This window comes from Microvirga yunnanensis (assembly GCF_025460875.1).
In genome coordinates this window covers 62,850-119,580 of the sequence record NZ_JAMXFI010000005.1, presented here as the reverse complement: position 1 = coordinate 119,580, position 56,731 = coordinate 62,850, and the positions used below count along the sequence as shown (strand labels likewise).

The 56,731-nt window shown below is 66.7% G+C and carries 52 protein-coding genes and 1 tRNA gene (1 of these 53 running past the window's edge); 20 read left to right on the top strand and 33 right to left on the bottom strand.

Annotation, left to right across the window (positions count from 1 at the left end):
* The 11 genes from serS to NF876_RS04295 all read right to left on the bottom strand — a co-directional run.
* Positions 1-1,110, bottom strand: the 5' portion of a protein-coding gene (gene serS / locus NF876_RS04345; protein WP_262267617.1) for a serine--tRNA ligase. The gene continues 252 nt to the left of window position 1, outside the view; the window shows 1,110 of its 1,362 coding nt (coding positions 1-1,110); the start codon lies at positions 1,108-1,110; its stop codon lies off the left edge, out of view.
* A 105-nt stretch (positions 1,111-1,215) separates the two neighbouring features.
* Positions 1,216-2,019, bottom strand: a complete 804-nt coding sequence (gene tatC, locus NF876_RS04340) for a twin-arginine translocase subunit TatC (protein ID WP_262267616.1) — start codon at positions 2,017-2,019, stop codon at positions 1,216-1,218.
* Positions 2,016-2,648 (bottom strand): Sec-independent protein translocase protein TatB, encoded by a 633-nt coding sequence (gene tatB / locus NF876_RS04335; protein WP_262267615.1) that lies wholly within the window; start codon positions 2,646-2,648, stop codon positions 2,016-2,018. Before tatB ends, tatC begins: the two co-directional genes overlap by 4 nt.
* A gap of 73 nt (positions 2,649-2,721) precedes the next feature.
* Positions 2,722-2,964, bottom strand: coding sequence for a twin-arginine translocase TatA/TatE family subunit (locus NF876_RS04330; RefSeq protein ID WP_262267614.1), 243 nt, complete (start codon positions 2,962-2,964; stop codon positions 2,722-2,724).
* Between the two features lie 57 nt (positions 2,965-3,021).
* On the bottom strand, positions 3,022-4,146 hold the full coding sequence (locus tag NF876_RS04325; protein WP_262267613.1) for an ABC transporter ATP-binding protein: 1,125 nt from the start codon (positions 4,144-4,146) through the stop codon (positions 3,022-3,024).
* Positions 4,143-4,862: an SMC-Scp complex subunit ScpB gene (scpB, locus tag NF876_RS04320; protein WP_262267612.1), complete on the bottom strand. Its 720-nt coding sequence runs from the start codon at positions 4,860-4,862 to the stop codon at positions 4,143-4,145. The genes NF876_RS04325 and scpB overlap by 4 nt, the downstream gene beginning before the upstream one ends.
* Before the next feature lies 1 nt (position 4,863).
* Complete coding sequence (locus NF876_RS04315) at positions 4,864-5,664, bottom strand: segregation and condensation protein A (RefSeq protein WP_262267611.1); 801 nt, start codon at positions 5,662-5,664, stop codon at positions 4,864-4,866.
* A gap of 40 nt (positions 5,665-5,704) precedes the next feature.
* Positions 5,705-6,724, bottom strand: a complete 1,020-nt coding sequence (gene nagZ / locus NF876_RS04310) for a beta-N-acetylhexosaminidase (RefSeq protein WP_262267610.1) — start codon at positions 6,722-6,724, stop codon at positions 5,705-5,707.
* A 58-nt stretch (positions 6,725-6,782) separates the two neighbouring features.
* Complete coding sequence (locus NF876_RS04305) at positions 6,783-8,198, bottom strand: SPOR domain-containing protein (RefSeq protein ID WP_262267609.1); 1,416 nt, start codon at positions 8,196-8,198, stop codon at positions 6,783-6,785.
* Positions 8,199-8,305: 107 nt separating this feature from the next.
* Positions 8,306-10,066 carry an arginine--tRNA ligase gene (gene argS, locus NF876_RS04300; RefSeq protein WP_262267608.1) on the bottom strand — a complete coding sequence of 587 codons (1,761 nt, stop codon included), beginning with the start codon at positions 10,064-10,066 and terminating at the stop codon, positions 8,306-8,308.
* A 264-nt stretch (positions 10,067-10,330) separates the two neighbouring features.
* Positions 10,331-11,545 carry a deoxyguanosinetriphosphate triphosphohydrolase gene (locus NF876_RS04295; protein WP_262267607.1) on the bottom strand — a complete coding sequence of 405 codons (1,215 nt, stop codon included), beginning with the start codon at positions 11,543-11,545 and terminating at the stop codon, positions 10,331-10,333.
* 88 nt (positions 11,546-11,633) lie between these two features.
* Between NF876_RS04295 and erpA the strand changes: the two genes are divergently transcribed.
* Positions 11,634-11,960, top strand: coding sequence for an iron-sulfur cluster insertion protein ErpA (gene erpA / locus NF876_RS04290; protein WP_262267606.1), 327 nt, complete (start codon positions 11,634-11,636; stop codon positions 11,958-11,960).
* 80 nt (positions 11,961-12,040) lie between these two features.
* Positions 12,041-13,900: an aq_1923 C-terminal domain gene (locus tag NF876_RS04285; RefSeq protein WP_262267605.1), complete on the top strand. Its 1,860-nt coding sequence runs from the start codon at positions 12,041-12,043 to the stop codon at positions 13,898-13,900.
* A gap of 413 nt (positions 13,901-14,313) precedes the next feature.
* Here the strand turns inward: NF876_RS04285 and NF876_RS04280 are convergent, their stop codons facing one another.
* Positions 14,314-16,617: an NADP-dependent malic enzyme gene (locus tag NF876_RS04280; RefSeq protein WP_262267604.1), complete on the bottom strand. Its 2,304-nt coding sequence runs from the start codon at positions 16,615-16,617 to the stop codon at positions 14,314-14,316.
* Positions 16,618-16,716: 99 nt separating this feature from the next.
* Here NF876_RS04280 and NF876_RS04275 point away from each other — a divergent pair, with 99 nt between their 5' ends.
* Complete coding sequence (locus NF876_RS04275; protein WP_262267603.1) at positions 16,717-17,337, top strand: CatB-related O-acetyltransferase; 621 nt, start codon at positions 16,717-16,719, stop codon at positions 17,335-17,337.
* Between the two features lie 242 nt (positions 17,338-17,579).
* On the opposite strand, the gene NF876_RS04270 is transcribed toward NF876_RS04275, so the two are convergent.
* Together NF876_RS04270 and aspS are read right to left on the bottom strand one after the other, a co-directional pair.
* Positions 17,580-18,434: a glycosyltransferase family 2 protein gene (locus NF876_RS04270; protein ID WP_262267602.1), complete on the bottom strand. Its 855-nt coding sequence runs from the start codon at positions 18,432-18,434 to the stop codon at positions 17,580-17,582.
* The gene (aspS, locus tag NF876_RS04265; RefSeq protein ID WP_262267657.1) at positions 18,431-20,239 is read right to left on the bottom strand and encodes an aspartate--tRNA ligase; all 1,809 of its coding nucleotides are present in this window, start codon (positions 20,237-20,239) and stop codon (positions 18,431-18,433) included. Before aspS ends, NF876_RS04270 begins: the two co-directional genes overlap by 4 nt.
* Positions 20,240-21,082: 843 nt before the next feature.
* Here aspS and NF876_RS04260 point away from each other — a divergent pair.
* The 6 genes from NF876_RS04260 (at position 21,083) to NF876_RS04235 (ending at position 27,434) form a co-directional block, all read left to right on the top strand.
* Complete coding sequence (locus tag NF876_RS04260; RefSeq protein ID WP_262267601.1) at positions 21,083-21,226, top strand: hypothetical protein; 144 nt, start codon at positions 21,083-21,085, stop codon at positions 21,224-21,226.
* Between the two features lie 254 nt (positions 21,227-21,480).
* Positions 21,481-21,861 carry a hypothetical protein gene (locus NF876_RS04255; protein WP_262267600.1) on the top strand — a complete coding sequence of 127 codons (381 nt, stop codon included), beginning with the start codon at positions 21,481-21,483 and terminating at the stop codon, positions 21,859-21,861.
* Positions 21,862-21,983: 122 nt separating this feature from the next.
* Positions 21,984-23,177 (top strand): HlyD family secretion protein, encoded by a 1,194-nt coding sequence (locus tag NF876_RS04250; protein WP_262267599.1) that lies wholly within the window; start codon positions 21,984-21,986, stop codon positions 23,175-23,177.
* A complete protein-coding gene (locus NF876_RS04245) occupies positions 23,174-25,351 on the top strand; it encodes a peptidase domain-containing ABC transporter (protein WP_262267598.1) in 2,178 nt (725 codons plus the stop codon). Before NF876_RS04250 ends, NF876_RS04245 begins: the two co-directional genes overlap by 4 nt.
* A 158-nt stretch (positions 25,352-25,509) precedes the next feature.
* Positions 25,510-26,679 (top strand): ribonuclease D, encoded by a 1,170-nt coding sequence (gene rnd, locus NF876_RS04240; RefSeq protein ID WP_262267597.1) that lies wholly within the window; start codon positions 25,510-25,512, stop codon positions 26,677-26,679.
* A 65-nt stretch (positions 26,680-26,744) separates the two neighbouring features.
* Complete coding sequence (locus NF876_RS04235) at positions 26,745-27,434, top strand: hypothetical protein (protein ID WP_262267596.1); 690 nt, start codon at positions 26,745-26,747, stop codon at positions 27,432-27,434.
* 148 nt (positions 27,435-27,582) lie between these two features.
* Here the strand turns inward: NF876_RS04235 and NF876_RS04230 are convergent, their stop codons facing one another.
* The 7 genes from NF876_RS04230 to NF876_RS04200 form a co-directional block, all read right to left on the bottom strand.
* The gene (locus tag NF876_RS04230) at positions 27,583-28,125 is read right to left on the bottom strand and encodes an NUDIX domain-containing protein (protein WP_262267595.1); all 543 of its coding nucleotides are present in this window, start codon (positions 28,123-28,125) and stop codon (positions 27,583-27,585) included.
* A gap of 75 nt (positions 28,126-28,200) precedes the next feature.
* Positions 28,201-28,824: a 2OG-Fe(II) oxygenase gene (locus NF876_RS04225; RefSeq protein ID WP_173948213.1), complete on the bottom strand. Its 624-nt coding sequence runs from the start codon at positions 28,822-28,824 to the stop codon at positions 28,201-28,203.
* 114 nt (positions 28,825-28,938) lie between these two features.
* Positions 28,939-30,459, bottom strand: coding sequence for an exopolyphosphatase (gene ppx / locus NF876_RS04220; protein WP_262267594.1), 1,521 nt, complete (start codon positions 30,457-30,459; stop codon positions 28,939-28,941).
* A 1-nt stretch (position 30,460) separates the two neighbouring features.
* Positions 30,461-32,629, bottom strand: coding sequence for an RNA degradosome polyphosphate kinase (locus NF876_RS04215; protein ID WP_262267656.1), 2,169 nt, complete (start codon positions 32,627-32,629; stop codon positions 30,461-30,463).
* A 146-nt stretch (positions 32,630-32,775) separates the two neighbouring features.
* A complete protein-coding gene (locus NF876_RS04210) occupies positions 32,776-33,468 on the bottom strand; it encodes a P-loop NTPase family protein (protein ID WP_262267593.1) in 693 nt (230 codons plus the stop codon).
* On the bottom strand, positions 33,461-34,576 hold the full coding sequence (locus NF876_RS04205; RefSeq protein WP_262267592.1) for an AI-2E family transporter: 1,116 nt from the start codon (positions 34,574-34,576) through the stop codon (positions 33,461-33,463). Before NF876_RS04205 ends, NF876_RS04210 begins: the two co-directional genes overlap by 8 nt.
* 29 nt (positions 34,577-34,605) lie before the next feature.
* Positions 34,606-35,136: a CDP-alcohol phosphatidyltransferase family protein gene (locus NF876_RS04200; RefSeq protein WP_262267655.1), complete on the bottom strand. Its 531-nt coding sequence runs from the start codon at positions 35,134-35,136 to the stop codon at positions 34,606-34,608.
* A 351-nt stretch (positions 35,137-35,487) separates the two neighbouring features.
* Here NF876_RS04200 and NF876_RS04195 point away from each other — a divergent pair, with 351 nt between their 5' ends.
* Positions 35,488-36,060, top strand: coding sequence for a L,D-transpeptidase (locus NF876_RS04195; protein WP_262267591.1), 573 nt, complete (start codon positions 35,488-35,490; stop codon positions 36,058-36,060).
* A gap of 58 nt (positions 36,061-36,118) precedes the next feature.
* Here the strand turns inward: NF876_RS04195 and NF876_RS04190 are convergent.
* Positions 36,119-36,203 (bottom strand) — tRNA-Leu (locus tag NF876_RS04190).
* Positions 36,204-36,314: 111 nt separating this feature from the next.
* On the opposite strand from NF876_RS04190, the gene NF876_RS04185 reads away from it, so the two are divergent.
* Both NF876_RS04185 and NF876_RS04180 read left to right on the top strand, forming a co-directional pair.
* Entirely contained in the window at positions 36,315-36,539 is a 225-nt protein-coding gene (locus NF876_RS04185; RefSeq protein WP_262267590.1) for a hypothetical protein, read from the top strand.
* A gap of 438 nt (positions 36,540-36,977) precedes the next feature.
* On the top strand, positions 36,978-37,415 hold the full coding sequence (locus tag NF876_RS04180; protein ID WP_262267589.1) for a hypothetical protein: 438 nt from the start codon (positions 36,978-36,980) through the stop codon (positions 37,413-37,415).
* Positions 37,416-37,437: 22 nt separating this feature from the next.
* Here the strand turns inward: NF876_RS04180 and NF876_RS04175 are convergent, their stop codons facing one another.
* Positions 37,438-37,980, bottom strand: coding sequence for a DNA-3-methyladenine glycosylase (locus tag NF876_RS04175; protein WP_262267654.1), 543 nt, complete (start codon positions 37,978-37,980; stop codon positions 37,438-37,440).
* Between the two features lie 40 nt (positions 37,981-38,020).
* A complete protein-coding gene (locus NF876_RS04170; RefSeq protein WP_262267588.1) occupies positions 38,021-38,881 on the bottom strand; it encodes an EcsC family protein in 861 nt (286 codons plus the stop codon).
* Between the two features lie 88 nt (positions 38,882-38,969).
* Here NF876_RS04170 and NF876_RS04165 point away from each other — a divergent pair, with 88 nt between their 5' ends.
* Positions 38,970-39,719, top strand: coding sequence for an extensin-like domain-containing protein (locus NF876_RS04165; protein WP_262267587.1), 750 nt, complete (start codon positions 38,970-38,972; stop codon positions 39,717-39,719).
* A 132-nt stretch (positions 39,720-39,851) separates the two neighbouring features.
* The gene (locus NF876_RS04160; protein WP_262267586.1) at positions 39,852-40,520 is read left to right on the top strand and encodes a DsbA family oxidoreductase; all 669 of its coding nucleotides are present in this window, start codon (positions 39,852-39,854) and stop codon (positions 40,518-40,520) included.
* Between the two features lie 91 nt (positions 40,521-40,611).
* On the opposite strand, the gene NF876_RS04155 is transcribed toward NF876_RS04160, so the two are convergent.
* Both NF876_RS04155 and NF876_RS04150 read right to left on the bottom strand, forming a co-directional pair.
* Positions 40,612-41,592, bottom strand: coding sequence for an aldo/keto reductase (locus NF876_RS04155; RefSeq protein ID WP_262267585.1), 981 nt, complete (start codon positions 41,590-41,592; stop codon positions 40,612-40,614).
* A gap of 531 nt (positions 41,593-42,123) precedes the next feature.
* Positions 42,124-43,830, bottom strand: a complete 1,707-nt coding sequence (locus NF876_RS04150; protein WP_262267584.1) for an IlvD/Edd family dehydratase — start codon at positions 43,828-43,830, stop codon at positions 42,124-42,126.
* A 90-nt stretch (positions 43,831-43,920) separates the two neighbouring features.
* Between NF876_RS04150 and NF876_RS04145 the strand changes: the two genes are divergently transcribed.
* Positions 43,921-44,574, top strand: a complete 654-nt coding sequence (locus NF876_RS04145; protein WP_262267583.1) for a GntR family transcriptional regulator — start codon at positions 43,921-43,923, stop codon at positions 44,572-44,574.
* 41 nt (positions 44,575-44,615) lie between these two features.
* Here the strand turns inward: NF876_RS04145 and NF876_RS04140 are convergent, their stop codons facing one another.
* A complete protein-coding gene (locus tag NF876_RS04140; protein WP_262267582.1) occupies positions 44,616-44,765 on the bottom strand; it encodes a hypothetical protein in 150 nt (49 codons plus the stop codon).
* A 57-nt stretch (positions 44,766-44,822) separates the two neighbouring features.
* On the opposite strand from NF876_RS04140, the gene NF876_RS04135 reads away from it, so the two are divergent.
* The 3 genes from NF876_RS04135 (at position 44,823) to NF876_RS04125 (ending at position 49,020) form a co-directional block, all read left to right on the top strand.
* The gene (locus NF876_RS04135; protein ID WP_262267581.1) at positions 44,823-45,581 is read left to right on the top strand and encodes an aldolase/citrate lyase family protein; all 759 of its coding nucleotides are present in this window, start codon (positions 44,823-44,825) and stop codon (positions 45,579-45,581) included.
* 324 nt (positions 45,582-45,905) lie between these two features.
* Entirely contained in the window at positions 45,906-46,601 is a 696-nt protein-coding gene (locus tag NF876_RS04130) for a gamma-glutamylcyclotransferase (RefSeq protein WP_262267580.1), read from the top strand.
* Between the two features lie 1,324 nt (positions 46,602-47,925).
* Positions 47,926-49,020 (top strand): replication protein RepA, encoded by a 1,095-nt coding sequence (locus NF876_RS04125; RefSeq protein ID WP_262267579.1) that lies wholly within the window; start codon positions 47,926-47,928, stop codon positions 49,018-49,020.
* 234 nt (positions 49,021-49,254) lie between these two features.
* Here NF876_RS04125 and NF876_RS04120 read toward each other — a convergent pair whose 3' ends face one another.
* On the bottom strand, positions 49,255-50,235 hold the full coding sequence (locus NF876_RS04120; RefSeq protein ID WP_262267578.1) for an aldo/keto reductase: 981 nt from the start codon (positions 50,233-50,235) through the stop codon (positions 49,255-49,257).
* Between the two features lie 368 nt (positions 50,236-50,603).
* Between NF876_RS04120 and NF876_RS04115 the strand changes: the two genes are divergently transcribed.
* Positions 50,604-51,020, top strand: coding sequence for a (R)-mandelonitrile lyase (locus NF876_RS04115; RefSeq protein ID WP_262267577.1), 417 nt, complete (start codon positions 50,604-50,606; stop codon positions 51,018-51,020).
* A gap of 96 nt (positions 51,021-51,116) precedes the next feature.
* On the opposite strand, the gene NF876_RS04110 is transcribed toward NF876_RS04115, so the two are convergent.
* From NF876_RS04110 to NF876_RS04090, 5 genes are all read right to left on the bottom strand, one after another.
* Entirely contained in the window at positions 51,117-51,884 is a 768-nt protein-coding gene (locus NF876_RS04110; RefSeq protein ID WP_262267576.1) for an SDR family NAD(P)-dependent oxidoreductase, read from the bottom strand.
* Positions 51,885-52,053: 169 nt separating this feature from the next.
* Complete coding sequence (locus tag NF876_RS04105; protein WP_262267575.1) at positions 52,054-53,298, bottom strand: flavin monoamine oxidase family protein; 1,245 nt, start codon at positions 53,296-53,298, stop codon at positions 52,054-52,056.
* A 320-nt stretch (positions 53,299-53,618) separates the two neighbouring features.
* Positions 53,619-54,053: a potassium channel family protein gene (locus tag NF876_RS04100; protein WP_262267574.1), complete on the bottom strand. Its 435-nt coding sequence runs from the start codon at positions 54,051-54,053 to the stop codon at positions 53,619-53,621.
* A 7-nt stretch (positions 54,054-54,060) separates the two neighbouring features.
* Positions 54,061-55,188 (bottom strand): calcium/proton exchanger, encoded by a 1,128-nt coding sequence (gene cax / locus NF876_RS04095; protein WP_262267573.1) that lies wholly within the window; start codon positions 55,186-55,188, stop codon positions 54,061-54,063.
* Positions 55,189-55,227: 39 nt separating this feature from the next.
* Positions 55,228-55,518: a hypothetical protein gene (locus NF876_RS04090; protein WP_262267572.1), complete on the bottom strand. Its 291-nt coding sequence runs from the start codon at positions 55,516-55,518 to the stop codon at positions 55,228-55,230.
* Positions 55,519-55,922: 404 nt separating this feature from the next.
* On the opposite strand from NF876_RS04090, the gene NF876_RS04085 reads away from it, so the two are divergent.
* The gene (locus NF876_RS04085; protein ID WP_262267571.1) at positions 55,923-56,348 is read left to right on the top strand and encodes a hypothetical protein; all 426 of its coding nucleotides are present in this window, start codon (positions 55,923-55,925) and stop codon (positions 56,346-56,348) included.
* The last annotated feature ends 383 nt before the right edge of the window (positions 56,349-56,731 follow it).

Below are 56,731 nucleotides of genomic sequence, written 5' to 3'. Positions count from 1 at the left end.
CTGCCCCGGCAGCCACACCTCGATGTCGTAGGTCTTGGTCGAGGAGAAGCCCATGTCGCCGGTGCACAGCGTCATGGTGCGGAACGGGAGCTCCAGCTTCTTCAGCACGTTCTCGGCGCTCGTGAGCATGCGCTCGTGCTCGTCGGCGGACGTCTCCGGGGTGGTGATCGAGACGAGCTCGCACTTCACGAACTGGTGCTGGCGGATCATGCCGCGGGTGTCACGCCCGGCGGAGCCGGCCTCGGCGCGGAAGCTCGGCGTCAGCGCCGTGAAGCGCAGCGGAAGCTGCTCTTCCGAAAGGATCTGCTCCCTGACGAGATTGGTGAGCGTGACCTCGGCGGTCGGGATCATGCCATAGCGCGTGTCCTTGATCATCCGGCCGATGGCCTCCGGCGGCCGACCCTCGAGCGCCGCCTGCACGACCTGTTCCAACGTGTTGCCGGGAAAGGCCCAGAACTGGTCGTCCTCGAATTTCGGCAGCTGCGCCGTGCCGAACATCGCGTCGTCGCGAACCAGCAGCGGCGGATTGACTTCCGTGTAGCCATGCTCGGTCGTGTGCAGGTCGATCATGAACTGTCCGAGCGCCCGCTCGAGCCGGGCCAGCGCGCCCTTCAGCACCACGAAGCGCGAGCCGGAGAGCTTCGCGGCCGTCTCGAAATCCATCAGGCCGAGGGCCTCGCCGAGCTCGAAGTGCTGCTTGGCGCTGTTGAGCGTCGGCGGCGTGCCGAAGCGGTGGCGCTCCACGTTGCCGTGCTCGTCGGCTCCGACCGGGACATCCTCTTTGGGAATGTTGGGGATCGCCGCCAGGGCCTCGAACAGGGCCTTTTCGGCGGCGCGCTCCGCCTCCTCCAGATCCGGCGTGGTTTCCTTGATCCTGGCGACCTCGGCCATCAGCTCCTGGGCCCGCGCCTCGTCCTTTTTCGCCTTGGCCTGGCCGATTTCCTTGGACAGGGCATTGCGGCGCTCGGTAGCGGCCTGGAGGGCGGAAACGGCGCTCTTGCGCCGGTCGTCGAGGGCGATCAGCTGCGCGGACTGGGGCTCCATGCCCCGGTTCCGGAGGCCCTGGTCGAAAGCCGCGGGGTTCTCGCGGATGGAACGGATGTCGTGCATGGGATCAGGACCTGCTTCGTCAGGCAGTCCCGCCCGTCAGAACAAGACCGCCCCTTCAACTCTTGCCGAGGATGGCGGCCGGTGCGAGGGACCTCGTCGAGGCCCCTACTCCTCTGCCGCGCGCGCGGCCTCGGCTTCCGCACGCTTCTTCTCGACCATGGTGACGGAGAAGATGGATGCCTCGTAAAGAAGCAAGGTGGGGACCGCAAGGGCGAACTGGCTGATCACGTCCGGCGGCGTGAGAACCGCCGCGATCACGAACACGATGACCACGGCATAGCGGCGCTTATCCTTGAGGAATTGCGAATCGATGATCCCGGCCCGGGCCAGAAGGGTCAGGACCACCGGAAGCTGGAAGCAGATGCCGAACGCGAAGATGAGCGTCATGATCAGCGACAGGTACTCGCTGACCTTGGGCAGGAACTCGATGCTGGGACTGGTATCCGTGGCCAGCTGCTGCATCCCCACGGAGAAGCGCATGAGGAGCGGCATGGCGATGAAATAGACGCAGGCCGCCCCGATGACGAAGAGGACCGGGGTCGCGATCAGATACGGCACGAAGGCCCGGCGCTCGTTCTTGTAGAGGCCTGGCGCCACGAACTTGTAGACCTGGATGGCGATGATCGGAAAAGCCAGGAAACCGGCGCCGAAGGCCGCGACCTGGATCTGCGTGAACAGATATTCGAGCCCGTGGGTATAGACGAGATGCGCCCTCTCGGGCGAGCCGACCGCCAGGACGTAGGGCCAGACCAGCGCGTTGTAGATGTACTTGGCGGCGGCAAAGCAGACGAAGAACATCGCGACGAACGCGACAAGCGCCTTGATCAGGCGCGAGCGCAACTCGGTCAGATGCTCGATCAGAGGCGCGCGCGATGCCTCGACCTCATCCTCTTCAACGGCGGTGGTCATCCGGCTTTTGCGTCCGCTTTTCGGGGCTGTTCTGAAAGTTGTTCGGCGAGGGCCGCCTGCTGGGCCTCGTACTCCGCCTCGCGGCGCAGGGACTCGGCGATCTCGGCGGCAGGATCGACCGTCGGGGGCGTCGGCAGGTCGACGAGCGGATCCGCAGGACGCGAATCCTCGGGATCCGGCGCCCGACCCTCCACGACGGCCTGGACCGTTGCGTCGGAAGCCGCCGGAGCAGGCGGTGGCACGTCGGCCACCAGCACCGGCTGTTCGGGGGACACCGGCTGATCGGACGGCACGGGCGCGGCATCCGGCCCTGTCGCCGGCTCGGGGGCCTTCTCAGGCGCCTCGATCGACGTCTTCAGCTCGTCCCGGATCGTCTGGATCGGGTTGAAGTTCGTGCTGCCGATGGAAGTGACGGACTCGTTCACGCCCTGGAGCTGCTTCTTGACCTCGTCGAGCTCGGCCTCGCGCATGGCCTCGTTGAACTGGCCCTGGAACTCCGCCGCCATGCGGCGAAGCTTTCCGGTCACCTGCCCGACGGTCCTCAGGGCCTTGGGCAGATCCTTCGGGCCGATCACGATCAGCGCAACGGCGCCGATCACCATGATCTCACCCCAGCTCATGTCCAACATGACGTGGCCTCGAACCTGCCCTTTACGTACTCACGCGTACTGACACGCCGCGAATGGCGGCGGCGCACGAAGCTTAGCCGACCTTGTGGTCCGTCGTCGCGGCGCTCGTGGGAGCGCCGGCCTGATGGTCGATGGTCCGGACGGGCTCCGACGGCTGCACCGGCTTTGCCGGGGTATCGTCCTCGGACATGCCCTTCTTGAAGGCTTTGATGCCCTTCGCGACGTCTCCCATCATGTCGGAGATCTTCCCGCGTCCGAACAGCAGGACGACGATCAGACCCACGACGATCCAGTGCCAAATACTCGTGCCACCCATGGCAATTCCTCCTGCGCCCGAAAAGGCGCGGTCTTTCAATATGAACTCGTCGCCAACCTATGCGTCGGAGGCGGCGAAAACAAGGACATCCTTCGTATCGATCTCGATGCCCACATCCTGTCCCTCCGTCGCACCGGCGGGATCGTGAATGCGCGCCTGGAGCGGACGATCGAGCCCCGGCACGTCAATGTGCAGGAGATCGACTTCGCCGAGGAAGCGACGGGACACCACACGTCCCGGGAGGCAGAAGCCCGCCGGCTTGAGCCTCACCCCCTGGGGCCGCACGCAGACGATCGCGGGACCGTCCGCCAGATGCGGCGCCGGAAAGAGCCCGACGGGAGACGAAACCCGGCCGTTCCGCACCACACCCTCGAGTTCGTTGAAATCGCAGAAGAAGCGGGCCGCGAACAGATTGGCCGGACGCCGATAGATCTCCTCGGCGTCGCCTTGCTGAATGATCGTGCCGGCCCGCATGAGGACGATCCGGTCGGCGATCCGCATCGCCTCCTCCGGATCGTGCGTCACGACGATGGTCGTCGCCCCGGTTTCCCTCAGGATCGCGACGGTCTCGTCCCGGATGGCATCCCGCATGCGCCGGTCGAGATTCGAGAACGGCTCATCCATGAGCAGGACGCCGGGCCGCGGGGCGATCGAGCGCGCCAGCGCCACCCGCTGCTGCTCGCCGCCGGACAGGGTATGGGGGTACTCCCCGGCATAATGCTCGAGTCCGACGCGCGACAGGGCACGCCGGGCGGCGATCCCGGCCTCGGCGGCCGAGAGGTCCTTGAGACCGAACATGATGTTCTGCAGGATCGTCATGTGCGGGAACAGGGCGTAATCCTGGAACATCAGCCCGATGCCCCTTCGCTCCGGCTCCACGAAAGCCCGCGGGCCGGTGACCTCGAGCCCGTCCATGAGCACGCGGCCGGAGGTCGGCGCCTCGACCCCCGCGGCGATCCGCAGCAGGGTAGTCTTCCCGCAGCCGGAATGACCCAGCAGGCAGATGATCTCCCCCGGCTCGATGGTGAGCGAGACCCCGTCGAGGGCGCGCTGCGTATCGTAGGCCTGGACGATGGTCTCGAAGGTAAGCTGGGCCGGGATCGACGCACCCGCCGTGCCCCGCTGCCCCCATCGGGGCAGGCGGAATCGGTCGCGGGCCGACGCAGCGGGCCTTTCGGTCATTCCTGATCCGCCTCGGTCTGGTGCATGTCCAGGGGTTGGAGGGGATCGTCCTCGAGCGGATCCTCGTCCTCGCGCAGGGCCTCCGCGTCGGAAGGCGTCGGCACCGAGAGGTCGGAGGGAACGCGTCCTTCGATGAAGCCCGCACCCTTGAGCTCCTCGAGACCCGGCAGATCCTCGATGGCGTCGAGCCCGAAATGCTCCAGGAAGCCGGGCGTCGTGCCATAGGTCACGGGGCGGCCGGGCGCCTTCCTGCGCCCCCTCAGCCGGATCCAACCCGTCTCCAACAAGGTATCGACCGTCCCTTTGGACGTGGCGACGCCGCGGATCTCCTCGATCTCCGCGCGGGTCACCGGCTGGTGATAGGCGATGATCGCGAGGGTTTCCATGGCGGCGCGCGAGAGCCGGCGCTGATCGACCACGTCGCGGGCGAGCACGAAGGACAGGTCGCTCGCGGTCCGGAAGGTCCATTTGCCGGCCACCCGGACGAGGTTGACGCCCCGCAGCGCGTAGAACTCGGTCAGGTCCTGGAGGATCCTCTCCACGTCGGCGCCCTCCGGCAGCCGGCCTCTCAGCTCCTCTGCGCTCAGGGGCGCGGGAGCGGCGAACAGAAGCGCCTCGGCGATCCGCATGGCCTCGCCGTGATCGGGGACGTGGCTGACCTCGGGAGCCTCGGTCTCGGGGGTGGGGCCGGTATCGTCCTGCATGTCGGGCAGCATCCTAAATTCCTGCCGGGGCCGCATCCGCCACCGGCTTGACCCAGACCGGAGCGAAGGCCTCATCCTGCCGGACCGTGAGCTTGCCCTCGCGCACCATCTCCAGGGTGGCGGACAGGGCCGAGGCCAGGACGGTCGGACGCATGGCAGGCTCGACCATGAATTCCACGAGATAGGTATCGAGGGTCACCCAGTCGCTCAGGTGACCCACCAGGCGCTCCAGGGCCTCGCGCGCATCGACCAGGGACCAGACGGTCCGCCTGTGCAGGGACACCCTGGCGTTGAGCTGGATCTGCCGCTGCCGGGCATAGGCCTTGAGAAGATCGTAGAGGCTCGCCTCGTAGCGGGAATTCCGGTTGACGATCACGGGCTCCGGCGCCCCGCGGGCGAAGACGTCGCGGCCGAGCCAGGCGCGTTCCCCCATCTTCTTGGCGGCCTCGCGGATCGCCTCCAGACGGCGCAGGCGCAGGGCGAGCGCCGTGGCGAGATCCTCGGCGCTGGGCTCCTCGCCCTTCGGCGGTTCGGGCAGCAGGAGGCGTGACTTGAGGTAGGCGAGCCACGCGGCCATCACCAGATAGTCCGCCGCCAGCTCGAGGCGCATGCGGCGCGCCTCCTCGATGAAGGCGATGTACTGCTCGGCCAGCGCCAGGATCGAGATGCGGTGAAGATCCACCTTCTGGCGCCGGGCCAGTTCCAGCAGCAGGTCGAGCGGTCCTTCGAACCCGTCCACGTCGACCAGCAGGGTGGGCTCGCTCTCGGCCCGCTCCGTGCGTTCGACATCCTCGAAGGGTAAAGGGTTTGCCATGGACCTTGCTCAACTCATGAGGTTCGAAGCTTCATAAGCTTTAGGCGATCATCGCAAGCGCGGAATCGAGCCTGGACCTGGCATCCACAGGATCCAGCGGCTCCGGATCATGGGTGATGCGAGCTAACGCAGCGTTAGCCCGACGGAGGGAATCTCCTTCGAGCGCGGGGGCGGCCTCGGCCACCCCGCTCATTTCGTCCATGCTGCCGTTGCAATGGAGGGCCATGTCGCAGCCCGCGGCAAAGGCCGCCTCCGTCCGGTCCCGGAACGAGCCCGAGAGAGCGCGCATGGACAGGTCATCGGTCATCACCAGCCCGTCATAGCCGATATGGCCCCGGATGATCTCCTCCATGACGATGCGGGATGTCGTGGCCGGGTGGTCCGGATCGAGCGCCGTGTACACCACGTGCGCGGTCATCGCGAGCGGCATGTCGGTGAGCATCCGGAAGGGAGCGAAATCGTGCCTCTCCAGCTCCTCGCGGGAGGCTTCGACCACCGGCAGGGCAAGGTGGCTGTCGGCGCCGGCCCGGCCGTGGCCGGGCATGTGCTTGACCACCGGCAGGACCCCTCCGGCCATGAGCCCCTCGGCGGCCGCGCGGCCCAGAATGGCGACCTGATCGGGCGTCCTGCCGTAGGCCCGGTCGCCGATGACGTCGTGCGCACCAGGCGACGGCACGTCCAGAACCGGCAGGCAATCCACCGTAACCCCCACGGACCGGAGGTCGTGGGCGATCAGGCGCGCCCCGAGCCGGGCGATCTCACGCTGGACCAGCGGGTCGTTGGCATGAAGGCGCCCGTAGGTGCTGCCGGACGGGTATTTCGGCCAGTGCGGCGGCCCCATGCGCTGGACCCGGCCGCCCTCCTGGTCGATCAGGATCGGAGCATCCGCGCGTCCGACCGCGTCCCTCAGGGAAGCGCAAAGCGCCCTCACCTGCTCCGGGCTCTCCACATTGCGGCGGAAGAGAATGAAGCCCCACGGCTCCGCCTCCTTGAAGAACGCGATCTCGTCGGGGGTGAGGTCATGGCCGGAGCATCCAGCAATAAAGGCGCGGGTTGTCATACCCGCGCCTTACGGCCCCTGCTCGGCAGGGTCAACATTTCTCAGCGGCCACGCTCGATCAGTTCTTCGCCACGAAGCATTGTCCACCCTGGCCCTGGAGCTTGGAGCAAAGGGAGGAGGCGTCCTCCTTCGACAGGGGCCCGACGCGGACCCGGTAGATCGTGCTTCCGTTCACCTCGGCCTTGCGGATGAGAGCGGGCTTGCCCTCCAGGTCGGAATACTTGCGCTGGTAGGACGCGAAGGCTGTCTGCGCGGCGGCTTCCGAGTTCGCCAAGCCGAGTTGGACGGAGAAGCCGCCCGTCGGCGTCGTCTCCGCCGCGGCCGGAGCAATGGGCTGAACCGAGGCGACCTGCTGGGGTGCCGGCGTGGCCGCAGGGGTGGCAGCCGCAGCGACCGGACGCGGCGTCGGCGTCGAGGCTGCGGGCGCCGCGGGCGTGCTGGCTGCCGGCCTGGGCTGGGCCGACGCGACCTGAACGGGAGCCGATGGCGCACGGGCTGTCGGAGTCGCCTGGGCCTGCGGCGGCAGGGTCATGGCGGCGGACGAGGTGGGTTGCGCTGACGGCTCGGACCCCGCCACCGTCCCGTCGGGACGAATCGTGACGGTCCGGACCTTCTTCGGCTCCCCGAGGTTCAGGCTCGCCGTCTGATGAGGCTTGACTACGCCGCCCGGGACGGTGCCCCCGGTCGCATCCGCGACCGCGCTTCCGTTCATGCGCACGGCCTGCTGCACGTCGACCGGCTGCTCCTCGCGGTTGACGACCTTGGTCGCCCCGCTTTGATTGGCACGCTCGTAGATCTGCTTGTTCTGGTTCGGAATCTCGACGCCGCCGGGATTCTGCGGCTGCACCTTCGTCGGCTCGCTGCTCGCCTTCACCAGGGGAGGTTCGCCACCTGTGATCGAGGGCGAGCCGGACGCCAGATAGGCGCCGCCGCCACCGAGCACCAGGGCGCCGACCACGGCCGCCATCGCGACCACGCCCTTGCGGGAGCGCCCTTTTTGGACCGGCGCGTAATCCGGAGCGCGGTCATAGTCCTGGTCGGCATACTGCCCGGCCTGATCGGCGTAGTAGTCCTGGGCATAGGCCTCGTTGCCGTATCCGTCCTGATCCTGGTGGGCGGGCCGATGGGCGTAGCCGGGCTCGGTGCTTTGGGAATACGAGCCCTGCTCGAAGGAAGGGCCTGCGAGCACTGTCTGAGGAGCCCGCGACGTCACCGGCCGCCCGGCTTGCGGCATGGTGTCGCGGACGGCAAAAAGATCGTCGGCGGAAGAACTCTGCGGCCGCTGGCGGGCGGACCCGTCATTGGCCAAAATGGCTTGAAAAGGGTCGTCTTGCCCTACGATTCGGGCCAATTCCGCGAGCGGATCGGTCCGCCCGGCGGGAACCGGCTGGGAATGCGGGGTGCCCGCCTGGGCGAGTTGCCGTTCGATCTCGGTGAGGTCGACGGCAAAACGGGGCTTCAGTGATTCGCTCATGCGCCGGATCTCCAGTTACGCGACAGGAGCACCTGCTGCTCCGCCGGCACGACGTAACGGAACCCGACGCGTATGCTTCGTAAGCGATTGATTCGCCTCAAGAAACACTATCGCATTTCATCGGGTGCCGTGACGCCCAGGATTGCGAGACCAGATGCGAGCACACCCTTCAGGGCATGCACGAGAGCGAGCCTCGCCTGTGTTGAATCTTTATCAGTTAGATTAACAAAGCGTAATTGCGGCAAGTCTTTGCCCTTATTCCATAAACTATGGAAGGCGCTCGCCAGGTCGTAGAGGTAGAACGCGACCCGGTGGGGCTCATGGGCTTCGGCCGCAGCCTCGATCGTCCGCGGGAACTGGGCGATGCGGTGGATGATGTCCATCTCCGCCTCGTCCCTCAGGACCGACAGATCGGCCTGCTCGAGGTAGGCCGCCGAGAAATCGGCTCCCGGAAAGGCTTCGGCCGCCTGCCGGAACACGGAGGCGCAGCGGGCATGGGCGTACTGGACGTAGAAGACGGGGTTGTCCTTCGACTGCTCGACCACCTTGGCGAGGTCGAAGTCCAGCGTGGCGTCGTTCTTGCGGAAGATCATCATGAAGCGGGTGGCGTCCCGGCCGACTTCGTCGACGACCTCGCGCAGGGTCACGAAGTCGCCGGAGCGCTTGGACATCTTCACCGGCTCGCCGCCGCGCAGCAGCTTCACGAGCTGGCAGAGCTTCACGTCGAGCGCGGCCCGGCCGTCTGACACGGCCTTCACGGCCGCCTGCATGCGCTTGACGTATCCGCCGTGGTCGGCGCCCCACACGTCGATCATCGAGGCGAAGCCGCGCTCGAACTTCGAGCGGTGATAGGCGATGTCGGAGGCGAAATAGGTATAGGAACCATCGGACTTGAGAAGCGGGCGGTCGACCTCGTCGCCGAAGGCGGTGGCGCGGAAGAGAAGCTGCTCCCGGTCCTCCCAATCCTCGTCCTTCTGGCCCTTGGGCGGTGGCAGACGGCCCATGTAGACGAGATCGCGGCCGCGAAGCTCCGTGATGAGCTCCTGGACCTGGTCGGAAGGCTTCCGCTGGAGGGACCGCTCCGAGAAGAACACGTCGTGATGGATGTTGAGCGCGGCCAAGTCGTCCCGGATCATGTCCATCATGGCGTCGATGGCGGTCCGGCGCACGAGCGGCAGCCACTCGGATTCCGGTTGGTCGAGCAGCGCTGTGCCGTGCTCCTTGGCCAGCCGCTCGCCCACCGGCTTCAGGTAGTCGCCCGGATACAGCCCCTCCGGGATGACGCCGATGTCGTGGCCCAGGGCCTCCTTGTAGCGGAGATAGGCCGAGCGGGCGAGAACATCGACCTGCGCGCCGGCGTCGTTGATGTAGTACTCGCGGGTGACCTTGTAGCCGGCGAAGTCCAGGAGACCCGCCAGGGCATCGCCGAAGACCGCGCCCCGGCAATGGCCCACATGCATCGGGCCGGTGGGATTGGCCGAGACGTACTCGACGTTGACCGGCGAGCCTGCCCCCTGCCCGCTCCGGCCGAAGCCGGCCGTGTCCACGAGTGCGGCCCGCAGAACCTCGTGCAGGACGGCCGGCGCGAGCCGGATGTTGATGAAGCCCGGCCCGGCGATCGCCACCTGGGTGACCCGTGGGTCGTCCTGGAGATCGGCGACGAGAAGCTCGGCCAGAGCACGCGGGTTCATGCGTGCTTCCTTGGCCAGCACCATGGCGGCGTTGGTGGCGAGATCGCCATGGGAGGGATCGCGCGGCGGCTCGACCACGACGCGGCTGATGTCCAGCCCCGATGGAATCTTCGCCTCGCCGGCCAACCGGCCGAGCGCATCCGCAACCCGCTTCTCAAACAGTCCGAAAATGTTCATGGTACTTCATCTCAATGGGCGACAGGCCCTGATCGCTGCCGACCAAACGCTTCATTAGCGCATCGTGCGGAAAAGTGGACCCGGTTTTCACTAGCGTGGCCCTTCGGGTCGCTTGCGCGGCCCGCCGGGTCCGCTCCGAACGATGCACCGCTTCAGGAAGTGAGCATCGGATCCGATCCCAAAAGTGGATCCACTTTTCACGTCCGATGCTCGAGCCCTCGACCCGGAGCGGCCGGGAGGCCGTTGCGAAGGATGCAGCCGCGCCTAACGCAAGTCCGGCGTTACGTCAAACAGGCGCCGGTGTTCGAGGATGGCATAGCGGTCCGTCATGCCGGCAATGTAGTCCGCCACGCGGCGGGACAGGCGGGCTTCGTCGTCCCGCGGCAGATCCGCCTGCCACTCCTCGGGCATCAGATCCGGATCGGCCTTGAAGCGCCTGAACAGGTCCCGCAGCACGTCGTCGGCCTGGGCGCGGACCCGCATGACGTCCGGGTGGCGGTACATGCGGGCGTAAAGGAACCGCTTGATCGAGGCGTCGGCCTCCTTCATGGCGTTCGAGAAGCACACCATGGTGTCGCCGGCGCGGCGGATATCCTGGGCATTCCGCGGAGCCAGGGCGGCGATCCGGCGGTCGCCCTCGGCCACCACGTCCTCGACGAAGCGGGTGATGACCCGGCGGGTCAGCTCGTGGATGCGCCGGGAGGGATCGAGGCCCGGGTAGCGCGCGTCGATCTCCGTCAGGAGTCCGTCGAGGAACGGCACCTCGCGCAGCTCCTCGATCCGGAACAGGCCGGCCCGCAACCCGTCGTCGATGTCGTGGGCGTCGTAGGCGATGTCGTCGGCGATCGCGGCCGCCTGAGCCTCGCCCCCGGCATGGGTGGCCAGTTCCAGATCCTGCTGCGCATTGTACTCCAGGATCGCCAGCGGGACCCCGCGGGCGGCATAGCGCAGGGTCGGGCGCCCCTCGGCGTCCAGGAGAGGGCCGTTGTGCTTGACCAGCCCCTCGAGGGTCTCCCATGTCAGGTTGAGCCCGTCATATTCCGCGTATCGACGCTCCAGACGGGTCACCACGCGCAGGGCCTGGGCATTGTGGTCGAAGCCGCCGAAGCCGGCCATGCATTCGTCGAGCGTGTCCTCGCCCGTATGGCCGAACGGGGTGTGGCCCAGGTCATGGGAGAGCGCCAGGGCCTCGGCGAGATCCTCGTCGAGCCCCAGGGAGCGGGCGAGCGCCCGGGCGATCTGGCTCACTTCGATGGTATGGGTCAGGCGGGTCCGGAAATGGTCGCCCTCGTGATAGACGAAGACCTGGGTCTTGTGCTTGAGCCGGCGGAAGGCCGAGGAGTGGATGATCCGGTCCCGGTCGCGCTGGAAGTCGCTGCGCGTGGGCGAAACCGCCTCGGGGTAGAGCCGTCCGCGGCTGCCCCAGGGATCACAGGCGTAAGAGGCTCGCCATCTCTCTCCAAAGGGCCGCACGGTCATCCCCGGGTTGAAGCCTTGTCAGGGCGCACTTACCTTGGTCATAACACCTTGTCCAAAGAATATGTCCCGCCCAGGACTGGAAGTGCCCATGACCGGTATCATTCTGACCGACCGCGCCGCCCGCCGCATCAACGAGATCATGGCTGCGGAGCCGGCAGGCTCCCATCTGAGAATCAGCGTCAACGGCGGCGGCTGTTCGGGATTTCAGTACGCCTTCGACGTGGACCGGACCCGGCAGGACGACGATCTCGTGATCGAGAAGGACGGCGCGACCGTTGTGGTCGACGAGGTCTCGATCCAGTACATGGACGGCTCGGTGATCGACTTCGTCGACGACCTGATCGGCCAGTCCTTCAAGATCGAAAACCCCCACGCGACCGCATCATGCGGCTGCGGCACCTCGTTCTCGTTGTAAAATCGTTACGTAACGTCCTATTGTCCCGGCGAATTCATTCCAGATTGGCCGGCGGTGGATTCGCCGGTTTGGGGGACAGGATGAGACTTTCTTATCGCGCAGGGACCTGCGCACTCGCCTTGATGGCCGGCTCGGCGGCTTTGCAGTTCGAGCCGGCCCTGCTTCGTGACCTTGTCGTGGATACGGCTGGCCCCCGCATCGCCGTGGGCGCCGTCAAGGTTCCTCTGTGGAGCGCGGCCTTCGCGCAATCCGCCGACAGCCTCATTCTGGACAATGTGAGCTTCACCTTCGGGTCCGCGACCTACGAGGCCAAGCGCATCGAGTTTTCCGGGATTTCCTCCTCGCGGGCCGATCTCGAGGCGCTGTTCTCCTCGACCTCGACCGAGCCGATGGAAAGCCGCCTGAAGCGCATCAGCGTGAAGCAGATCCTGATTCCGGAAGCGCGGGTGAAGCAGACCTTCGGCCAGGACGTCCAGACAACGACCTACCGGAACACCACGCTGACCGATGTGGTCCAGGGCCGGATCGGCTCCGCTCTCATCGAGGCGACGGGCGCCGAGACGAAGCGCGCCAAGGGAAGCCTCGTGGTCAGCAACGGCCGCGCGACCATGAGCGATCTCGATCTGCCGGCACTCGCGGGACTGTACGAGGCGAAAGCCGAGAGCACGTCGGCTCCCTTCGCGAAGATCTACGGCGCCTTCGCAATCGAGAATATCGACGTGACCGATGGCGAGGCGAATGTGAGCTTCAGGGTCGCGCGTATGAGCGGCCGGGACTTCATGGGGCGGCAGACCCGGGATTCCTGGAACGGGACCTTCGGCCTCTTCACCGAGATGGCCGAACGGCAGGAGCTTTCGCCCGCGGATCAGGCCCGCTTCTTCCCGGCTCTCGCGGACCTGCTCGACGCTTTCCAGATCGGCTCCATCGAGGCCTCCGGGGTCGAGGTGAACACGAAGACCAGGGGCGAGCCGGGCCAAGGCCGCATCGCTCGGATCGCCTATACGGGCGGCACGGAATCACAACCTGCCGACATGCGATGGGAAGGCTTCGAGTTCTCCGGCAAGGACAACCACGTCAAGCTCGACGGCCTGAGCCTGACGGGCTTCTCGTTCCGCCAGACCCTCGAGGGCCTGCGGTCGCTACAGGGCAAGTCCCTGGACGATCTCGATCCCGCCACGATGCGCAGTCTCGTCCCCACCCTCGGCACCCTGCGCCTGCAGGGCGTCTCCATCGACGGGAGCACCGACGACGACGGCAAGAAGGTCAAGGTTCAAGCCGGTCTGAAGGGGTTCGAGCTGACCGCCGACAAGCCCATGAACGCGATCCCGACCAACTTCAGGTTCGGCCTGCAGAACCTGACGATGGCGCTGCCGTCGAACAGCCAGGATGAGGGCGTGAAGGAACTCGTGGCGCTCGGCTACAAGACCATCGACGTCTCCTTCCTCGCGGCCGCCACCTGGAACGAGGCTGCGAGCGAGATCGCGCTCAGCGAGGTCTCGTTCCAGGGTCAGGACATGGGCAATCTCGGCCTGACGGGCCGCATCGGGAATGTCGGCCGGGATCTCTTCAACCCCGACACGGCGCTCGCCACGGTGGCGCTCGTCGGCGCCAGGGCGAAAGCCCTCGACCTCTCGGTCGAGAACAAGGGCCTGTTCGAGCGCTACATGGCCAAGACCGCCAAGGAGCAGAAGACGACGCCCGAATCCCTGCGCCGCACCTATGCGGCGGCGGCGGCCTTCGTGGTGCCCGCGATGATCGGCAGTTCCGAACAGGCCCAGACCCTGAGCCAGGCGATCGCCCGCTTCATCGCCAAGCCCGGCAAACTTTCGGTCAGTGCGACGCCCAAGGACCCATCGGGCCTCGGCGTCGCGGAAGCCATGGTGGTGCAGGACCCCAAGGCCATTCTCGAAAAGCTCAACGTCAGCGCGAAGGCGGAGTGACGGCAGCCCTTCCGCGTCAGCATCGCGACGAGCCCGGGCCGCTTCGCCCCATTTCCTCGCGGCCCCTATCGCCTCCCACCTCGCGATCCCGTCCGAAGTGATCCCCGCCGAAGTGATCCCCTCCGAAGTGATCCCCTCCGAAGTCTGGCCGGCCTCGTGCCGGCCACCCCGATCCGGTGAGGCGCCGCGCTCTTCCGATCGGGATCACCGGGACGAGCCCCGCTGATGACGTGGAGGGTGGGATGGGCCGGTGCGAACATCCTCCCACGTCATGGCCGGCCTTGTGCCGGCCATCCCGGCCCGTCAGGCTCTGCGCCTGAGAGGACCGGGGTCACCGCCACGGGGCCGGTGATGACCAGGGTGGGATGCCCTCGGGCCCGTCCGGACGAGGGCTCATCCGGACGTTCACGGCATCAGATCAGCGACGGCTGATCCTCTTCGGCGGCCTGCGCCTCAACGACCGCGATGGCCGTGATGTTGACGATGCCGCGGGCGGTCACGGACGGAGTCAGGATGTGAGCGGGCTTGGCCGGGCCGATGAGGATCGGGCCGACCGGGAGCGAGTCGGCCAGGACCTTGGTGAACTGGAACGCGATGTTGGCCGCGTCCAGGTTCGGCATGATGAGCACGTTCGCCTCGCCTTTCAGGCGCGAGTTGGGATTCACGCGCTCACGGATCATCTGGGACAGGGCCGAGTCGGCCTGCATCTCGCCGTCGACCTCGAGGTCGGGTGCGCGCTCGGTGATGCACGCCAGGGCTTCCCGCATCTTGAGCGCCGAGCGGCTGTCGGCTGCGCCGAAATCCGAGTGCGACAGGAGCGCGATCTTGGGCTCTATGCCGAAGCGGCGCACATGGCTCGCGCAGGCGATCGTCATGTCGGCGATCTGCTCCGCGGTCGGATCGATCTGCACGTGGGTGTCGGCCAGGAAATAGGCACCCTTCGACGTGATGACGAGCGACAGGGCCGCCATCTCGTGGACCCCGGGAGCGAGCCCGATGATGTCCTTGATGTGCTTGACGCGGGACTGGAACCGGCCTTCGAGCCCGCAGATCAGCGCGTCCGCGTCCCCGCGTCTCACGGCGAGGGCCCCGATGACGGTGTTGTTGGTGCGCACCAGGGTCCGGGCCGCGTCGGGCGTGATGCCCTTGCGGCCGGCCGCTTCCACGTAGGTGGCCACGTAATCGCGGTAGCGCGGATCATCCTCCGGATTGACCAGCTCGAAGTGACGTCCGATCTCCATGGAGAGGCCGAAGCGCTTCATGCGGGCTTCGACGACGTTGGGGCGCCCGATCAGGATCGGCTTGGCGATCCCCTCCTCGACGATGACCTGCACGGCGCGCAGAACGCGCTCGTCCTCGCCCTCGGCATAGATGACACGCTTCGGACCGGCCTTCGCCTGCGAGAACAGCGGCTTCATGATGAAGCCGGAACGGAACACGAAGCGGCCGAGGGATTCCGCATAGGCGTCGAGATCCGCGAGCGGACGGGTCGCGACCCCGGACTCCATCGCGGCCTTCGCGACGGCCGGCGCGATGCGCAGGATGAGGCGCGGATCGAACGGGCTCGGGATCAGGGACTTGCGCCCGAAAGGATGCGCCTCGCCGCCATAGGCGCGGGCCACCACTTCGGACGGGGCTTCGCGGGCGAGGCCTGCAATGGCCTTCACGGCCGCGGCCTTCATCTCCTCGTTGATGGTCGTCGCGCCCACGTCGAGCGCGCCGCGGAAGATGTAGGGGAAGCACAGGACGTTGTTGACCTGGTTCGGATAGTCCGAGCGCCCGGTGCAGATCATCGCGTCGGGCCGCGCGGCCTCGGCCTCCTCCGGCATGATCTCCGGATAGGGGTTGGCGAGCGCCATGATCAGCGGGCGCGGGGCCATCTGGGCAAGCAGTTCGGGCTTGAGGACGCCGCCGGCCGAAAGGCCCAGGAACACGTCCGCGTTGGGGATCACGTCGGCGAGCGTGCGCGCATCCGTGACTTGAGCGTAAGCGGACTTCCAGCGGTCCATGAGTTCGTTGCGACCCTCATGGACGACGCCCTTGATGTCGGTGACCCAGATGTTCTCGCGCCTGGCGCCGAGCGAGACCAGGAGGTTGAGGCAGGCGAGCGCCGCCGCGCCGGCGCCGGACGTGACGATCTTCACGTCCTCGATCCGCTTGCCGGCGAGCTCCAGGGCGTTCGTCACCGCCGCGCCCACGATGATCGCGGTGCCGTGCTGGTCGTCGTGAAAGACCGGGATGCCCATGCGGGCCTTGAGCCGCTCCTCGAGCTCGAAGCATTCCGGCGCCTTGATGTCCTCGAGGTTGATGCCCCCGAATGTCGGCTCGAGGGCTGCGATCACCTCGACGAGCTTGTCCACGTTCTTCTCGGCGAGCTCGATGTCGAACACGTCGATGCCGGAGAACTTCTTGAACAGGACCGCCTTGCCTTCCATGACGGGCTTCGACGCGAGCGGGCCGATGTCGCCGAGGCCCAGGACGGCCGTGCCGTTCGAGATCACCGCGACCAGGTTCTGGCGCGAGGTGAGATTGGCAGCCTCGGCCGGATCGGCGGCGATCGCCTCGCAGGGGGCGGCCACGCCGGGGGAATAGGCCAGCGCCAGGTCGCGCTGGTTGCCGAGGGGCTTGGTCGGCTGGATCTCGAGCTTTCCGGGACGCGGATGCTGATGGTAGAACATCGCTCCCGATTTCAGATCCTGCGAGATGTTGTCTCCCATCCCCGACGCTCCTTGCACTGCCCGAACGAACCTGGAGGCCCTTGTGCGCGCCCTTCACCCTGCCGTCAATGTTCTTGTCTCAGCCTGCGTGGTCGCACGATGAAGCTCCGGCACCGCCTGAAGAACTGGCGCAACCCGCACAATCAGACCCGCGTCCACCTGGCCCGCATGGCGGAACGCCATGGCTACGAGATCGGCGAATTCACCTACGGTAAGCCCAAGGTGCGGTTTCCGGAATCGGGCCGCAAGCTGACCATCGGGCGCTACGGCTCCATCGCCGACAAGGTGGAGATCCTGCTCGGTGGCAACCACCGCACGGATTGGGGGACGACCTATCCCTTCTCGGCCTTCCGGGACCTCTGGCCGGCCGCGCCGAGGAGCGAGGATTATCACACCTCACGCGGCGACGTGACCATCGGGCACGACGTGTGGCTCGGCTCCGGCGCCATCATCATGTCAGGGGTGACCGTGGGGCATGGCGCCGTGGTGGCGGCCCATGCCGTCGTGACCAGGGACGTGCCGCCCTACGCGATCGTCGGCGGCAATCCGGCCAAGGTGATCCGTTACCGCTTCGACGAGGAGGCCATCGCGGCGCTTCTCGACGCGCGCTGGTGGGACCTGCCCCGGGACAAGATCGCGACCCTCATCCCGCTCCTGCAGAGCGACCGCATCCGCGAGCTGATCGCGGCCGTGAAGGTGCTGCGGACGCAATGCGCGTAGGCTCGTCATCACCGGGCTCGTCCCAGTGATCCCGATTGTTCGAGGCGCGGCGCCTCTCGGATCGGGATGGCCGGCACAAGGCCGGCCATGACGTGGGAGGATGTTCGCACCGGCCCATCCCACCCTCCACGTCATCACCGGGCTTGTCCCGGTGATCCCGATGACGAAGAGCGCCGCGTCTGACCGGATCGGGATGGCCGGCACAGGGCCGGCCGTAACGCGAGGAGCGACCGGATCGCGGATCAGAACGCCTTTCTGCCCCGCATCGCCGCCCAGGCGCCTGCGGCGGAGCCGGCATAGCGCTCGATCAGCTTGCGCCGGAAGGTCAGGCTGGCGGCGACGGCTTTCAGCCCGTTGACCGCCGCCATGCCGGGTGCCGGGTTCGGCAGGCCGTATTTCCGGCTCACATAGGCCCGCGACCAGGCCTGGTGCCAGCGGGAGGTGAAGATGCGGCCCGGCTTGTCGCCGCTCGACCGGCCGCGTCCATGCCGCACGACGGCCTGCGGGACGTAGATCAGCGCCGAGCCGGAATCCGCCACCCGGCGGCAGAGGTCGTCGTCCTCGTAGAACAGAAAGATGTTCTCGTCGAAGCCGCCGAGCTTGAGGAAGACGTCGCGGCGGATGAGGAAGCAGGCGCCCGAGAAGAACGGCGCACAGGCCTCGCCTTCGGGCAGGACGAGCCGGCCGCCGGGATTGGTCAGCGAGGTCGCGAGCAGCGAGCGCGGCTGGTAGAACACCCGCCCGCTGGGCTCCACGATCCGCGGGGCGAAGAACGCCGCGTCCGTATAGCGCCGGGCCGCGTCGACGAGGGCCGCGACCGCGCCCCGGTCGACGACGCAGTCCGGATTGACGATGAGCGCGAATTCCGTCCCGACCGCCCGCACGCCGATGTTGTTGGCGCGGCCGTAGCCCAGGTTGCGGGCATTGCGGACGACGCGCGCGCCCTGCCCTTCGGCGATGGCCACCGTGTCGTCCGTCGAGGCGTTGTCGACCACGAGCGCCGGGACGCCGTCCGCCGCCAGCGCACCGAGACACTCCGGCAGCGCATGGGCGCTGTCGAAGGTCACGACGACGGCGGTGACGTCACGAGCGCTCATTTCTCCTGCAGGTTCAGCCGGATGTGCAGCTCCCGCAGCTGCTTCGGCGTCGCCTCGGAGGGCGCCCCGAGCAGGAGGTCTTCCGCCTTCTGGTTCATCGGGAACAGCGTGATCTCTCGCAGGTTGTGCGCGCCGCAGAGCAGCATCACGATGCGGTCGACTCCGGCCGCCATGCCGCCGTGGGGCGGGGCGCCGTACTGGAACGCCCGGTACATGCCGCCGAACCGCTCCATGACCTCCTTCTCGCCGTAGCCGGCGATTTCGAAGGCCTTCACCATCCGGTCGGGACGGTGGTTGCGGATCGACCCCGAGGCCATCTCGTAGCCGTTGCAGACCATATCGTACTGGAAGGCCGTGATCTTGAGGATCGTGTCCTTGTCCGCCGGGTCGAGGGCCATGAAGGCGTCATGATCGACATTGGCCATGGAGAACGGGTTGTGCGAGAAGTCGATCTTCTTCTCGTCCTCGTTCCACTCGTATTGCGGGAAATCGACGATCCAGCAGAACTCGAACCGGTCCTTGTCGATGAGGCCGAGCTCGTCGCCGATGCGGGTGCGCGCCTTGCCGGCGAGCGAAGCCGCCTTGTCCTCGGCCCCGGCCGAGAAGAACACCGCGTCGCCCGCCCCGATGCCGGCCTTCTCGCGAATGACCGCCTGAGCGGCCTCCGGGATGAACTTGACGATGGGGCCCTTGGCCTGGATCTGGCCGCCCTCCTCCTCGAACACGATATAGCCGAGGCCGGGCGCGCCTTCCGTGCGGGCCCAATCGTTGAGCTTGTCGAAGAAGGAGCGCGGCTGCGCGGCTGCGCCCGGCGCCGGGATGGCGCGCACGACGCCGCCGGATTTGATCACGTTCTTGAACGCGTTGAAGGTCACGTCCTCGCGGGTGAACACCTCCGACACGTCCGCGATGATCAGCGGGTTGCGCAGGTCGGGCTTGTCGTTGCCGTATTTCAGCATGGATTCGAAATACGGGATGCGCGGGAAGACGTCGGTGACCGGCTTGCCCTCCGCGAATTCCTTGAAGGTGTCGCGGATCACCGGCTCCATGGTCTGGAAGATGTCTTCTTGCGTGACGAAGCTCATCTCCACGTCGAGCTGGTAGAACTCGCCCGGCAGGCGGTCGGCGCGCGGGTCCTCGTCGCGGAAGCAGGGCGCGATCTGGAAGTACCGGTCGAAGCCGGAGATCATGATCAGCTGCTTGAACTGCTGCGGCGCCTGCGGCAGGGCGTAGAACTTGCCGGGATGGATGCGCGACGGCACCAGGAAGTCACGCGCGCCCTCCGGCGAGGAGGCCGTCAGGATCGGCGTGGTGAACTCGAAGAAGCCGCTCTGCTGCATGCGCGAGCGCAGGCTGTTGATGATCGCGCCGCGCTTCATGATGTTGGCGTGCAGCTTCTCGCGACGCAGATCCAGATACCGGTAGGTGAGACGGGTCTCCTCCGGATAATCCTGATCGCCGAAAACCGGCATCGGCAGCTCGGCCGCAGGCCCCAGCACCTCCATGTCGGTGATGTAGACCTCGACTGTGCCCGTGGGCAGCTCCGCGTTCTCGGTGCCGGCCGGCCGCTTGCGCACCTTGCCGTCGACCCGGATCACCCACTCCGACCGCGCGGCTTCCGCCTGCTTGAACGCCGGAGAATCCGGATCGATCACGCATTGCGTCATGCCGTAATGGTCGCGCAGGTCGATGAAAAGCACGCCGCCATGGTCACGGATGCGGTGACACCAGCCGGAGAGCCGGGCGACCTGGCCGACATCGGATTCGCGGAGCGCGCCACAGGTGTGGGAACGGTAACGGTGCATGGAGGCGGACATGGAAAAGCCTGCTGGTTCGGTTTGAAGCGCAACATCCATGGGAGCCCGGGGAAGTCAAGGCGGAAGGATGAAATGTGACCGGCGGGCGCCCTCACGGGGGGTGAGAAGCCGGGCCGCCCGACGATCCGCGACACCCCTGCGCCCCCACCGTCCCTGGTCGTCACGGGCCTGTGCCGGTCATCCCACCGCTGCGGGGCGCTGCGCCGTCCCGATCGAGGTGGCGGGTCCCGACACCCTGTCACGTCATCACCGGGCTTGTCCCGGTGATCCCGCTTGCGAAGCGCGCCTCTCTCCGCCGCATCGGGATGGCCGGCGAGAGGCGGGTGATGACTGGCCGGCCATGACGAGCAGGGTTCCAGGGCGGGACGGCCTCAGACCTGCGCCGGTGTCGGGATGAACACGCTCACGCCCTGCTTCCCGATCCCTGCCGTCGATCAGTGGATCGTCAGGCCGATAACCGGACTCGCGAGATTCGTCAGGCTGACGATCAGCATGAAGGTCGTGAGGGTCACACTGAGATAGAGGGAGGCGATGAAAAGGGCCTGCATGGCGTCACCTGTCGAGGAGATGACGGGAATTCTGTCCTGCTCGGCGATTCCTCACAATGATCCCCCCGGGAGTACCCCCTTCTCGTGTGCGCCGGAACACATCGTGCCCCGGGAGGACTTCTCGTCTGCGACAAGGCAACGGCGGCCTTTTACGATTGTCCGGTTCAGGCCTCGCGCCCATGAGCCGGGCCATCAACCTTCGCAGCGCCGCGAGGCTTGGCCCTAACACAGGTTAAGGCATCCACCCGAGCACCTCTCTAGAAGGGTTCTAAGCGAGGGTGCAATGAAGCGGTCGCCTGAGAATCTCGTCGAGTATTTTTTTCAGTTCGTCCTGGTCGCGAGCGCCGTCCTTTCCGCCATTCTCCTGCTTGCAGCCCTCGCACGCCTGATGGACGCTGGCGCCATGGCCTTGTCGCAGCAGCCCTAGAGCATCGGACGGAAAAGTGGCCCCGGTTTTCGCTGGCGCGGCCCGCTGGGTCCGTCCTGACCGATGCTCTCATTCAAGAAGAAAGCATCGGATGGATCCCAAACGTGCAAGTCCACTTTTGGGTTCGATGCTTTAGAGTACCCCTCGGACACCCACGGCTCCCTGCGGACATGGACGTGGATTTCCGCGGGATTTTCCCTCTCCGGACGCCCGGAATCCTTGAAGAACAAAGGGTGAATTCCCATATTCTCCCTATGGTTAACACCCTTGCCACATCCCTGCTGAGACCGGCCCGGAACGCTCCCGTCGAGGAGCGGATCGAGGGCAATTGGCACGTCTATCCGTTCGAAGGCGCGCTGGAGCTCGACTATGTCGATCAGGCCGGCAACGCGAGCCGGCGCTGGGTGCTGGCGCGCGAGCTGAAGGTGGGTCCAGGCAAGATGCTGCTCGGCGGCATCGACATCCTGTCCGAGGACGGCTATCGCGGCTTCAGGGTCGACCGGATCCAGCGTCTGGAGGATGCGGAAACCGGCCTCGTGGTCGAGCACAACATCCTCGACTGGCTCATGAAGCGCGCCGAGCGCCAGGCCAAGGCGCGCAGGAAGCACCTCGCTCGCGTCCAGCCCGGCGCGTAACCGGCGCCGCGCGATCCTGCTCCTCACGGATTGCGGAGGGCGATCCGGTTTCGCGCACGACCTTGTGCCGCCCGGCCATTTCTGCAACATAGTCTCGTTATCATGTTGCGCGGGGAATCGTGGTGGCACATCGGCCCCTGTTCCGGCCACAGGCCGTGACTGCAGCCATGGGCGAGCATTCGTCCGTGTCGCTTCCAGCCGCGCCCCTCTCGTGGCATCTCCTCGGCGGCTTTCTCATCGCCTGCGCGGCCATCGTCGTTCTGTTCCTTGCCACGGCCGAGTATGCCCGCAAGGAAACGGCCCCCGGGGCAATCGTGGTGGCGGGCGGCACGGTGCGCATGGTCCCATGGCGCAACGGGATCCTCACCACCGTGACGGTGCAGGACGGTGACCGGGTCACGGCGGGCCAGCCGCTTTTCACGATCGCGTCCCGTCAGGGGCTCGAGGCCGGCGGGACCCTCGACGATGCCATCCTCGCCTCGCTCGAAACGCAGGTCGAGGTGCTGAAGGAGCAGATCCGAGCCGACCCCGCCCGCACGGACAACGAGATCCGGCGCCTTGATGCGGCCATCGGGGCCGTGGCGGCCGAGCGGGAGGCCCTCGTGGTCCAGCGGCGTCTCATGGCCGAGCGCATCCAGGTCACCGAGGACCGGCGCGATGCCGTCGCCCGCCTGTCGGAACAGGGACACGCCACCCGGGCGGCCCTGCAGGAGCAGGACGACGCCCTGCTCTCCCGCCGCCAGTCCCTGGCCGAGATCGACCGGGAGCTGGCCGAAGCCGACAAGGACCTCGGCCGGACCGAGCTCGAGCGCGAGCAGTTGCCGGTTCGCCAGGTCGAGCGGCTGGCGCAGCTGCGCCTCAACCTCGCCGATCGGGAACGGCAGAGGGCGGAGGCGGAGGCGCTGGCCCAGCGGGCGCAGGTGTTCACGGCCCCGATCACCGGGCGCGTCACCGCCCTCCAGGCTGCGCCCGGACAGACCGTCGATTCCGGCAAGCCCCTCCTCACCCTCGTGCCGGACAACGCGGACCGGCACGCCGAACTCTTCGTTCCGAGCCGCTCCATCGGCTTCGTGACGGTGGGCCAGCGGGTGCGGCTGATGGTCGATGCCTTTCCCTATCAGCGCTTCGGAACGATCGGCGGCAGCGTCGCGACCGTGTCGCAGGCCGTGCGCCTCGACCGGCAGGTCATCGACGCCTTCGGGCGGCAGGTCGCCCTTCAGCCGGACATGACCCTCAAGGCCGATATCGTTCTGGAAGGCCGCTCCCTTGTCGCATGGCTGTTCGAGCCGCTCATCAGCGCCCGGGGGCGGATGTGAGGGTTTTCGCCCAGCTCGACTATTTCGGGGCGCCGCGCCTGCCGGCGATCATCCAGTCCGAAGCGTCCGAATGCGGTCTCGCGTGCCTGGCCATGATCGCGACCTATCACGGCCGCGAGATCGACCTCGCAGCGCTGCGCCGCCTGTTCTCGATCTCGCTCAAGGGCGTGACCCTCAAGGACGTGCTCGTCATGGGCGAGCGCCTGGGCATGACGGGCCGGGGCCTGCGCCTCGAGCCCGATCAGCTGGGCCGCATCAGGCTGCCCTGCATCCTGCATTGGGACATGAACCACTTCGTGGTGCTCAAACGGGTGGGCGCCCGGACGGTGACGGTGCACGACCCCGCCAGTGGCATTCGGACCCTGAGCCACGACGAACTCGGCCGTCACTTCACCGGCATTGCCCTGGAACTGACCCCGACCGCTTCCTTCGAGCGCCGCAAGGAGACCTCGCGCCTGAACCTCTCCTCCCTGTGGGGACGGATGCACGGGATCAAGCGCGCGCTCGTCCAGGCGCTCGTTCTGTCGGGGCTGCTGCAGGCGACGGTGCTCGCCGCGCCCTTCTACATGCAAATCGCCGTCGACGAGGCGGTAGTGAAGGGCGACCATGGCCTCCTCACCGCCCTGGCGCTCGGCTTCGGGCTTCTCACGCTGATCCATGTCGGGACGGATTGGCTCCGTGCGCACGTGCTTCTCTTCCTGAGCGGCGCACTCAACTTCCAGATGGGCGCCACCCTGTTCCATCATCTCGTACGCCTGCCCCTCGGCTGGTTCGAGAAACGGCATATCGGCGATCTCGTGTCGCGGTTCCGGTCGGCGGAGCCGATCCAGCGGCTGATCTCGGAAGGGCTGATCGCCGCCTTCGTCGACGGCGTGATGGCGACGCTCACCCTGGTGATGATCCTGATCTACAGCCCGAGGTTGTCATGCATCGTGCTGGCGGGGCTCGCCCTCTACGGCCTTGTCCGCCTCGCCCTCTACCGGAGCCTGCGTCAGCGGCAGGAGGACGCGATCGAGGCCTCGGCCCGGGAGCAGTCCACGTTCATCGAGACGGCGCGGGCGATCCAGAGCATCAAGATCTTCGGACGTGAGGCCGATCGGGAAGCCCTGTGGCAGAACCGCCATGCGGAGGCCCTCGGCCGCGGGATTCGTCACGGCCGCTTCACCATCGGCTTCAAGACGGCGAACGACCTCATTGCCGGCATCGAGAACGTCCTCGTGGTCTATCTCGGCGCAAGGGGCGTCCTGGCGAACGACATGACCATCGGCATGCTCTATGCCTTCATGGCCTACAAGGAGCAGTTCCTCGGCAAGGCCACCAACCTCATCGAGACCGGCATGCAGTACCGCATGCTCGATCTCCATCTCGACCGGCTGTCCGACATCGCCCTCGCCGAACGGGAGCACGACCGCGACAGGGGCAGCCTCGTGACGCGACAGGTCGCCGGCGCCGTCGCGATCGAGGACGTCGGCTTCCGTTACGCCGACACCGAGCCGGAGGTCCTGTCGGGCGCAACCCTGACGGTGGAGCCCGGCGAGTTCGTCGCCATCACGGGGCCGTCGGGCGGCGGCAAGACGACACTGCTCAAGATCATGCTCGGGCTGTTCAGGCCGACGCAGGGGCGCGTGCTGATCGACGGCACGCCCCTCGAGGATTTCGGTGTCCGGTGCTTCCGGTCGCAGGTCGGCGTGGTGATGCAGGACGACCAGCTCCTGTCCGGCAGCATCGCCGAGAACATTGCGTTCTTCGACGCGCGGATCGATCTCGAGCGGATGCGTGAATGCGCGACGCTCGCAGGGATCGACCAGGACATCATGGCGATGCCCATGAACTACGACACGCTCGTCGGCGACATGGGCACCGTCCTGTCGGGCGGCCAGCGCCAGCGCGTCCTGCTGGCCCGGGCGCTGTATCGCGGCCCCCGCATTCTCTTCATGGATGAAGGCACCTCGCATCTCGACCTCGACAAGGAGCGGGAGGTCAACCGGGCACTGGCCGGTCTCGCGATCACCCGCATCGTCATCGCGCATCGGCCGGAGACGATCCGCGCGGCGGACCGGATCGTGGTTCTGCGGGAGGGCCGGGTCTCGCCGCCGATGGACGGCGATGCCCTCGCCTTTGCCGAAGCGGCCCGGCAGTCCGTGGGCGGCGTGGCCGGATTCGGCCGGGCCTGACGGAGCGCGGCGGCATCCAAACGTAGTAACGTTTAGTAAACGGAGTAACGTGCCGCCAAGGCCTTCGCCTGGGGGCGGTTTTACCTTATCCTCGGACAATAGGACGATCGGTCCACGGCGGACTCGCGGGCTCTGGCCCGATGGGTTATGTACGCTTCATGGATCTGATCACCTCCACCGACGCCCTGGCGGCCGTCTGCAACCGCCTCAGCCAGCATCCGTTCGTGACCGTCGATACGGAGTTCCTGCGCGAGACCACCTATTATCCCAAGCTCTGCCTAATCCAGATGGCGAGCCCCGAGCCTGCGGAAGCGTATCTCATCGACCCGCTGGCCGAGGGCATCAGCCTGGAGCCCTTCATGGCCCTGATGGCCGACCGCAACGTGGTGAAGGTGTTCCACTCGGCCCGTCAGGATCTCGAGATCGTCTGGAACCTCGGCGGCATCGTGCCCGAACCCCTCTTCGACACCCAGGTCGCCGCCATGGTGTGCGGCTACGGGGACTCGGTCTCCTACGAACAGCTCACCAACGATCTCGCTAAGGCCAAGATCGACAAGTCCTCCCGCTTCACCGACTGGTCGCGCCGTCCCCTCACGGACGCGCAGCTCACCTACGCTCTGTCCGACGTCACCCATCTGGTGAAGGTCTACGAGGCGCTGCTGGACCAGCTGAAGAAGAACGGCCGCCTCGAATGGCTGGCCGAGGAGATGGCGATCCTCACCTCGCCGGAGACCTATCAGGCCGATCCGGCCAATGCCTGGCGGCGCCTCGCCGGGCGGCTCCGCAAGCCGCGCGAGATCGCCGTGCTCATGGAAGTCTCGGCCTGGCGCGAGCGCGAGGCCCAGGCGCGGGACGTGCCCCGCGGGCGCATCCTCAAGGACGACGCGGTGATCGACATCGCCACCTCGGCCCCCCGCAGCTTGGAAGCCCTGGGGCGTCTGCGCACCATCCCCAACGGCTTCGAGCGCTCCCGGACCGGCGGCGAGATCCTCGAAGCGGTCGAGCGGGCGCTGGCCCGGGATCCCGCGACGATCCCCATGCCCGAGCGCAGCCGGGGCCGTTCCAATACCGGGTCGGTGGTCGACCTGCTGAAGGTCCTGCTCAAGGCCGTGGCCGAGCAGGAGGGCGTCGCGCCCAAGATCATCGCCACGGTCGAGGAGCTGGAAGCCATCGCCGACAGCGACACCGCCGACGTCCCCAGCCTGCACGGCTGGCGTCGCAGGCTGTTCGGCGACAAGGCCATCGCCCTGAAGAACGGAGAGCTCGGGCTGGTGCTGGAGCGCGGGCGGGTGAAGTTGCAGGCACTGGCGGCCTCCCCGCTGAAGTGACATGGGCAACGAAAGATGATATTGAATATTATCACACTCGGCCGAATGATCTTCGCTCAAGCGCCATGCCCAATGCGAGTTCCTCAATTCTCCTCCTCGTCGGCCTTCTAGCCTTCGGTAAAACAGGCATTCCTCAACAAATAGCGGCTAGCGAGCTTCAGGCTTGGGAGAAGCGCCAGATACGGCTTGCTTCAGAAGCTATCGCCCTGTTTCAAGCGATCCGTGAGAAGCGCGAAAAGGATAAAGAAAACAAGCCAGCCCCGTGCGAGTTGGGTGCTGAGTGGCTCAAGTATGCCGTTCCTCATGGAATCGCAGAGACGTATTTCGGCCTGACTGTTGCTGCGGACCTCTCACCCTCTTTTACTCCGGGTGAACCGGCAGACATTCTTGATCCCAGCGGCGCGATGCGAGAAGCCTTCTGCACGGAGAAAGAAGCCAAAGAGAAGCTGCAGCCTAGCCTCGACAAGCTCAAGAAAGGTGAGCTGAAGGACGAGAAGCTGCCTGGCATAATATCGAGAGGCTTTCGAACGTATCGTCTTGAATACTCGGCCCCGATTTTCGACAGGCAATACAATCGGGCCGTTGTCATTGCGAGCGGGCGCACGAGCCTCTGGTGGCTCAAGCCGGACGGCAAGGTCTATAACGACTTTGATGAGGGGATCTGGGCTTCGATTTACATCAAGAGAAAGGGGCGCTGGCACCTTCTCAAAAATGAGTCCGTTGCGGGAGCAAGCGGGGGAGTCCCACCTCAATAAGCACGCCTCAAGAAAGCATGGCCGGGACGAGCCCGACCATGATACGAAGCTGAGGCCGAATGCATCGTGCGGACCCGAGGGCCACCCCAGTGACTCGGAGGAGAGCGCGGGCCGGTGAGGCTGCGGACAATTGCCCAGGCCTGATGGGTCAGATCAGTCCCTTCAACCGGAGAAGCCCCAGCGTCGCCACCGTCGCCGCATCCTTGATGGTGCCGCCGGCGATCATCGCCAGCACCTCGTCGAGCGGAAACGCCCGGCACATCATGTCCTGCTCCGTGTGCTCGCGGCGGGTCTCACCCTGCCTGAGACCCTGCGCGAGGTAGATGTGGAAGCCCTGGTTCGAGTAGCCGTAGCATTCGAACAGATGCCCGACCTGCCGCATGGTCTGGGCCGTCAGGCCCGTCTCCTCCCGCAATTCGGCGCGGGCCAGTTCGAGCGGATCGGTCCCAGGAGCATCCTCCCAGGAGCCCTGAGGCAATTCCCAGTAGCGGGCTTGAACGGGATAGCGGTACTGCTCCACAAGGTACACTAGTCCGTTCTCGATAGGCGCGATAACCGCGAAGTCGGTCTTTTCGACGACCCCATAGATGCCGGGCGAGCCATCCTGTCGGACGATGGCGTCCTCCCGCACGCGCATCCAGCGGTTCTCGTAGACGATGCGCGTCGCAACGGTTCTGATGTCCGGCGCCATGGCTCCCCCCACATGACAATGGCCGGGATGATCCCGGCCATTGCTTATACACCAGACGCCACGGCGCTGGATGGGTCACCGCCCGAAAATGCCCTTGAAGACCTGCGCCAACTTGTTGTGCTTCTTCTTGCGGTCGACGTCGGCCTGGCTCTTCACCCAGGCGATCTGGACCACGCGGCGCTCGCCGGCGAAGGGCAGATGGCCGTGCCAGGAATTGTCGGCGCGCAGGAAGGCGAACATGGTGCCCATGACGGGCGGCACTTCCAGCTTGTAGCGGTCGTAGTTCTTCTCGTCGTAGAGGACGCGCAGGCGGCCGCCCTCGTCCTGCTGCCACTCGTCATTCATGTAGATCAGCATGGTCATGACCTTGGACGGGCCGTCCGTGTGGATGGCGCCGTATTTCGGCTGCGACTTCTTCATGATGGTGGTCAGGCGCGGATAGGGGTGCAGATCGATGCCGAACTTCTTCGACAGCTCCTCGGTCAGCTCCGGACCCTCGAGCTCGTCGATGAGCTGCTTGAAGCGCCCCTGGAGCTTGACCTCGTCCACGGTCAGGTAGCCGGGCTTGTCGATGGCGGGAAAGTCCCGCCGCAGCTCGTCGATCTTATCCTGCTTCAGGACGCCGGATGCGAGAAGATAATCGTAAGGCTCGTTCGAGCGGTCGGCGTTGCGGACAGCTGTCAGGTCGACCAGTTCCATGGTCATTTCCCCTTGGTGCGTGTTCTCTTGCGGGTTGGACAGTAGCGCAGCGAATGGCACTGTAAACCCATCTTGGCGATGGGATACAGCGACGCACGCGCCCGCGCGCCCGTTTCACATGATTTCGATGACCGGATCCATGTTGAGAAGCTTGCCCAGCCCCCGCAGGCGGCCCGACAGGCGCTCGTTGGCGAGCGGCTCCAGATGGGCCGGCAGACGCAGCACGATCTGGCTGCCCCGGGCCGTGAGGGGCGCCTCGGGCAGCACGCCCTCCATGGCGACCGAGACCGGATAGGCGACCCGCATCAGGGCGGCGAGCAGCCGGGCGCGTTCCAGGAGGCGCGGACCGGCGAGCGTCTTGATGCGCGAGCTGACCTTGTCCGGAGACAGGCCCTCGTGCCGGAAGAAGATCGACAGGGCGAGATAGGCGCGGCCCGGATGGTCGAGCCCGGCGAAGGCCCCATAGGCGATCAGGTTGAGGCTCTGCTCGCCCCGGTAGTCCGGGTGGGCACGCCAGCCGATGTCGGCCAGGAGGCAGGCGGCGCGCCGGAGGCGGGTGTCGTACTCCGTTTCCGGCAGGCCCAGGCTCCGGATGAAGGCCTCGGTCCATTGGCACAGCTCCACCCCGTGGCGGGGCGAGCGGGAGCGCAGGAGATTGAGGTCGCTGGCGGCGGCGAGCAGAGGATCGCGCTCGCGCGTTTCGGGATCGAGCCGGTCGAACAGCACGCCCTCGCGCACGCCGAAGGCCGAGATGGCCACCTCGACCGGCTGGCCGAGCCGGATGATCTCCTCCAGCAGGATGGCCCCGTAGGCGAGCAGCGGTCGGCGGGCCTCCGAGACGCTCTCGATGTCCTTGAGGGTCTTGGCATCGGCCTCCTCGACGAGACGCAGGAAGTCGAGCCCGTCGTCGGGGTCGATGAGATAGCCGTGCATCACGTGCAGCGGGTAGTCCCGCGCCGCCTGGTGCAGCCGCGCCAGGGCGCGCCAGGTGCCGCCGACCGCGTAGAACGTGCGGCCATGGAGGTTCTCGAGGTATTCGGGAGCGCGTTCCAGGGTCTCGCGCACGATCCTCTGGGCCCGCTTCAGCGAGCCGCCGCTGAGATCCTGCAGGGCGAGACCGCCCAGGGGCATGGTGACCCCCTGCCCGACCTGCGAGCCCTGGACCTCCACCAGCTCCAGGCTGCCGCCGCCCATGTCGCCCACGATGCCGTCCGGCTCGTGGAAGCCCGCGACGACGCCGAGGGCCGAGGCCCTCGCCTCCTCCGCGCCGGAGAGCAGGCTGATCGGCCGGCCGCAGGCCCGGGCGGCCGCCTCCAGGAAGGCCGGACCGTTGGAGGCGTCGCGCGCGGCGGCGGTCGCCAGGACGAAGACCTCGGACACCTGCATCGTGTCGCAGAGGACCCGGAACCGGTCGAGCGCCCGCAGGGCCCGGTCGACCGCCTCGTCGTCCAGACGGCCGGTGGTCGCCACATGGCGTCCGAGGCCGCAGAGGACCTTTTCGTTGTAGATCGGCGTGACGGCGCGGGAGAGGCCCTCGTAGGCCACGAGGCGCACCGAGTTCGACCCGATGTCGATGATGGCCACGGGACGGCCGATCTTGAGCCGTCCCTGAGCCTCCTGGCTTACGGCCTGCATGTCAGCGCTGCCCGCGCTTGGCGAGCGCTTTGGGGCTGGAGGTCTTGAGGGATTTGCCACGGCCCGACAAACTCGGATTTGTCATGAAATACTTGTGAGCGTTGAATGGTTCCTCGCCCTTGGCGGGCACCACCCGCTGGCTCGAGCCGTCGGGAAGCACCGTCCAGCTCTGCTCGTTGTCGAGGAGGTTGGCGAGCATGATCTGGTCGAGCACCTGCTGGTGCACGGTCGGGTTGAGGATCGGCATCAAGGCCTCGACGCGGCGGTCGAGGTTGCGCGACATGAGATCGGCGGACGAGATGTAGACGTGCGCCTTGGTGTTCGGCAGCGCCTGCCCGTTGCCGAAGGCATAAATGCGGGTGTGCTCCAGGAAGCGCCCGACGATGGACTTGACCCGGATGTTCTCCGAGAGGCCCCTGATGCCGGGCCGGAGGCAGCAGATGCCGCGCACGATGAGATCGACCTGAACGCCCGCCGCGCTGGCGTCGTAGAGGGCGTCGATGATCTCGGGATCGGTCATCGAATTGCACTTGCCCCAGATCGCGCCGGGCCGCCCCGCCCTGGCGTGCTCCACCTCCTCGGCGATGTGCTCGAGCAGGCGCTTCTTGAGGTTCAGCGGCGAGACCGCCATGCGCTCAAGCTCGGCCGGCTCCGCGTATCCGGTCACGAAGTTGAAGATGCGCGACACGTCCCGGCCGATCACCGGGTCGGCGGTGAAATAGGACAGGTCGGTGTAGATGCGCGCGGTAATCGGGTGGTAGTTGCCCGTCCCCACATGGCAGTAGGTGATGAGCTGGCTGCCCTCGCGACGCACGACCATCGACAGCTTCGCGTGGGTCTTCAGCTCGATGAAGCCGAACACCACCTGGGCGCCGGCGCGCTCCAGGTCGCGGGCCCAGCGGATATTGGCCTCCTCGTCGAACCGGGCCTTGAGCTCCACGAGGGCGGTCACGGACTTGCCGGCTTCCGCGGCTTCCGCCAGCGCCGCCACGATCGGGGAATCCGACGAGGTCCGGTAGAGGGTCTGCTTGATCGCCACCACGTTCGGGTCCCGCGCGGCCTGGCGCAGGAACTGCACCACCGCGTCGAAGGATTCGTAGGGGTGGTGAACGATGATGTCCTTCTCGCGGATCGCCGCGAAGCAGTCGCCGCTGTGCTCGCGGATGCGTTCGGGGAAGCGCGGATTGTAGGGCTTGAACTTCAGGTCGGGGCGTTCGAGCGCGACGAGCTGCGACAGGTCGCGCAGGCCCATCATGCCCTCGACCACGAAGACCTCGTCGCTCGACACTTCCAGCTCCTCGGCCACGAAGAGGCGCAGATCCTCGGGCATGGCCGCCTCGACCTCCAGGCGGATCACGCTGCCCCGGCGGCGCTGCTTGAGGGCCGTCTCGAACAGGCGCACCAGATCCTCGGCCTCCTCCTCCACCTCGATGTCGGAGTCACGGATCACCCGGAAGGCGCCCTGCCCCTGGACCTCGTATCCTGGGAACAGGCGGCTCGTGTAGAGCACGATCATCTGCTCGAGGGCGATGAACCGGGTGGCGCCGGTCTCGGCGAAATCCGGCAGGCGGATGAAGCGCTCGGCGCGCGACGGCAGGCGGATCAGGGCGTTCAGCACCTTGCCGTCGCTCTGGCGCACCAGCTTCAGGGCGATGGAGGAGCCGAGATTCGGGATGAACGGAAAAGGATGCGCCGGATCGATGGCGAGCGGCGTCAGGACCGGGAAGACGTGGTTGAGGAAGTAATCCTCGAGCCAGGAGGCCTCCGCCTTGGTCAGGCCGGAGCCTTCCGTCAGAATGATGCCCTCCTCCAGCAGGGCGTCGCGCAACTCGCGCCAGCGCCGCTGCTGGTCGGATGCGAGGTTCGACACGGCGACCGCGATCTTGGCGAGCTGCTCCTGCGGAGTGAGCCCGTCCTGCGATGTCGTGGCGACGCCCGAGCGCACCTGCCCGATCAGGCCGGCGACGCGGACCATGAAGAACTCGTCGAGGTTGTCGGCTGAGATCGACAGGAAGCGCAGTTGCTCCAGGAGCGGATGGTTGCGGTTCGAGGCCTCCTCGAACACCCGCCGGTTGAACTGCAGCCAGGACAGCTCGCGGTTGATGAAGCGCTGCGGAAACTTCCGGAGCACCGCCCCGTCGAGCTCGATGTCCGGCGGCGCCTTGGGCAACGGGGCCTCGCTGACGGTCTCCACCTCCTTCAGGGCAATCGCGCTGCGCACTTCGACCTCCGCCGCTTCCTTCTTCGGCGACCGTTTTGCTCTGGGCTTCGTGACGGTTTCACGACGGTTCGACAACGCGGCGTTGATGTCAGGCTTCACTCGCTCTCATCCATTTCCTGTGCGGCGCCAAGGATCTCCGCGGCGATCGTTCGTGACACGCGCCGGCCCCGGCTCAGGGCCTCCCGGTCGAGGAGCGCCACGAGCTCGGATGCCTTTGCCAAAGACCGTTCGATCCGCAGGGCAATATAATCGACAACGGAGGTGTCGACCACGAGTTGCCTGTCGACGAAGAGCTTCACCAGGACGGCTTTGAGCAGCGCATCGTCCGGTGCCTCCAGCGAGACGCCCGGCGCGAGGCGCAGGCGCGACAGGAGATCCGGCGTCCGCAGGGACCAGCGGTCGGGCGGCGTCTCGCAGGTGATCAGCAGGGAAGCCTTCTTCTCGCGCGCCAGGTTCAGGAGATGGAACAGGGCCGCCTCGTCCCGTTCGCCCCGGTCCATGTCCTCGATGGCGAGCGCGCCGTTCGAGACCAGATGCGGGACCTTGTCCTGGGTGATGCCGGAAGCGTCGATGGTCCAGGCGCGGGCGTTCGTCGCCCAGATCGACGCGAGATGGCTCTTGCCGCTGCCGCGGGGTCCGACGAGGAGCAGGATCGTGTCCGGCCAGTCGGGCCAGCTCTCGATGAGGCCGTAAGCCTGCTCGTTCGACGGGCTGACGAGGAAGTCCTCGGCTCCGAACCGGGGATCGAGCGGAAGATCGAAGGCGAGCTGCTTGGGCGTCTCACGCATCGAGTTCGACCTTCTCGGGCTCGACCTTCGGTTTCAGGATCACCGGCTCGGTCCCGCGATAGAGGGGGCTCGCCAGGTACTGCCGCAGGGCAAAGCGCGCCACGACCCCCACGGCGGCCGCGAGCGGGACCGCGAGCAGCAGGCCGACGAAGCCGAAGAGCGCGCCGAAGGCCACGAGGGCGAACATGAGCCAAACCGGATGCAGACCGACGGAATCGCCCACCAGCTTCGGGGACAGAATGTTGCCCTCCACGAACTGGCCGAAGATGAAGATGCCGAGCGTCGCGGCGATCATGGTCCAGTCCGGCCAGAACTGCACGATGGCGACGCCGACCGACAGGATGAGGCCGGTGAGCGAGCCCACATAGGGGATGAAGCTCAGGATGCCCGCCGTCATGCCGATCAGGGCGCCGAAATTGAGCCCGATCAGCGCCAGGCTCACCGCATAGAAGGTTCCCAGGATGAGGCAGACCAGGGCCTGGCCGCGGACGAAGCCCGCGATCGCCCGGTCGATGTCGCGGGCGATGGCCCGGATCGTCTCCCGGTGCTTCATCGGCATCCACGAATCGACCGTCCGGACCATGCGGTCCCAGTCGACGAGCATGTAGAAGGCGACGACCGGGGTCACCACCAGCAGGGAGAAGATGCCGATCAGGGCCTGCCCGCCGGACCACAATCCCTGCAGGAAAGCCGTCACCCAGGCGATGCCCTGGCTGATGAGGTTGCCCACGGAGGGCGGGGTCGCCGGCAGGGCGTCCTCGATCCCGAGCTTGCGGATCAGCGGACCGAGCTGCTCGGCGCCGAGTTCCTGAAGCCGCGCCACATAGCCCGGCAGGCGCTCCACGAAGGCCCCCACCTGCTGGGCCGCGAAGGGCACCAGGATCATGAGGGCCACGATGAAGACCAGGACGAACAGGACCAGGATCAGCAGGCTCGCGCCCAGGCGCCCGATGCCGACCTTCTGCAGCCGGTCGGCCAGGGGATCGAGCAGATAGGCCAGCGCGAAGCCCGCCACGAAGGGCAGCAGGATGCCCCTCAGGACGAACAGCAGCAGAACCGCCACGACCAGCGCCGCAATCCAGAACCCGATCTGCCGTTGGACCGTCATCGGTACTCCATAGCTGCCAATTCTGGCCTTCAGGTGGTCATGTGCCGCAGCCAGCCCCCGAGATAGGCACCGGCGGACGCTATGGTCAAGGTGGCGACCAACACCATGGCGACCTCGTCGAGCCCCGCGAGATCCACCCCGAAGGCATTCGCCGCAAGGGCATAGGCGGCAAAGGCGATCTGCGCCCCGGTGTTCAGCTTGCTCACGAGGAGCGGCTTGATCTCCACCGGACGGCTCATGATCCAGGACAGGAGGATCGCCGCCACGATCATCACGTCCCGCGACACGACCACGATGGCGAGCCAGCTCGGGATCGCCCCCACGATGGCCAGCGTCACGTAGATCGAGACCAGCAGCGCCTTGTCGGCGATCGGATCGATATAGGCGCCGAACTCGCTCTTCTGGTTGAAATGGCGGGCGATGAACCCGTCGATCCCGTCCGAGACCCCGGCCACGACGAAGAGCACGAAAGCCGTGCTCCACCGGTGCTGCATGATCATGACGATCACGATGGGCACGATGATCAGCCGGCCGATGGTGATGATGTTCGGAATGGTCATCCGCCCGATGATGGCCGGTCGAGGCGCGGAGTTCAATCGTCGGGTCGGCAGGATGGGGATCATGGGCCCCTCTCCCGGTCATGACCGGACCTATCCCGGCCACCCCGCTTCCGTCACCGGGCCCGCCGCGTCCTGGCCGGGCCTGTCCCGGCCATCCCGATCGGAAAGGCATCCCACCTCGAACAAGGGGTTTTCCCGCACGAGCCTGGCGATATCAGGACGGAGGTACTGGGCCGCCGTCGACCCGCCGCACGGGGACAAAATTCGCCGGAGCGGGAACCTTAGCCTTTTGTGGCCGTCATTCCTGGGAGGCCTTCATCGACGACACGGCCGACCCGGGGAGACCGACCGATGCGAGAATGGATCACATTCGCCTGCCTGCTCCTGGGAGCGACCGGCATCGCCGCTCCCGCCGCGGGCGCGGAGGTCTCCATCGCGGTGAACAAGACGACCCAGCGCATGACCGTGTCGGTGGACGGCGTCGAACGCTACGCGTGGCCCGTCTCGACGGGAACGATCGACTACTCGACTCCCACCGGCGCCTTCACGCCCTCGCGCCTGGCGAGGGAGCACTATTCGCGGGAATGGGACGACGCGCCGATGCCGCACTCGATCTTCTTCACGGATTCCGGTCACGCCATTCATGGCAGCCGCGCCACCGGCCTTCTGGGCTCCCCCGCATCGCATGGCTGCATCCGGCTGTCGCCGACCAATGCCCGTCTCCTTTTCGCCCTCGTCGAGGCCGAAGGCCCGGCCAACACGAGGATCGAGATCACCGGATTCGACCCGATCGGGACGATCGTCGGCGGCAGGAACGGGACCCGGCTCGACTCCAGCCGGCTCACCAGCTTCGATCCTCTCACGGACGGGATCATGTCAGGCGGCGGCCCAATCCGGCGAAGCGCGGTCGGACGACAGCCCTAGCGCATCGTGCGGCGCCAGAGGGCCGCTCCAACGAGGCCCTCTTCACCAAGAGGAGCCATGGTGCGGCCGAGAGGACTCGAACCTCCACGGGTCTCCCCGCTACCACCTCAAGGTAGTGCGTCTACCAATTCCGCCACGGCCGCGCTCCCATCGGCTAGCGGATCGGGGCGCCGACCGCAAGCCCCGGCCTTGCGCTCCGGGGGTGCCGATCACATCTGCGACAGAACCCCACCCATCACGACGAGAGGCTGCCGATGAACGACCCGTGCGGATCGCATGCGACTCCTCGCGACGACGACGCTCTGGACGACGCGGCCTTCGCGCGGGACGGCCTGGCGGAGGAACTCGCCCTCCTGGCCTCGGCGCTGGAGGGACACGGGTGCCCCTGCGTGGCGGCGACATTCCGCCAGGCGGCCCGGCGGCGCCGGGTGCAGACCCTCCTCGAGACCGCCCTGGCTCGTGCGGCCCGGGTCGTCTAGCGCATCGGACATGAAAAGGGGGCCCACTTTCGGGTCCGATGCTCCACTCTTGGCAGGCGCATCGTTGAGTGCGGCCCCGAAGGGCCGCGTCAGCGACCCGCTTTCGACCGCACGATGCGCTCGGCGGTCTTCCGACCGAGGTCATCGGGACAAGCCCGGTGATGACACCCTCCACACGTCATGGCCGGCCGTTCATCACCCGCGTCTCGCCGGCCATCCCGATTGGGCGATGCTCCCAACTTGGAGCGGCGCATCGTTCGTGGCGGACCTAGAGGCTCACGAGGGGGGCCCGCTTTCGTTCGCACGATGCCTAGCGACCGCTTAGGAAGAGCGGCGCGGTCGGGGTTCGCGCTCCTGCATTCGCCAGGCTCACAAAAAAGCCGTCGATGTTTCGGAAGGACCCCGCTCCGCATCGACCATCATGGGGGTACGAGGTCCTTGAGCACCGGCATCGTCGCGACTGCAATCGTCCTGATCATCGGCTACGTCATCGTGTCGAGGATCGTCGGCCTGGCGTTCCGCCTCGTGGTTCCCCTGGTCCTGATCGTGCTTCTGGGGGGAGCCGGCGTGTTCTCGAGCCTGATGCCGGGGCACTCCGCAGCTGACCCCTATGCGCCCTACGGAGAGGCCCAGCATCGCTCTGCCGCCGACATCGGAGACCTGCGCCTGCGCGACATCGCCGACATGGCGGTCGACGCGGTCCGCTCCGTGCTCCGGGGCAGCCTCGCCCTGCTGAATGGCATCTCCGAATCCGAGCGGGGGCAGGAGCCGCGCTGGCCGGACGAGCCGGAACACACCCGGCGGGGCGAGCCCTATGGGCCCCGGTCGGGCTTCGCCGACGACCCGCGCCGGGACGAACCACGGCCCCGGTGGTGACCGGGCCGGAACAGAATCCCGATCAGATCTTCCGACTGAGGAAGCGCGACCCCGCAAGCGCAAAGCGCCACGGCCTGTCGGTGGCGCGCGTGATCCCGATCCTCGACCCCGCGGTCACCTGAGCCGGGACCTTCCGGCCGAAGACCCGGAAGGGCGCCCGGTCCAACGGCAGCCCGTTATGGGCGATCGTCACGCCCAGGGCCTGACAGAGACGGCCAGGACCCGAGCAGAGAAGGCGAGGATCGTCGAGCCCTCGCCGCGCCATCATCGTCTCGAGGCCGTCGGCGGGCTCCAAGGCCCGGATCAGGACGGCGCTCCCCGGCAGGCAGACGACGTTCAGGCACCAGTGGATCCCGTAAGACCGGTACACGTAGGCATGCCCGGCCGGCCCGAACATGGCTGCGTTGCGCACGGTCGGGCCGCAGAAGCTGTGCGAGGCCGGATCGTCGCCCGTATAGGCCTCGGTTTCGACGATCACCCCGCCGATTCCGTCGACGAGCAGAGTCGCCCCGACGAGATCCTGGGCGACCGCGACGGCATCGCGGGCGAAGAACGCGGGCGACAGGATCGCGTCCTTCCGCAGTGACTTCGGGACGGGCACCGGCTCACAGGCCTTCCTGAGCCCGGATCCGGTCATAGGCCGCCCGGACCGTCCCCCGGCCGTAGCTCCGCTCCAGCCGGCGCACGGTGAAATGCCCGCGGGCCAGCGTCTGGAAATGATCGATGAAGGCGGCGTTGACGGCCGCCCCGCCGATCGCCCCGATGACCGGCACCGCCTGGGCGGCGACCTTCTGCGACACGACCACTCCGAACCGGGCTCCGATCTGGGTCAGCAGGCGCAGGATGGCCGAGGTGCTCTCGTCGACGACGCCGCGCCCGGCCATCTGCTGCAGGGCGCGGGTGACGGACTTCGCCATGGCGGCCCGTACGGCGAAGTAGCCGGCTTCGTGCAGGTTGTCCGAGCCGGAATGTCCGCCCAGGGCGAAGACCTGGACGCAGGCCAAAGCCGTCTCGGGATCCGCGAGGTCCTCGCCCTCGCTCTGCGCGATGCGGGCGATCGACCGCAGCATGATCGTGGTCGAAACCGGAAGCTCCACCAGCACCGCCGAGATGCCGAGCGCCCCGCCCATGGCCCCGGACAGGACCGCCAGCGCCTTGTGGACGCGGGTCTCGGGATCCCTGCCCTCTTTCGGAATCGTCCTGAGCGCATAACGCAGGGCACGGGTGAGCGCCGTCTGGGTGGCCTTCGAGATCACGTCCGAGACCGGCACCGGAAGCGCCTGCCCGAGCAGTTCGACCGGCCGACCGGCCAGGGCCGAAAGCCGAGCCACGTAGCTCGGCCCCTCGAGGGCGAGCACGGCCTGCCGCAGCGCCTCGCGGTCCTCGTCCGAGAGGGCGATCTCCGGCGGCGCGGCGTGGTCTGCGGTCGAGGGCGGCGGTGTCTGGGGTCGAAGGTCCTGGCTCATGCCCTCTAATTGGGGATTCCCGGCCGCTTCGAACAGCCCGCAACCCTTCGACTCAGCTTGGCGTTGATCTGCGGGGCTGGAGGAGCCGATGTCGATCAGATCTGCCGCGGCCGTCGTTTCCGTGCTGATGGCGCAAGTCGCCGCGGCGCAGCCCGTGCCGCCTCTGCCGCCCCCAAGGCCGATCGAGACGCCTTCTCCCGCCCCCCCTCCTGCTCCACGGCCCGAGACAGCTCCGGCGCCGACCGCGGGCGGGCCCCCACCAGCCTTGCCGGCGCCCGACGATTGCCTGGCCAGCCTCAAGGCGGCCGGGTTCGAGATCGAGCCAGCGGAGCCGCCCCAGGTCTCGAACGAGCTCTGCCGGATCGACACACCGGTGCGGCTCACGGCCGTGCCGGTTCCGACGAAGCCGGAGACAACCGTCCGGCTCGCCAATCAGCCGGTCCTGGCCTGCCGTTTCGCCGGACCGTTCGGGCATTGGATCGGCGATCTCGTCGCCCCGCTCGTCGCCGGCATCAAGGGGAGCGACCTGAAGGCCGTCCAGACCGGCCCCGGCTTCGAGTGTCGCAACCGGAACCGGGCCACCACGGGCAAGCTCTCGGCCCATGCGCAGGGGCTCGCAATCGACATCGCCGGCTTCGAGCTCGCCAACGGGACGACCCTGCGGATCAGGCCCGAACCCGACGCCGCGCCGGATCCGGCGCTCGCAGCCCTGCGGACAGCAGCCTGCGGCTGGTTCACGACGATCCTCGGCCCCGGCTCGGACGAGGCGCACCATGACCACCTGCACGTGGACATCGAGCAGCACGGATCGAGCGACCGTTACCGGATCTGCCAATAGGCGACAGTCGCGGCTCGGATCGCCTGAACGTGAACGAAGATCTCGAGGGTTCTCCCCCTGGAGGTCCCGACACTGTGATATCCCGGCAATCCCGTGACCTCACCCTGTCCACGAACGATCGCGAGCAGCGCCATGACCCAGCACCTGAAGATCGACTTCGTCTCCGACGTGGCCTGCCCGTGGTGCGTGATCGGCCTGCGGGGGCTCGAGCAGGCGCTCGCCAATGCCGCGGACGCGGTGGCGGCCGACATCACCTTCCAGCCATTCGAACTCAATCCGGGAATGCTGCCTCCAGGGCAGAACCTCGCCGAGCATATCATGGAGAAGTACGGCTCCACGGCCGAGCAGTCGGCCGCCAGTCGCGCGATGATCCGAGCGCGGGGCGCCGAGGTCGGCTTCCCGTTCAACATGACGGAGGAGAGCCGGATCTACAACACGTTCGATGCCCACCGCCTGCTCCACTGGGCGGGGATCGTCGGACGCCAGCGGGCGCTGAAGCACACCCTGTTCAAGGCGAACTTCACCGATGGCGCGAACGTGTCGGACCATGGAGTTCTCGTGGATGCCGCCGTCGCGGCCGGCCTCGACGGCGACGAGGCGCGCGAGATTCTGGCGTCGGGACGCTATGGGGAGCAGGTCCGCGGCGCCGAGCGGGAGTGGATCTCCCGCGGCGTCCGCTCGGTGCCGGCCATCGTGATCAATGGAACTTGGCTGATCTCCGGCGGCCAGCCGGCCGGTTCCTTCGAGCAGGCCCTGCGCGGCATCGCCGCCGAGCTTGAGCAAGCCTCGACCGGCGCATGACCACGCGCGGGTTGCGGATGTCGCCGCGGCTTTGAGCCTCCGCGGGCCCTGTGGACAGGCTCAGTCCCGGAGCCCATTCCGATGAAGGCGCTCACCAGCGCTGATGCACATGAGGACGGATCAGACGGTCGTAGATGCTCCTGGCGGCCTCCATCTGGCCCGCCGTCAATTCAGGCCATTCAGCCGCTCGCGCATTCGAGACCGCCTGATCGGGATTGCGCGCCCCCGGAATGACCACCGACACCGCTTCGCTCATCAGGATCCACCGTAGCGCGAACTGCGCCATCGGCACGGTACCGGCCACTGTCCGCAACTCCTCGACAGCCTTCAGGCCGACCTCGAAGGGGACGCCCGAGAACGTCTCGCCGACATCGAACGCCTCTCCGTGCCGGTTGAAGGCTCGATGATCATCCGCCGCGAACTGACTGCTGGCGCTCAACTTTCCCGTCAGCAGGCCGCTGGCGAGCGGCACCCGGGCGATCACCGCCACTTGGCGCTCCCGAGCCAGCCGGAAGAACAGCTCGGCCGGGCGCTGGCGGAACAGGTTGTAGATGATCTGCACGCTTGCGATCGGATATTCGAGCGCCTTGATGGCCTCCTCGACCTTTTCGACGCTCACGCCGTAATGCCTGATCTTGCCTGCCTGGACCAACCGGTCGAGGGCCTCGAACACCTCCGGCCGGTAGTAGACTTCCGTGGGCGGGCAATGCAGCTGCACGAGGTCGAGCGCCTCGGTCTCCAGCCGTTCCAACGAACCTTCGACAAAGCGCGTGAGCGCGTCGGCCGTATAGGCATCCGCGACATGAGGGTTCAGCTGACGACCCGCCTTCGTCGCGACGATCACGTCATCCTGGCGTCTTTGCTTCAGAACGCGCGCGATCAACCGTTCGGAGCGGCCGCCGCCATAGACGTCAGCCGTATCGATGAAGGTGACGCCGGCATCGAGGGCCGCCTGGAGGGCCGCTTCGGCATCCTGCTCGGAGACGTTGCCCCAGCTGCCGCCAATGGCCCAGGCGCCGAAGCCGATCTCTCCAACCCGCTGACCCGTCCTGCCAAATGAGCGCTTCTTCATGAGGGTGATATCCTGGCTGATGGAAACGAGAAGGCCTACAGCATCGGCCTCGAAAGTGAACCCACTTTCCGGGCCGATGCTGATTTTCTTGAGCAGCGCATCGTGCGGGTCACCAGCGTGGCCCGCTTTCGTCTGTCCGAGGCTCTAAAGCATCGGACCCAAAAGTGGACTTGCACTTTTGGGATCCATCCGATGCTTTCTTCTCGAATGAGAGCATCGGTCAGAACGGAAAACCGGGTCCACTTTTCCGTCCGATGCTCTAGGAGCAGTGAGGCTCATCGTCCGGGCCCCTGTCTTGATCGCTCGGACGGATGGCCACCCCTTCGTCATCACCGGGCTCGTCCCGGTGATCTCGATACGAGAGGCGCCGCGCCCCAAAAGATCGAGATAGCCGGCACAAGGCCGGCCATGACGTGTGGAGGGTATCATCACCCGCTCACACCACCCTCTCACGTCATCACCGGGTCTGTCCCGGTGATCCCGGTCGCAAGGCCGGCACGGGAGTGAGCTCGTACGCGTTCGAGAATGGTGTCAGCAGAAGTCGAAGTCGCAGCCCTCGTCCGCCTGCAACACGCTCCTGAGATAGAGGCCCCAATATCCTCGCTTCTCTTCGGACAGGTGACGCGGCGGCTGCCATTCCTGAGCGCGGCGCGCGAGCTCGTCTTCATCCACGAGAAGCTCGAGGCGCCGCTCGGGCACATCCAGTCGGATCAGGTCTCCGCTGCGCACGAGGCCTAGCGGGCCGCCGGTCGCGGATTCGGGCGCGACGTGGAGCACGATCGTCCCGAAGGCGGTGCCGCTCATGCGCGCGTCCGAGATCCGGACCATGTCCGTCACGCCCGCCTGGGCGAGCTTCTTCGGGATCGGCAGATAGCCGGCCTCGGGCATCCCGGGGGCTCCTTTCGGGCCTGCATTGCGCAGGACGAGAACGTCGTCCGCCGACACGTCGAGCTCCGGATCGTCGATACGGGCGACGAGATCCTCCACCGACTCGAACACGACCGCGCGGCCGGTATGCCGCAGAAGCTCGGGCGATGCCGCCGAGTGCTTGATCACCGCCCCGAGAGGCGCGAGATTTCCGCGAAGGACAGCCATGGCACCGGCCCGTTTGAGAGGATTGTCCAGGCTCCGGATGATCGTCTGACCGGGCACGTCCTCGGCGCGGTCGGCGATGGCCCCGATGGTCGCGCCGGTGACCGTGACGGCCCCCAGATCGAGGTGATCGCGCAGTTCCTGCAACAGGCGGGGAACACCGCCGGCCCAGTGGAAATGCTCCATGTACTTGGCACCCGAGGGTTTCAGGTCGACGAGCACGGGAACCTCGCGCCCGATCTGATCGAACTCGTCCAGGTCGATCTTGATGCCGCGCCGGCGGGCGATCGCCGCCAGATGCACCAACCCGTTGGTCGAACCGCCGATGGCCTGCAGCACCACCATGGCGTTGCGGAACGCCGCCTCGGTCAGGAGCTCGCTGGGTCGTATCCCGCCCTGCGCCAACGCGACCGCCTGGCGGCCGCTCGCCTCGGCGGCACGGATCCGGTCGGCATGGGTGGCCGGAATCGAGCCGGTCCCCGGCAGGGCGATGCCGAGCGCCTCGACGAGGCAGCCCATGGTGCTTGCGGTGCCCATGACCATGCACGTCCCCTGGGTCGGGGCCAGACGGCCGCTGACGACCTCCACCTCGTCCTGGTCCATGAGTCCGGCCCGGTGCTGCCCCCAGAGGCGGCGGCAATCGGTGCAGGCCCCCAGCATCTCGCCCTTGTGATAGCCGACCAGCATCGGACCCGTGATCAGTTGGATCGCCGGGACGTCGGCGCTCGCGGCCGCCATGAGCTGCGCCGGCACGGTCTTGTCGCAGCCTCCGATCAGCACGACCGCATCCATCGGCTGGGCTCGGATCATCTCCTCCGTGTCCATGGCCATGAGGTTGCGCAGGAACATGCTGGTCGGGCTGGCGAAGGATTCGTGGATGGAGATCGTCGGGAACTCCATCGGCAGTCCGCCGGCCAGCATGACGCCCCGTTTCACCGCCTCGATCAGGCGAGGCACGTTCCCGTGGCAGGGATTGAAGTCACTGAAGGTATTCGTGATTCCGACGATGGGACGTTCCAGCGCATCGTCGGAGAAGCCAGCCGCTTTGATGAAGGCCTTGCGCAGGAACAAGGAGAAGCCGGGATCGCCATAGCTGGTGAGACTGCGCCGCAGGCCGAAGGCGGAAGGCTTGGGATCATTGCTCATGACGAGAGATCATTGACGTGCTAACAAGATTGTCAACAATAATGTTGAGACGAAAACGAGGGCCGTATGGATGGTGGGGAACGTCGGGCATTGACCGATCGCGTGAGACTGGTCGCCAATGCCCTCGAGGAGGAAATCGTCCTCGGGTGGCTGCAACCGCGGGAGAGACTGATCGAGGAGGACATCGCGACTCGTTTCGACGTCAAGCGGCATGTGGTGCGCGAGGTGATCGCCGAACTCGAACGCATGGGGTTGGTCGAGCGCGTTCAAAACAAGGGCGCGACAGTGCGCATGCTGAGCCCGACCGACGTCCGCCAGATCTATTTCGTCCGGGAGGCCTTGGAGACCCTGGCAGCACGAGAGATCCCGCTGCCACCCCGGCCGGAGACGATCGCGACCCTGGTCGAAATCCACCAGCAGCATTCGGCCGCTGTCGAGCGCGGCGATGCCCGGGCTGCCTTCAGGGCGAACATGGCCTTCCACACTGCGCTCTTCGGAGCCTGTGGCAATCCGCACCTGATCGAAGCGATCCGGACCCTCGCGCAGAAGGCTCACGGAGTGCGCTCCTACACGGCGGCAAATCCCATGCTCCTCGCCAGGGCCAGGGACGACCATCGAGCGATGATCGAGGCTCTCGAAGCGTCCGATCGGGAAAGGCTGGTCGAGCTTTGCCAGGACCACCTCAGGCCGTCCCGGGAAGCGTACCTTGCCGCCCTCGAGCAACGCTTCGGCAGGACTGGATGATGCTCACGATCGATGAGACCACACCGTGATGATGAGGCTCGTCAGAGCGCGAGCGCATCAGGCGTCAGGGGCAGTTGCTTCTGCACGCCGGGCGATGCGCCGCATTCGGTCAGGAATCCCGGCTTTGCCCCGAGAAGCGGCCGACCGGGGCCCATGTCCCGTCCTGGGCCCATGTCCCGTCCTGGGCCCATGTCCCGTCTCGCGATGAAAACGACCGAAACAATGATCCAACACAAGGGTGATCAACGATGGACCTTCAGCGCAACGCCTTCAAAGCCGCCCTCAAGGCGGAGAAGCTGCAGATCGGCCTCTGGAGCAGCCTCTGCAGCAACATCGTGGCGGAGATCATCGCCCAGAGCGGCTTCGACTGGATTCTTCTCGACATGGAGCATTCCCCGAACGAAGTTCCGGGGATCCTGAGCCAGCTTCAGGCCCTCGCCGGCGGAACCGCGACACCCATCGTGCGTCCGGCCTGGAACGATCCCGTCCTCATCAAACGTCTCCTCGATATCGGGGCACCGGCGGTTCTGATCCCGTTTGTTCAGAACGCCCAGGAGGCGGAGCAGGCCGTCGCGGCCTGTCGCTATCCTCCGGCGGGCATCCGCGGCATCACGTCGGTGAGCCGTCCGAGCGGCTACGGACGCCTGCCGGCCTACCTCAATCAGGCCGACCAGGAGACGTGCGTCCTGGTGCAGATCGAGACGTCGCAGGCTCTTGGAGAGCTGGAGGCCATCGCCGGAGTCGAGGGTGTGGACGGCGTATTCATCGGACCGGCGGATCTGTCCGCATCCCTGGGCCATATCGGAAACCCTCAGCACCCCGAGGTACAGGCCGCCATTCGCGATGCCGTTCGGCGGCTTCGGGTCGTCGGGAAGCCTGCCGGCATTCTTGCCCCGCGCGAGGCGGATGCCCGGCGCTACATTGAATGGGGCTATGGGTTCGTTGCCGTCGGGTCCGATCTGGGGCTTCTGGTCAAGGGCGCCGACGACCTGGCGCAGAGCTTCTGATCGCAGCCCTCGGAGAGCACTCCGTCAGATGGCCGATGAGAGCCCGATTGGCGCCGGTCTGATGAAAATGTCCGGCCCTCAGTACGGCGCCGCCATGCATCGGGCGCATCCTGCGGACCCAGAGGGCCGCGTCGCCGATGCGCCAGCAAGGCGTGTAGCATCGTCCCCTAAAGTGGTTTCCACTTTAGGGGACGATGCTCTGGGCATGAACATACGGTAGCCTCAAACCTCCATAAAACCGATTGTCTCGGATCGAGGGCAAGTGGATCCTCGTCCGGGTGCGAATGGCTCGCGGCCCGTCCGGCCGCGGAGGCGGAGACCGGGATGGAAGGATCGATCGGGAAGAACAAGCATCCCCTGACCCGGGAGGCTCTGCGGAACGGCTTCGTCGGCGAGATGATCGCACGTTCGGGAACCAACCTTCGGGTGCTCGGCGACGAGGAGCGGCGCCGATCCCTGGAGGAGACGCTCGCTGCCCAACCCAATCCTGGCGAGGATGTCTGGCTGTTCGGCTATGGTTCCCTGATCTGGAACCCGGCCTTCCATTATGCCGAGCGTCAACCCGTGCTGATCCGGGGGTGGCACCGCCAGTTCTGCCTGGCCACGCCCATCGGGCGCGGGACGCCGGAGCGCCCCGGCCTGGTTCTGGGACTGGATCGAGGAGGCTCCTGCAGGGGTGTGGCTTTTCGCATCCCGCGCTCCGAGGCGGAGACGGAACTCGAACTGGTCTGGCGGCGCGAGATGGTGACAGGAGCGTATGTGCCGCGCTGGGTCACGCTGACCAGCCCGGATCTGCCCCACGGCGCTGCCGGCATCGCCTTCACCATCAACCGGGCAGCGCCGAACTATGTGCGTCCGGTCTCGGAGGCCGACACGGCCCGGGTGATCGCCACCGCTCACGGGGCCCTCGGCTCATGCCGGGATTACCTCTTCGACACGATCCGTGGCCTCGAGGGGTTTCAAATCCACGACCACCACCTCGAAAGGCTTGCGCGGCTGGTGCACGAATACCGGGACTGAGCGATCGGAGGCCTTGAGCATCGCACGTGAAAGGTGGACTCGCCTTCGAGATCCGATGCTCACATCCTGAAGCGGCGCATCGTTCGGGGCGGACCCGCAGGACCGCGCGGGGCGCTCGGCGGTCTGCCGATCGCGCTCACCGGGACAAGCCCGGCGATGACGTGCGAGGGTGACCATCGCCTTGGCGCCCCCCTTCCCACGCCCCACCCACGTCATGGCCGGCCTTGTGCCGGCCATCCCGATCCGGTGAAACGCCGCGCCACAGACAAGCGGGATCACCGGGACGAGAGCATCGGACGGAAAAGTGGATCCGGTTTTCCGTTCTGACCGATGCCCTCATTCAAGAAGAAAGCATCGGATGGATCCCAAAAGTGCAAGTCCACTTTTCACGTCCGATGCTTGAGCCCGGTGATGACGTGGTGGGTGGGATGGGCCGGTGCGAGCACCCTCCCACGATCACTCCCCCGTCATGGCCGGGCCTGTCCCGGCCATCCCGATTGTCCGATGCTCCCATCTTGAAGCGGCGCATCGTTCGGGACAGGGCCGCGCGAGGCGCTGGGTCGCCCTGCTGTTCGGGTCTACGAAGAGTTCGATTCGCCCTCCATCGGGCGGAGCCGGGCCCGTGGAGCCACCTTGCGGACCGAATTCGATCGGATGAAGAATCCCACGAAAAGCGGGACTTTCAGCACCATAGGTAAGTATTTGAATCGATTCAGATTCAGGAAGATTATGAGTCAGGTATATGCAGGCGGAGAAAGCTCAATCGCGTCAGTCCCTTAGTCGCGGAATCCGCATAGAAGTCTGCGTGGTCCCGTATCGAACTCTGCGCTCGATCGCATTGGACTCGGCGTTGAAAAAGCGGGCCTCAACATAGGAGTCTGCGCAGCCGCGCATCGGACTCGGCGAAGCCATTTGGCTAAAGGCTTGTCGCTCAAGCCGAAAATTTCATGGAGCCTGCATCGAACTCTGCGCAGGCTCGAAGCCTCTCCGCCCGGAGGGCGTTCTCATCCCGTCTCGGACGGCGTTTTGATCGAAGCGTATCGAATTCTGCGCAGCTCCGGACGAACGGCCGGAAGCCCACATTCTTCCGCTGCCCTGCGGGGCGTATTGAACTCTGCGTGTGACTGACCGGGACGCGCGACCGCGCCGGACATCGGCGAGAGCCGGTCTGTCTCCCTTGGTATCGGCCGACCCTGCCCGCGCCTGGGGCGATGAAAGCTCTGGATAACTCCCGATCTCCGGTCACCGCGAGGAACCCGAGGCCGGTTTCGGCGCGTTGCGAGTCCGCGAGCCATCTCCACGCCCGACGAGTCCAAGAGGCAATATGACCGCTGAAGACCATCTCGCCACGATCCGTGATGCCGACCTCCTGGAGGAGGTCGAGCGCGCCCGCGGTCATTTCATGTTCAAGACCATTGTCGAGCACATCGCCCATAAGCAGGAGCAGCGCGACGCCCAGCGGGCGAAGCAATCCGCCGTCGAAGCGCGGCGCGCCGCGATGAGCCGAGATCAAAGGCGCCGCGATGCCGTGCGGGAGTTGATCGAGGCCGCGCCGAGTTCCCCGGAAAACATCCAGCACATTCACAGCGTTCTGGCGCTGTGCGGGCTCCCCTATCGCGAACCCAAGGGCGAGCGCGAGTTCTTCCGCGAGTATGGCCGGAACACGCTCAGCATCATGGCCGGTCGCCTGAAGAACCCGCGGACGGGCCAAATGGAGGTTCAGGGGCTGCCTTATGGGCCCAAGGCCCGTCTCGTCCTGCTTCACCTCTGCACCGAGGCCGTTCGCCAGCGCAGCGCCCGGATCGAGGTTGCAGACAGTCTCTCCGGCTTCATCAAGCAGATGGGCTTCCCCGTGACAGGGGGCGAGCGCGGGACGCTCCGGCAGTTCAAAGAGCAGTTGAACCGGCTGGCCGCCTGTACGATGCAGCTCGGCCTCTGGGACGGTGCGTCGCGGTCGAGCACGTTGAACGTTCCGCCTTTCCGTCAGCTCGACATCTGGCTGACCGGCAACTCCGATCAGGGCCTGCTGTGGTCGAACACGGTTCAGTTCCACGCCGACTTTTATGAGAACCTCATTCAGCACGCGCTCCCGGTCGACATCCGGGCCGCGCGGGCGTTCTCCGGCTCGGCCCGGAAACTCGACATGCTGTTCTGGCTCGGATACCGCCTGCGGACGGTGCAACGGCCGTTGAAGCTGAGCTGGGACAATCTTCATCAGCAATTCGGCTCCGACAACGCCAGCATCCGGAGCTTCAAGCAGGCCTTCAAGGGGGACCTGGCTCATATCAAGGAAGTGTTTCCGCGCCTGCGCGTGTCGCTCGACGAAGGCGGGATGCTTCTGCTCCCGACGGACCCGAGCGAACTTCTCGTCCAGCCCAGACGTCCGAAAGCGGAAAAGCTCAGCGCATCAGCCGCTTAGGAGCGCAGACTTCGATTCGGCCCGGTCTCGAAAACCCGGGGCCACGGCTTCGATGAGGCGCCTGGAGCATCGGACGGACCCAGAGGGCCGCGTCAGTGAAAAGTGGATCCGGTATTCGCTGACGCGGCCCGCTGGGTCCGTTCTGATCGATGCTCTCATCCAAGAAGAAAGCATCGGATGGATCCCAAAAGTGCAAGTCCACTTTTCACGTCCGATGCTTGAGCACGCTTCCGCTCAAACGAACCCGGCGAGAGCGTGCGGCACATAGGCCTCTTCCAGCTGCGCGATCTCCTCGGGGCTCAACGTCAGGGACAGGGCGGCTACGGCATCGTCCAGGTGCTGCGGCTTCGTGGCGCCGACGATCGGTGCGGTCACGACCGGCTTGTGCAGCAGCCAAGCCAGTGCCACCTGCGCCCGCGGAACGCCGCGCCGGGCCGCGATCTCGGCCACCCTCTCCACCACCCGGCGATCGGCCTCGGCGGTCGTGGCGTACAGCGACTTGCCGAATTCGTCCGTCTCCGAACGGGCACTGCTCTCATCCCAGTCGCGGGTCAGGCGGCCGCGGGCAAGCGGGCTCCAGGGGATGACGCCGATGCCCTCGGCCTGGCACAGGCGCAGCATCTCCCTCTCTTCCTCGCGGTAGAGGAGATTGTAGTAGTTCTGCATCGACACGAAGCGCGTCCAGCCGTTCAGGTCCGCCGTGTAGAGTGCCTTGGAAAATTGCCAGGCATACATGGAGGAGGCTCCGATGTAGCGAGCCTTGCCGGCCTTGACGACGTCGTGCAGGGCCTCCATCGTTTCCTCGATGGGTGTCGCGTAGTCCCATCGATGGATCTGGTAGAGGTCGACATAATCGGTGCCGAGCCGACGCAGGCTGTTGTCGATCTCGGTCATGATGGCCAGGCGCGAGAGCCCGGCCCCGTTCGGTCCCGGGCGCATGCGTCCATGCACCTTCGTGGCGATCACCACCTCGTCCCGCCGGGCGAAATCCCTGAGCGCGCGGCCGACGATCTCCTCGCTCGTGCCGTCGGAATAGACATTGGCCGTATCGAAGAACGTGATGCCGAGCTCGAGCGCGCGCTTGATGAAGGGGCGGCTCTGCTCCTCGTCCAGAGTCCAGGGGTGGTTTCCGCGACCGGGAACTCCGTAGGTCATGCAGCCGAGACACAGGCGGGATATTTCAAGGCCGGAGCGGCCGAGCCTCACATAATCCATGACAGTGTTCTCCTTGCATTCGTTGTGGCGGCACCGGCCCCGTCGCGGCCCGGACAGGACACAGGGGCCTTGGGCGAATTCCCGAACGGGTGGACCAGTTATATGGCTCGTCGAGGGATCGACCAGCGGGCAACCGAGTGTCGGCAGACCTATTGAGGAAATGGGGGCGTCGCGGCCGGATGCCGGGCCTGGACGCAGGCCCTCCCCGAGGCCGCTCACGCGGCCCCGCGGGTCCGCGTCCAACGGTGCGCCAGCCAAGAAAGGAAGCATCGGGTCCGATCCCAATATTGGGCCCACTTTTCACGTCGGATGCTGTAGATACATCGTCGACGGCAGCCCATTGCGCACGCAGACAAGGAACGTCGACCATGGACATCAAGCGAGCCGGAGCGGAGCCGTCCGGCACGGGACCGCAGGAGTACTTCACCGGGACAGTGCGGATCGATCCCCTGTTCAGCCCGCCCGATCCGGCGCGGGTCGCCGGTGCCCTCGTGACTTTCGAGCCCGGCGCCCGCACCGCCTGGCACACGCATCCGCTCGGACAGACCCTCATCGTCATGACGGGCCTCGGCCTCGTTCAGCGCGAGGGAGGGCCGATCGAGGAGATCCGGCCCGGCGACGTGGTCTGGTTCCCTCCAGGCGAGAAGCACTGGCACGGCGCGTCTCCGACCACGGCCATGAGTCACATCGCCATCCAGGAGAAGCTCAACGGCTCGACCGTCGACTGGATGGAGCACGTCACCGACGAGCAATACGGGAGGTCGGCCAGGGCACGGCCAGTCTGATCGGCGGCGAGACGCTCGAGGGGGGCCCGGTGTGGCGGCTCACCGGGTCGAGGACGCGCGACCCCGGGCGCCTTGAGCCGGAGCCAACCTCCCGGTTCAGAACAGCGAGATGCCGGTCAGAGCAGCAAGTCTGGTCATGAGCGCGTCCTGGAACACGGGATCGGACGCTTGCGCGGCCGGGGCCTGCCGCTCGCGGTGGTACCAGTACCCACCGCCGACCCTTGCGGCCGGATCGTTGCTCACCGCGAGCCAGGTCTGGGTGCGATGCCCCTCTTCCAGATCGTCCGGCGCTCCACGACCGCCCATCCGGGTCGGGACCCAGCCCGGATCGACCGCATGGCTCGAGACCTCCGGCCAGTGCCGCGCGACGGCAAGAGCGAGCGCCGCAACGTAGAGCTTGCTTTCCGCGTAGGCCCGGGTTGCATCCCAGCGGCGCTCCGTCCAGTCGATGTCGTGCAGCGGCCCGGTGCCGCTCCGGTGCATTCCGCTGCTCAGGTAAATCAGCCGTCGAGGGCGTTCGATCAGGCCCGTCAGGATGTACGGGGCCAGCGTGTTGACCGCGAGAATGGCCGCGTGCCCCTCCGGGGTCGCCGACCGGCCCTGCACCGCATAGATGCCCGCATTGTGGATCACGGCATCCATGCGACCGATGGCATTGACCTGCGCGGCGACCGAGCGGGTCTCAATTGCACGGCTCAGGTCGCCGACCACGATGCCGGCCGCACGCGGCGAGAGCTCCGCGAGCGCTGAGGCGCGTTGCGTCGAGCGCGCATGCAGGACGACCCGGTGCCCCTGCTCGATCAGAGCCTGCGCGGCCGCCCGACCCAGTCCTTCCGTGCTGCCGGTGATGAAGACCGAAGCCATGGCGCTCCCCCTGTTCCGTCGACGCGCTGACGTTAGAGCATCGGACGGAAAAGTGGCACCGGTTTTCGCTGGCGCGGCCCGCTGGGTCCGTCCTGACCGATGCTCTCATTCAAGAAGAAAGCATCGGATGGATCCCAAAAGTGCAAGTCCACTTTTCACGTCCGATGCTTTAGCGCGCGCGGACACCGAGCGAGGCGACGACCTCCTCGGCAGCCCGCAGCCCACTCTGGTAGGCGCCGTGGGCGGTCGAGAAATCGTACCGCTCCGTCGCCTCCCCGGCGAAGAACAGCCGCTGGTCGAAGGGACGAGCGAGACTATCGCGCGCACCCGCGCGCCCGGGAAGGGCATAGCTGTAGGCGCCGCCCACATGCTCCATCCGGCTCCAGGCGGACATGGCCAGCGGACGGAGCACGGCTCGGACCTCCGAGCCGAACAGCGCTGCAAGCTGATCGACGGCCTGGGCGAAGCCGGCCGCGGGGCCGCTCTCGGCCAGAGCCCGGGCCCCCTCCCCGCCGAAGAATCCTTCGATCACGGGGCGGCCGAACGGGCGGATATAGTAGGACCCCGTTCCGGCGTCGTGCGGATCACCGATCACATGGGTCTCGGGTTCGAACGGACCTTCTCCGACAATCTCCAGGAACAGCTTCTCGTTCCGACCGAGCGGCAGGCTTCCGGCGGCATGGCGCCAATCGTCGAGCGCGGCCGGCAGCCTGATCGTCCCGCCGGCGAGCACCGAAGTCGAGACGGTGAGGATGGCACTGCGCGCCGTGATCGAACCCGCACGCGTCACGATGCTCACACCGTCGGTGTCGAGATCGATGGCTTCAACCGGAGTGGCGAGGCGAAGCGCGACGGTGGGCGGAAGGCTCGCCGCCACGAGGGTCCCGTATCCCGCCGGCACCCGCCAGTTATACCTGGTCGAAGCCCTGTCGTAGGCGAGATAATCGGCAGCCGAGAGACGTTCGAGGCCGGCGCCGCTGATATAGCCGCTGATCGCCTGAAGGTAGGCATTCCATGCCCCGCCCGGCTCCAGGGCATCGGCGGCGCGATCTCCCGGCGGGAGCTCCCTGATCAGACGGTCGTGCCATGCGGCGTAAGCCTCATCGGCGGCTTCCTGCTCCGCCTGGGAGAAACCGAGGTCGCCATATTGCTGGTTCCAGGCCGACCGCCTGCGGTCGACGGCAAAGCCGGACGCTTCGGCGATGCGGACCCACGGATTGCGATCGGCCGAATGGAGCCAGCCGCAGCCGAGGTCGAGCGCATGCCCGGCGAGTTTCGCCGTGAAGGCACGGCCGCCGATCCGCTGCGACGCCTCCAGCAACAGCGTGGACACTCCGCTTTCTGCTAAACGGCGCGTAGCTCCAATCCCTGCGGCGCCACCTCCGATGATGACGACGTCCCAGTCGATCCCCATCCATTTCGTCCATTCGCTGCGATCATGCTCACCTACACCCGCGGCGTTCGAGCGTCCATGGCAAAGCCGACCGAGGCTTTCCCGCGCGATCCGTCCCGGGCCTCACGTCAATGGGCCGGAGGCGGCTTTTGTTCAGCCAGGGTCGCCCGGCGCTCCGGACACCATGGTCGCGGCTGGCAGGGATGGTCGATCCAGGCCTCGCGGATGGGCCGGACGATGCGATCGGCGCCGATCACGCGGAGAATCGGCTGGTACGGGCGCGGGAAGCGCCTCGCTGTCGCGGGTGATGGCCGTCGGCGTGTCTCCCCCCCTGCATGCGATCACAACTCGGTCTTATGGTCGCGGATCCGCATCCCCTGCCTCATCACCTCGAAGATGACCGCGGTCGACCAGCCGAACAGCAGCACGCCGTTCATGGCCGCCATGGGTCCGAGCAGGCGCCAGCGCTCTCCCGGCAGGACGTCGCCGTAGCCCAGCGTGGTATAGTTCACGAAGGCGAAGTACAGCACGTCGGCCCCGGGCGGAGCGACATCGAGGAACGCATAGGCGAGCGACCACGTGACGACCTCCGCCATGTGGGCGACCAGGAGCACTCCGACGACCGCCACCATGAGGACGGGAAGCCAGGTCCGGGCCGAACTGTGCTTCCATGTCAGGGCCCGGCGGCCGGTCGCCACGACCGCCGCCATCACCACCGCATGGATGGCGATGTTGCCCAGGCTGACGGCGCCACCCACGAGAAGCTGTCGCAACATGGCCCACCTATTGCGGCGCCGGGATGAGGTACAGGATGGCCGCGATGATGACGTAGAGCGCCACCAATTGTGCGCCTTTGAACCAGTTGGATTGGCCCGTGGTCGCAACCGTCGCGCCCAGGAGCACCGCCCCGAACAGCATCCACATCTCGGCCTGTGAGAACACCAGACGGAACTCCGCCGGCCCGATGGCCGGTGCGATCAGCACGAGGACGGGAGCAACGAAGAGGGCGATCTGCACGCAGCTTCCGAGGGCGATGCCGATGCTCAGGTCGACCCGGTCGGCCCGGCCCATGGCAATGGCCGAGCCGGACTCGGCGGCGCCGCCGACGAGCGCGAGCACGATCACTCCCATGAACATCTGCGACATGCCCAGCGAGTGGCCGGCCTGCTCGGCCGCCCCCACGAGGATCTCGCTCATCCATGCCGCACCGAGGGACGCGGCCAGCAGCGTCGCGACACCCCATGCGAGGCTGGGATGATCGTGCGTTCCGGTGTCGGCCGGGGTGCTCAGCTCGGCGAAGGTCTCCGGATGGGTTCTTAAGGAATAGAGCAGGAAGAGCCCATAAAGCGCGAGCAGGACGGCGGCCACGACGAGATCCAGGGTGGCATGCACCCCGAGGTGCGATTCCTCTTCCAGGACACGGTGGAAGGCGCTCGGGAGCGCCAGGCTGATCCAGGCGAGCACCATGGTCGACGAGTAGGTTCGCACCGCATCCGGATTGTACTTCTGACTGTGATGCCGGAGGCCGCCGAGCAGGAAGGACAGGCCGAGCGCCACCAGCAGATTGGCGAGCAGCGCTCCGACGATGGAGGCGCGGACCATCTCCACGAGGCCGGCGCGCAGGGCCGTCATGGCGATGATCAGCTCCGGCAGGTTGCCGAAGGTCGCGTTGAGCAGACCCCCGATCGTCGCCCCGGTATGGGCGGCCACATGCTCGGTTCCCTGGACGATGAGCTTGGCGAACGGCATGATGGCCAAGGCGGCACAGAAGAAGACGACACCGGCCGGAGCGATGCCCGCACGGTCGAGACTGGCGGCGACGGGCGCGAGAACCAGGAGCCACAGAAGGGATGGCTTCAGCAGGGAGGCCGCAGCTGCCGCGTGTGCGTCGGGATAGGGCTTGTCCGTCATGGCCTCGTCTCTTTCCCGCGTGGGTCCGAACAGCTCGGCTCACCGCCCATTATCGATCTCGACCGAGCCGCAGACCCCTCCGACCGGGCATTGCGCGACGTCGGCCGTCCTGACCCAGGCGGGACGGGCGGTCTCCCGGAAGGCGCAGAAGCTCCCATCGCGAACGTAGCGGTCGTAGGTGGCCGGTCCGGTGCGCAGCACGGCCGCGCCCCGCGAAGCCACGATCCCTCTGGCCTGGGCACAGGTCATCGCAAGGGTCGTCGAGCCGGACTGGGCGCCGGCACCCGTGACGAAGCCCGCAATGCCGGCGGCCACCAGGAGCGCCCTCATGGCTTCTCCGCCTTTCGAAAGGCACCGTACCCGAGCAGGAACTCGGCGCTTGATCGGATGGGACAACCGCTTGACACTTTGCGCCGCCGCATGGCGCGATCTCGGCGAGCCGATCGCCGCCCGTTCCCATCGGAGCGCCGAAGGCTCCGCCTTGATTCCAGCCTCGTCGCAGCGCCCGTCCAGGTGCCTCTCCCGTGGCGCCTTTCCCTTGGCGCCTCTCCCGTGGGGCTCATGGAGCCCGAACCGCACCGGTCAGACCGGGAGGCGCCCGCTATCGACGCGACGCCCATGGCCCAAACTGCCAAGCGCTTGTCCTCTTCCGTCAAGCACGGTGGTGCGGCCCGCCTACCATGTTGCATCGGTGGGCAGCAGAGGACGACGATTCGGTCCTCGGGGAGGTCACGATGAGACTTGCGGGATTCCTGGGCGCTGCCGGGCTCGGCCTGATCTTGATCATGTCCTCCGCCATGTCCGGCGCATTGGCGCAGAGCGGGCTCGCCCGGTTCCAGGGCGCATGGCTGTCGGGCAGCGCGGATTGCGCGGAGGTCTACGCCTCGTCCGGCAAGGAAGCATCGTTCAAGCGACCGGTCGACATCTTCGCTCCCGCCTTCATCGTGACCGGCAGCCGTCTGAGGACGCCCCAGGCGACGTGCCGCATCAAGTCCGCCCGGCCGACCGGGGACCGTCAGCTCCTCGTCCTCGACTGCGCCAATTCGGTGGCGGGCAGCGAGGTCCGGGTTCTCATGTCCCTGCAACCCGACGGCTCGCTGCGGCGCTACTTCAACGAGCGGGATACGACCGGCACGGAGTACAAGCAGTGCTCCCGGTGAGAGTCGGGAAATGAACCGACCCTGGGGCGCCGCTCCTCCCCTTCGGCCGGTTGAGGACAGTCTCAAACTGTCAAGACTCTGTCCCAAGCGATCAAGCACGACCCGCCGGCGGGTATAAGCTGTCCCGTTGCGGGCTGCGGGTCATCTGCGCCGCCGCCGGGATTGTGAAGCATGTGGGCCCGGTCCACATGGCCGAGCCAAACCCGAGCGCCGCCGATGAACGAGGCGGCACAGGTCCGGAAGGCCCCTAGCGCGTCGGACGGAAAAGTGGACCCGGTTTTCACTAGCGTGGCCCGCTGGGTCCGCCTCAACCGATGCGCCATTCAAGAGAAGGAGCCTCGGGCCCCAAAATGGGTGGCAAGATGGGGGACGAGGGGCGAGAG

Bases quoted from the DNA above. Each gene is read 5' to 3' on its own strand.
- nagZ (WP_262267610.1), bottom strand. From the start codon at position 6,724: ATGACAACCCGCGCCTTTATTGCTGGATGCTCCGGCCATGACCTCACC.
- NF876_RS04230 (WP_262267595.1), bottom strand. From the start codon at position 28,125: ATGGCGCCGGACATCAGAACCGTTGCGACGCGCATCGTCTACGAGAAC.
- NF876_RS04160 (WP_262267586.1), top strand. From the start codon at position 39,852: ATGACCCAGCACCTGAAGATCGACTTCGTCTCCGACGTGGCCTGCCCG.
- NF876_RS04170 (WP_262267588.1), bottom strand. From the start codon at position 38,881: ATGAGCCAGGACCTTCGACCCCAGACACCGCCGCCCTCGACCGCAGAC.
- NF876_RS04105 (WP_262267575.1), bottom strand. From the start codon at position 53,298: ATGGGGATCGACTGGGACGTCGTCATCATCGGAGGTGGCGCCGCAGGG.
- rnd (WP_262267597.1), top strand. From the start codon at position 25,510: ATGGATCTGATCACCTCCACCGACGCCCTGGCGGCCGTCTGCAACCGC.
- aspS (WP_262267657.1), bottom strand. From the start codon at position 20,239: ATGCACCGTTACCGTTCCCACACCTGTGGCGCGCTCCGCGAATCCGAT.
- NF876_RS04110 (WP_262267576.1), bottom strand. From the start codon at position 51,884: ATGGCTTCGGTCTTCATCACCGGCAGCACGGAAGGACTGGGTCGGGCG.
- NF876_RS04225 (WP_173948213.1), bottom strand. From the start codon at position 28,824: ATGGAACTGGTCGACCTGACAGCTGTCCGCAACGCCGACCGCTCGAAC.
- ppx (WP_262267594.1), bottom strand. From the start codon at position 30,459: ATGCAGGCCGTAAGCCAGGAGGCTCAGGGACGGCTCAAGATCGGCCGT.
- NF876_RS04330 (WP_262267614.1), bottom strand. From the start codon at position 2,964: ATGGGTGGCACGAGTATTTGGCACTGGATCGTCGTGGGTCTGATCGTC.
- NF876_RS04195 (WP_262267591.1), top strand. From the start codon at position 35,488: ATGCGAGAATGGATCACATTCGCCTGCCTGCTCCTGGGAGCGACCGGC.
- cax (WP_262267573.1), bottom strand. From the start codon at position 55,188: ATGACGGACAAGCCCTATCCCGACGCACACGCGGCAGCTGCGGCCTCC.
- NF876_RS04165 (WP_262267587.1), top strand. From the start codon at position 38,970: ATGTCGATCAGATCTGCCGCGGCCGTCGTTTCCGTGCTGATGGCGCAA.
- NF876_RS04125 (WP_262267579.1), top strand. From the start codon at position 47,926: ATGACCGCTGAAGACCATCTCGCCACGATCCGTGATGCCGACCTCCTG.
- tatC (WP_262267616.1), bottom strand. From the start codon at position 2,019: ATGACCACCGCCGTTGAAGAGGATGAGGTCGAGGCATCGCGCGCGCCT.
- NF876_RS04280 (WP_262267604.1), bottom strand. From the start codon at position 16,617: ATGGGAGACAACATCTCGCAGGATCTGAAATCGGGAGCGATGTTCTAC.
- NF876_RS04235 (WP_262267596.1), top strand. From the start codon at position 26,745: ATGCCCAATGCGAGTTCCTCAATTCTCCTCCTCGTCGGCCTTCTAGCC.
- NF876_RS04205 (WP_262267592.1), bottom strand. From the start codon at position 34,576: ATGACGGTCCAACGGCAGATCGGGTTCTGGATTGCGGCGCTGGTCGTG.
- NF876_RS04100 (WP_262267574.1), bottom strand. From the start codon at position 54,053: ATGTTGCGACAGCTTCTCGTGGGTGGCGCCGTCAGCCTGGGCAACATC.
- NF876_RS04255 (WP_262267600.1), top strand. From the start codon at position 21,481: ATGGTTAACACCCTTGCCACATCCCTGCTGAGACCGGCCCGGAACGCT.
- NF876_RS04115 (WP_262267577.1), top strand. From the start codon at position 50,604: ATGGACATCAAGCGAGCCGGAGCGGAGCCGTCCGGCACGGGACCGCAG.
- scpB (WP_262267612.1), bottom strand. From the start codon at position 4,862: ATGCTGCCCGACATGCAGGACGATACCGGCCCCACCCCCGAGACCGAG.
- NF876_RS04120 (WP_262267578.1), bottom strand. From the start codon at position 50,235: ATGGATTATGTGAGGCTCGGCCGCTCCGGCCTTGAAATATCCCGCCTG.
- NF876_RS04140 (WP_262267582.1), bottom strand. From the start codon at position 44,765: ATGGGCCCAGGACGGGACATGGGCCCAGGACGGGACATGGGCCCCGGT.
- NF876_RS04315 (WP_262267611.1), bottom strand. From the start codon at position 5,664: ATGGCAAACCCTTTACCCTTCGAGGATGTCGAACGCACGGAGCGGGCC.
- NF876_RS04090 (WP_262267572.1), bottom strand. From the start codon at position 55,518: ATGAGGGCGCTCCTGGTGGCCGCCGGCATTGCGGGCTTCGTCACGGGT.
- NF876_RS04275 (WP_262267603.1), top strand. From the start codon at position 16,717: ATGAAGCTCCGGCACCGCCTGAAGAACTGGCGCAACCCGCACAATCAG.
- argS (WP_262267608.1), bottom strand. From the start codon at position 10,066: ATGAACATTTTCGGACTGTTTGAGAAGCGGGTTGCGGATGCGCTCGGC.
- NF876_RS04155 (WP_262267585.1), bottom strand. From the start codon at position 41,592: ATGAAGAAGCGCTCATTTGGCAGGACGGGTCAGCGGGTTGGAGAGATC.
- NF876_RS04130 (WP_262267580.1), top strand. From the start codon at position 45,906: ATGGAAGGATCGATCGGGAAGAACAAGCATCCCCTGACCCGGGAGGCT.
- NF876_RS04210 (WP_262267593.1), bottom strand. From the start codon at position 33,468: ATGCGTGAGACGCCCAAGCAGCTCGCCTTCGATCTTCCGCTCGATCCC.
- NF876_RS04325 (WP_262267613.1), bottom strand. From the start codon at position 4,146: ATGACCGAAAGGCCCGCTGCGTCGGCCCGCGACCGATTCCGCCTGCCC.
- NF876_RS04295 (WP_262267607.1), bottom strand. From the start codon at position 11,545: ATGACCGTGCGGCCCTTTGGAGAGAGATGGCGAGCCTCTTACGCCTGT.
- NF876_RS04305 (WP_262267609.1), bottom strand. From the start codon at position 8,198: ATGAGCGAATCACTGAAGCCCCGTTTTGCCGTCGACCTCACCGAGATC.
- tatB (WP_262267615.1), bottom strand. From the start codon at position 2,648: ATGTTGGACATGAGCTGGGGTGAGATCATGGTGATCGGCGCCGTTGCG.
- NF876_RS04285 (WP_262267605.1), top strand. From the start codon at position 12,041: ATGAGACTTTCTTATCGCGCAGGGACCTGCGCACTCGCCTTGATGGCC.
- NF876_RS04085 (WP_262267571.1), top strand. From the start codon at position 55,923: ATGAGACTTGCGGGATTCCTGGGCGCTGCCGGGCTCGGCCTGATCTTG.
- NF876_RS04150 (WP_262267584.1), bottom strand. From the start codon at position 43,830: ATGAGCAATGATCCCAAGCCTTCCGCCTTCGGCCTGCGGCGCAGTCTC.
- NF876_RS04260 (WP_262267601.1), top strand. From the start codon at position 21,083: ATGAAGCGGTCGCCTGAGAATCTCGTCGAGTATTTTTTTCAGTTCGTC.
- NF876_RS04200 (WP_262267655.1), bottom strand. From the start codon at position 35,136: ATGACCATTCCGAACATCATCACCATCGGCCGGCTGATCATCGTGCCC.
- NF876_RS04270 (WP_262267602.1), bottom strand. From the start codon at position 18,434: ATGAGCGCTCGTGACGTCACCGCCGTCGTCGTGACCTTCGACAGCGCC.
- NF876_RS04135 (WP_262267581.1), top strand. From the start codon at position 44,823: ATGGACCTTCAGCGCAACGCCTTCAAAGCCGCCCTCAAGGCGGAGAAG.
- erpA (WP_262267606.1), top strand. From the start codon at position 11,634: ATGACCGGTATCATTCTGACCGACCGCGCCGCCCGCCGCATCAACGAG.
- NF876_RS04185 (WP_262267590.1), top strand. From the start codon at position 36,315: ATGAACGACCCGTGCGGATCGCATGCGACTCCTCGCGACGACGACGCT.